The 57671-nt window shown below is 34.8% G+C and carries 51 protein-coding genes (1 of these 51 running past the window's edge); 37 read left to right on the top strand and 14 right to left on the bottom strand.

The window, feature by feature from the left end; all coding sequences use genetic code 11:
• The 13 genes from Q1V95_RS07020 to Q1V95_RS06960 form a co-directional block, all read left to right on the top strand.
• Positions 1-1329, top strand: the 3' portion of a protein-coding gene (locus Q1V95_RS07020) for an endonuclease (RefSeq protein WP_300672114.1). The gene continues 504 nt to the left of window position 1, outside the view; the window shows 1329 of its 1833 coding nt (coding positions 505-1833); the start codon falls outside the window, past its left edge; the stop codon is at positions 1327-1329.
• 137 nt (positions 1330-1466) lie between these two features.
• Complete coding sequence (locus Q1V95_RS07015) at positions 1467-2072, top strand: SatD family protein (protein ID WP_300672112.1); 606 nt, start codon at positions 1467-1469, stop codon at positions 2070-2072.
• Positions 2069-2770 carry a DUF3307 domain-containing protein gene (locus Q1V95_RS07010; RefSeq protein ID WP_300672110.1) on the top strand — a complete coding sequence of 234 codons (702 nt, stop codon included), beginning with the start codon at positions 2069-2071 and terminating at the stop codon, positions 2768-2770. The genes Q1V95_RS07015 and Q1V95_RS07010 overlap by 4 nt, the downstream gene beginning before the upstream one ends.
• Positions 2771-2831: 61 nt before the next feature.
• Positions 2832-3551, top strand: coding sequence for a phosphoribosylaminoimidazolesuccinocarboxamide synthase (purC, locus tag Q1V95_RS07005; protein ID WP_300672108.1), 720 nt, complete (start codon positions 2832-2834; stop codon positions 3549-3551).
• A 139-nt stretch (positions 3552-3690) separates the two neighbouring features.
• Positions 3691-5079: an amidophosphoribosyltransferase gene (purF, locus tag Q1V95_RS07000; protein WP_300672124.1), complete on the top strand. Its 1389-nt coding sequence runs from the start codon at positions 3691-3693 to the stop codon at positions 5077-5079.
• 168 nt (positions 5080-5247) lie between these two features.
• Positions 5248-5790: a hypothetical protein gene (locus tag Q1V95_RS06995; RefSeq protein ID WP_300672106.1), complete on the top strand. Its 543-nt coding sequence runs from the start codon at positions 5248-5250 to the stop codon at positions 5788-5790.
• A 30-nt stretch (positions 5791-5820) separates the two neighbouring features.
• Positions 5821-6693: a hypothetical protein gene (locus Q1V95_RS06990; RefSeq protein WP_300672105.1), complete on the top strand. Its 873-nt coding sequence runs from the start codon at positions 5821-5823 to the stop codon at positions 6691-6693.
• 25 nt (positions 6694-6718) lie between these two features.
• A complete protein-coding gene (locus Q1V95_RS06985) occupies positions 6719-7375 on the top strand; it encodes a hypothetical protein (RefSeq protein WP_300672104.1) in 657 nt (218 codons plus the stop codon).
• 12 nt (positions 7376-7387) lie between these two features.
• Positions 7388-8074, top strand: coding sequence for a hypothetical protein (locus Q1V95_RS06980; RefSeq protein ID WP_300672102.1), 687 nt, complete (start codon positions 7388-7390; stop codon positions 8072-8074).
• A gap of 14 nt (positions 8075-8088) precedes the next feature.
• On the top strand, positions 8089-8907 hold the full coding sequence (locus Q1V95_RS06975) for a hypothetical protein (protein WP_300672101.1): 819 nt from the start codon (positions 8089-8091) through the stop codon (positions 8905-8907).
• 12 nt (positions 8908-8919) lie between these two features.
• Positions 8920-9426, top strand: coding sequence for a hypothetical protein (locus Q1V95_RS06970; protein WP_300672099.1), 507 nt, complete (start codon positions 8920-8922; stop codon positions 9424-9426).
• A gap of 52 nt (positions 9427-9478) precedes the next feature.
• Positions 9479-10036: a hypothetical protein gene (locus Q1V95_RS06965; RefSeq protein WP_300672097.1), complete on the top strand. Its 558-nt coding sequence runs from the start codon at positions 9479-9481 to the stop codon at positions 10034-10036.
• Between the two features lie 60 nt (positions 10037-10096).
• Positions 10097-10759 carry a copper homeostasis protein CutC gene (locus Q1V95_RS06960; RefSeq protein WP_300672095.1) on the top strand — a complete coding sequence of 221 codons (663 nt, stop codon included), beginning with the start codon at positions 10097-10099 and terminating at the stop codon, positions 10757-10759.
• A 204-nt stretch (positions 10760-10963) separates the two neighbouring features.
• Here the strand turns inward: Q1V95_RS06960 and Q1V95_RS06955 are convergent, their stop codons facing one another.
• The gene (locus tag Q1V95_RS06955) at positions 10964-11329 is read right to left on the bottom strand and encodes a DUF3592 domain-containing protein (protein WP_300672093.1); all 366 of its coding nucleotides are present in this window, start codon (positions 11327-11329) and stop codon (positions 10964-10966) included.
• A gap of 12 nt (positions 11330-11341) precedes the next feature.
• Positions 11342-11824: a hypothetical protein gene (locus tag Q1V95_RS06950; RefSeq protein WP_300672091.1), complete on the bottom strand. Its 483-nt coding sequence runs from the start codon at positions 11822-11824 to the stop codon at positions 11342-11344.
• A 201-nt stretch (positions 11825-12025) separates the two neighbouring features.
• Between Q1V95_RS06950 and Q1V95_RS06945 the strand changes: the two genes are divergently transcribed.
• The 5 genes from Q1V95_RS06945 to Q1V95_RS06925 all read left to right on the top strand — a co-directional run bounded on the left by Q1V95_RS06945 (position 12026) and on the right by Q1V95_RS06925 (position 22189).
• Entirely contained in the window at positions 12026-14524 is a 2499-nt protein-coding gene (locus Q1V95_RS06945) for a glycoside hydrolase family 2 protein (protein ID WP_300672089.1), read from the top strand.
• A 452-nt stretch (positions 14525-14976) separates the two neighbouring features.
• The gene (locus tag Q1V95_RS06940; RefSeq protein ID WP_300672088.1) at positions 14977-15885 is read left to right on the top strand and encodes an AEC family transporter; all 909 of its coding nucleotides are present in this window, start codon (positions 14977-14979) and stop codon (positions 15883-15885) included.
• Positions 15886-16160: 275 nt separating this feature from the next.
• On the top strand, positions 16161-18608 hold the full coding sequence (gene priA, locus Q1V95_RS06935) for a primosomal protein N' (RefSeq protein ID WP_300672086.1): 2448 nt from the start codon (positions 16161-16163) through the stop codon (positions 18606-18608).
• Positions 18609-18760: 152 nt separating this feature from the next.
• Positions 18761-20212 (top strand): D-alanyl-D-alanine carboxypeptidase/D-alanyl-D-alanine-endopeptidase, encoded by a 1452-nt coding sequence (gene dacB / locus Q1V95_RS06930; protein ID WP_300672084.1) that lies wholly within the window; start codon positions 18761-18763, stop codon positions 20210-20212.
• A gap of 51 nt (positions 20213-20263) precedes the next feature.
• Complete coding sequence (locus Q1V95_RS06925; RefSeq protein ID WP_300672082.1) at positions 20264-22189, top strand: M1 family aminopeptidase; 1926 nt, start codon at positions 20264-20266, stop codon at positions 22187-22189.
• A gap of 57 nt (positions 22190-22246) precedes the next feature.
• On the opposite strand, the gene Q1V95_RS06920 is transcribed toward Q1V95_RS06925, so the two are convergent.
• A complete protein-coding gene (locus Q1V95_RS06920; RefSeq protein ID WP_300672080.1) occupies positions 22247-25921 on the bottom strand; it encodes a metallophosphoesterase in 3675 nt (1224 codons plus the stop codon).
• Positions 25922-25946: 25 nt separating this feature from the next.
• On the opposite strand from Q1V95_RS06920, the gene Q1V95_RS06915 reads away from it, so the two are divergent.
• Positions 25947-27149: a Pycsar system effector family protein gene (locus Q1V95_RS06915; RefSeq protein ID WP_300672078.1), complete on the top strand. Its 1203-nt coding sequence runs from the start codon at positions 25947-25949 to the stop codon at positions 27147-27149.
• Positions 27150-27221: 72 nt separating this feature from the next.
• Here the strand turns inward: Q1V95_RS06915 and Q1V95_RS06910 are convergent, their stop codons facing one another.
• Both Q1V95_RS06910 and Q1V95_RS06905 read right to left on the bottom strand, forming a co-directional pair.
• Positions 27222-29555, bottom strand: coding sequence for a GAF domain-containing protein (locus tag Q1V95_RS06910; protein ID WP_300672076.1), 2334 nt, complete (start codon positions 29553-29555; stop codon positions 27222-27224).
• A 95-nt stretch (positions 29556-29650) separates the two neighbouring features.
• A complete protein-coding gene (locus tag Q1V95_RS06905; protein WP_300672075.1) occupies positions 29651-30367 on the bottom strand; it encodes a hypothetical protein in 717 nt (238 codons plus the stop codon).
• Between the two features lie 197 nt (positions 30368-30564).
• Here Q1V95_RS06905 and rlmN point away from each other — a divergent pair, with 197 nt between their 5' ends.
• From rlmN to Q1V95_RS06885, 4 genes are all read left to right on the top strand, one after another.
• Positions 30565-31599, top strand: a complete 1035-nt coding sequence (gene rlmN, locus Q1V95_RS06900) for a 23S rRNA (adenine(2503)-C(2))-methyltransferase RlmN (RefSeq protein ID WP_300672122.1) — start codon at positions 30565-30567, stop codon at positions 31597-31599.
• Between the two features lie 22 nt (positions 31600-31621).
• A complete protein-coding gene (locus Q1V95_RS06895) occupies positions 31622-32578 on the top strand; it encodes a sterol desaturase family protein (RefSeq protein ID WP_300672120.1) in 957 nt (318 codons plus the stop codon).
• 198 nt (positions 32579-32776) lie between these two features.
• Complete coding sequence (locus tag Q1V95_RS06890; protein WP_300672073.1) at positions 32777-33652, top strand: hypothetical protein; 876 nt, start codon at positions 32777-32779, stop codon at positions 33650-33652.
• A 60-nt stretch (positions 33653-33712) separates the two neighbouring features.
• On the top strand, positions 33713-34690 hold the full coding sequence (locus Q1V95_RS06885; RefSeq protein WP_300672071.1) for a polyprenyl synthetase family protein: 978 nt from the start codon (positions 33713-33715) through the stop codon (positions 34688-34690).
• A 9-nt stretch (positions 34691-34699) separates the two neighbouring features.
• Here the strand turns inward: Q1V95_RS06885 and Q1V95_RS06880 are convergent, their stop codons facing one another.
• Positions 34700-35395 carry a hypothetical protein gene (locus Q1V95_RS06880; RefSeq protein ID WP_300672069.1) on the bottom strand — a complete coding sequence of 232 codons (696 nt, stop codon included), beginning with the start codon at positions 35393-35395 and terminating at the stop codon, positions 34700-34702.
• Between the two features lie 341 nt (positions 35396-35736).
• Between Q1V95_RS06880 and Q1V95_RS06875 the strand changes: the two genes are divergently transcribed.
• Entirely contained in the window at positions 35737-37017 is a 1281-nt protein-coding gene (locus tag Q1V95_RS06875) for a replication-associated recombination protein A (protein WP_300672067.1), read from the top strand.
• Positions 37018-37144: 127 nt separating this feature from the next.
• Here Q1V95_RS06875 and Q1V95_RS06870 read toward each other — a convergent pair whose 3' ends face one another.
• The 3 genes from Q1V95_RS06870 to pheA are packed head-to-tail and all read right to left on the bottom strand — an operon-like array spanning position 37145 to position 40705.
• Positions 37145-39403, bottom strand: coding sequence for a DUF2339 domain-containing protein (locus tag Q1V95_RS06870; protein ID WP_300672065.1), 2259 nt, complete (start codon positions 39401-39403; stop codon positions 37145-37147).
• Positions 39404-39447: 44 nt separating this feature from the next.
• The gene (locus Q1V95_RS06865; RefSeq protein ID WP_300672063.1) at positions 39448-39888 is read right to left on the bottom strand and encodes a hypothetical protein; all 441 of its coding nucleotides are present in this window, start codon (positions 39886-39888) and stop codon (positions 39448-39450) included.
• Entirely contained in the window at positions 39854-40705 is an 852-nt protein-coding gene (gene pheA / locus Q1V95_RS06860; protein ID WP_300672061.1) for a prephenate dehydratase, read from the bottom strand. Before pheA ends, Q1V95_RS06865 begins: the two co-directional genes overlap by 35 nt.
• Positions 40706-41062: 357 nt before the next feature.
• On the opposite strand from pheA, the gene Q1V95_RS06855 reads away from it, so the two are divergent.
• Positions 41063-41698: a hypothetical protein gene (locus Q1V95_RS06855; RefSeq protein WP_300672060.1), complete on the top strand. Its 636-nt coding sequence runs from the start codon at positions 41063-41065 to the stop codon at positions 41696-41698.
• Positions 41668-42816: a hypothetical protein gene (locus Q1V95_RS06850; protein WP_300672058.1), complete on the top strand. Its 1149-nt coding sequence runs from the start codon at positions 41668-41670 to the stop codon at positions 42814-42816. Before Q1V95_RS06855 ends, Q1V95_RS06850 begins: the two co-directional genes overlap by 31 nt.
• A gap of 142 nt (positions 42817-42958) precedes the next feature.
• Here Q1V95_RS06850 and Q1V95_RS06845 read toward each other — a convergent pair whose 3' ends face one another.
• A complete protein-coding gene (locus Q1V95_RS06845; protein WP_300672056.1) occupies positions 42959-43612 on the bottom strand; it encodes a response regulator transcription factor in 654 nt (217 codons plus the stop codon).
• A 136-nt stretch (positions 43613-43748) separates the two neighbouring features.
• Positions 43749-44156, bottom strand: a complete 408-nt coding sequence (locus tag Q1V95_RS06840; protein ID WP_300672054.1) for a thioesterase family protein — start codon at positions 44154-44156, stop codon at positions 43749-43751.
• 136 nt (positions 44157-44292) lie between these two features.
• Between Q1V95_RS06840 and dnaA the strand changes: the two genes are divergently transcribed.
• From dnaA to Q1V95_RS06805, 7 genes are all read left to right on the top strand, one after another.
• The gene (gene dnaA / locus Q1V95_RS06835) at positions 44293-45744 is read left to right on the top strand and encodes a chromosomal replication initiator protein DnaA (protein ID WP_300672052.1); all 1452 of its coding nucleotides are present in this window, start codon (positions 44293-44295) and stop codon (positions 45742-45744) included.
• Positions 45745-45815: 71 nt separating this feature from the next.
• Positions 45816-46274, top strand: a complete 459-nt coding sequence (locus Q1V95_RS06830) for a low molecular weight protein-tyrosine-phosphatase (RefSeq protein ID WP_300672050.1) — start codon at positions 45816-45818, stop codon at positions 46272-46274.
• An 8-nt stretch (positions 46275-46282) separates the two neighbouring features.
• Positions 46283-46981 carry an SAM-dependent methyltransferase gene (locus tag Q1V95_RS06825; protein WP_300672045.1) on the top strand — a complete coding sequence of 233 codons (699 nt, stop codon included), beginning with the start codon at positions 46283-46285 and terminating at the stop codon, positions 46979-46981.
• Positions 46982-47002: 21 nt separating this feature from the next.
• Positions 47003-48070, top strand: coding sequence for an AI-2E family transporter (locus Q1V95_RS06820; RefSeq protein WP_300672043.1), 1068 nt, complete (start codon positions 47003-47005; stop codon positions 48068-48070).
• Positions 48071-48191: 121 nt separating this feature from the next.
• The gene (locus Q1V95_RS06815) at positions 48192-48569 is read left to right on the top strand and encodes a hypothetical protein (protein WP_300672041.1); all 378 of its coding nucleotides are present in this window, start codon (positions 48192-48194) and stop codon (positions 48567-48569) included.
• Between the two features lie 164 nt (positions 48570-48733).
• Entirely contained in the window at positions 48734-49927 is a 1194-nt protein-coding gene (gene kbl, locus Q1V95_RS06810; RefSeq protein ID WP_300672038.1) for a glycine C-acetyltransferase, read from the top strand.
• Between the two features lie 103 nt (positions 49928-50030).
• The gene (locus Q1V95_RS06805; protein WP_300672036.1) at positions 50031-50207 is read left to right on the top strand and encodes a phosphatidate cytidylyltransferase; all 177 of its coding nucleotides are present in this window, start codon (positions 50031-50033) and stop codon (positions 50205-50207) included.
• Positions 50208-50258: 51 nt separating this feature from the next.
• On the opposite strand, the gene Q1V95_RS06800 is transcribed toward Q1V95_RS06805, so the two are convergent.
• Together Q1V95_RS06800 and Q1V95_RS06795 are read right to left on the bottom strand one after the other, a co-directional pair.
• Positions 50259-50750 carry a DinB family protein gene (locus Q1V95_RS06800; protein ID WP_300672034.1) on the bottom strand — a complete coding sequence of 164 codons (492 nt, stop codon included), beginning with the start codon at positions 50748-50750 and terminating at the stop codon, positions 50259-50261.
• A gap of 16 nt (positions 50751-50766) precedes the next feature.
• Positions 50767-51060, bottom strand: a complete 294-nt coding sequence (locus Q1V95_RS06795) for a rhodanese-like domain-containing protein (RefSeq protein WP_300672032.1) — start codon at positions 51058-51060, stop codon at positions 50767-50769.
• 130 nt (positions 51061-51190) lie between these two features.
• Between Q1V95_RS06795 and queG the strand changes: the two genes are divergently transcribed.
• The 4 genes from queG (at position 51191) to alaS (ending at position 56553) form a co-directional block, all read left to right on the top strand.
• The gene (gene queG, locus Q1V95_RS06790) at positions 51191-52117 is read left to right on the top strand and encodes a tRNA epoxyqueuosine(34) reductase QueG (RefSeq protein WP_300672030.1); all 927 of its coding nucleotides are present in this window, start codon (positions 51191-51193) and stop codon (positions 52115-52117) included.
• A 203-nt stretch (positions 52118-52320) separates the two neighbouring features.
• Positions 52321-52998, top strand: a complete 678-nt coding sequence (locus Q1V95_RS06785) for a TIGR02117 family protein (protein WP_300672028.1) — start codon at positions 52321-52323, stop codon at positions 52996-52998.
• Between the two features lie 76 nt (positions 52999-53074).
• A complete protein-coding gene (locus Q1V95_RS06780) occupies positions 53075-53650 on the top strand; it encodes a murein L,D-transpeptidase catalytic domain-containing protein (RefSeq protein ID WP_300672026.1) in 576 nt (191 codons plus the stop codon).
• A 299-nt stretch (positions 53651-53949) separates the two neighbouring features.
• The gene (alaS, locus tag Q1V95_RS06775) at positions 53950-56553 is read left to right on the top strand and encodes an alanine--tRNA ligase (protein WP_300672024.1); all 2604 of its coding nucleotides are present in this window, start codon (positions 53950-53952) and stop codon (positions 56551-56553) included.
• Positions 56554-56892: 339 nt separating this feature from the next.
• Here alaS and Q1V95_RS06770 read toward each other — a convergent pair.
• Positions 56893-57671, bottom strand: a 779-nt coding sequence (locus tag Q1V95_RS06770; protein WP_300672022.1) for a hypothetical protein, incomplete at its 5' end; no start/stop codon positions are given.

The following is a 57671-nucleotide window of genomic DNA, read 5'->3' as shown; positions in this document are numbered from 1 at the left end:
AACGCAACTTATACAGGTCGAGTTTATGAACCAATTAACGAATTTAAAGGTGATATAGCTAGGTCTTTGCTTTATTTTGCTGTTCGTTATGAAGGTAAGCTGGGTAGTTTTAATTTTGATACAAATGCAGATCCTACAAAAGATCAAAACCCTTTGAATGGCAGCGAGGAGCAAGCTTTTGAAAAATGGTACATCCAGATGTTGATTAATTGGCATAATCTAGATCCTGTTTCGCAAAAAGAAATTGATCGTAACAATTACGTTTATCAAATTCAGAAAAATAGAAATCCTTTTATCGATCACCCAGAATGGGTTAATTCAATTTGGAATCAAACTGTTGCGACAACTGCACCACAAGTGGTTTCGGATTTAGCATCGACCAAAACTTCTGCCTATTTTGCTAGTTTGCAGTGGACGCCAAGTCAGGATCCAACGGTTATCGGTTACGAAATTTACCAAGACGGAACTTTAATTGGGAAAACTTCTTCTAATAAATATGTTGCCGATCGTTTAACACCGTTAACGACTTATAACTTCAGCGTTATTGCATATAATAATGCTTATTTGAAGAGTCCACAAAGTAATATGCTGTCAACAACGACTTTGGAAAATGATGCCTATGCGAGCGATTTGATGATTGATAAATATATCGAAGGAACGTCTAATAATCGTGCTTTAGAGATTAAAAACCTTACTGGACACGATATCGATCTCAAAAATTATCGTTTATCTGCACAGTATAAAAGTGGCGCAAACTACTATTTTGAAAAACCCTTAGAACTAGAAGGAATTCTGCCACATGGTCAAAGTTTTGTGGCGATTAATCCTAATGCAACTTTGTCGTGTTATCCAACGGAAGATGCAAGATTCCAATCGGCGTCACCAGCTTTGACATTCTCAGGTTACAATTATGTAGAGCTTAACTATAAAAATTTTCCTGTTGATGCGATTGGTAATAAAGGAATGGATAATGGGAATACGGATAAATCTTTGTACCGTTTGGCAAGTGTCAAAAATCCGACCAAAACTTATGATGTCACAGAATGGCAATCTTATCCAAAAGATTATTGTCAAAATTTGGGATCTTTGGCATCGCAAGACGTGAGTTTATTGGCAAATACAAGCATCTATCCAAATCCAGTTTCAGATATTTTGAATGTTAAATCAGATCAAATTATTGCTAATTTCCAGATTCTAGATTCTATGGGAAGATTGGTGAAATCAGGAACTTTAAATGCTAAAAATGCTTCATTAAATGTTGCTAATCTAGCTGCTGGTGTGTATTTCTTAAAATTGGATGACAAAGTTCAGCAGTTTATCAAAAGATAAGCTATTTCGCTGATAATTATTTAATATAAGCTTTTTTGCTAATATTTATTGATTATTATGTTTTTCGCTAATATTTTAATTTATATGCTTTTTGTATTATATTTTAAAATATTAGCGATTTTTATTATATTTGCATTATGAAAGCGGTTATCACAGGCGATATAATTGACTCTCAAAAATTCGGGGCAGAAGTTTGGTATAAAGCTTTGCAAGAGATTTTTGAAGGAAAAACTTCGCAAGAATGGGAAAACTACCGCGGCGATGAGTTTCAGTATCTTATTCCAAATGCTGAAGATGCTTTTCTAGAGTTTTTAAAAATAAAAGCAGGCATCAAAAAAATCCAAGATTTAGACGTTCGTATTTCGATAGGTTTGGGTGACCAAAACTTTGTTGCTGATAAAGTCTCGCAAAGTAATGGTAGCGCTTTTGTCAATTCTGGACGTAATCTCGAACGTATAAAAGCCGAAAAAATAAATCTTCATATCGCTTCCGAAAAGCCAGAATTGGATGCAGAGCTTAACCTTATTTTTAAATGGGTGAGCCTAACTGTAGATAGTTGGAGTGTGATGTCGGCAGAAATCGTTGATTTGTTTTTAAATAAAAAAGACATCAACCAAGATGAAGCTGCGAAGCAGCTTAACTTGACACAATCCTCAATTAGCCAACGTCTCAAACGTGCTAACTACGACCTTTTGATGGAAACCGAAGCTTATTATCGACAACTAATCTCTCAGCAAAAATGATTTTTTTACCACTCATATTGGCTCATTTACTCGGAGATTTCGTCTTCCAGCCAAATGCGTGGGTTAAGGATAAAGAGCAAAAAAAACTAGCAAGTCCATATTTGTACATTCATGTGTTGCTACACACAATTTTAAGTTTCGTATTTCTTTGGAACCTCAATTATTGGTGGATTGCACTGGTTGTTGGCGTGACACATTTTGTGATTGATGCAGCAAAACTTCAGTTTCAAAAACCTAAAAATAAACGATTATGGTTTTTCATCGATCAATTTTTGCACATCGCTGTAATTATTGCTTTGAGTTTAATCGTTCAAAAAAATATAGATTGGAATATTATCTTTAATCAAACCAATCTCAAACTATTTACAGCAGCCATTTTCCTAACAACACCTTGTTCCATTATCATCAAATTATTGATAAGTTTTTGGACGCCCAATCCACAAGACAAAGATTCGGTGCAGACAGATTCTTTAGCCAATGCAGGCAAGTATATCGGGATTTTGGAACGATTGATGGTTTTCGTTTTTATTGTTGTCAACCATTGGGAGGGTGTCGGATTTATGATTGCAGCGAAGTCTGTTTTTAGGTTCAGCGATTTGGCGCAAGCTAAACAACGAAAACTGACAGAATATGTATTAATAGGGACTTTATTAAGTTTTGGAATCGCAATTCTAACGGGGATTTTGGTTCAGATTTAAACCAATTATTTCCGTAAATTTGTATTGAAATAAATTAAAAGTAAAAAAGTAAAAAGAATAAATGGAAAAGAAAGAAATGCTTTATGAAGGTAAAGCAAAACAAGTTTTCGCAACAGACAAAGCGGATGAGGTTGTTGTAAGATACAAAGATGATGCAACAGCTTTCAATGCTCAAAAGCGTGGATCTTTCGCTAGAAAAGGCGAATTAAACAATGCTATTTCGACTTTAATTTTCGAATATTTAGCAAAGAATGGCATTCCGACACACTTTATTGCGAAGCTTGGTGATATCGAGCAATTGGTGAAGAAAGTAGACATTATTCCGTTGGAAATGGTGGTGCGTAACTATGTTGCGGGCAGTATGGCGCAACGTCTTGGAGTTGAAGAAGGTCTAAAATCGCCAGTAACTATTTTTGATCTTTGCTACAAAAAAGACGAGTTGGGAGATCCTCTTATCAACGATCATCACGCTGTGTTTCTAGGCGCTGCATCTTATGATGAACTGAAAGAAATGTATGCTTTAACAGACAAAATCAACCAATTGTTAATTGCGTTGTTTGATAAAATGAACATTATCCTTGTTGATTTTAAAATCGAATTAGGAAAAACTTCTGACGGAAAAATCGTTTTGGCAGACGAAATTTCGCCAGATACTTGCCGACTTTGGGATAAAGATACAATGAAGAAGTTAGACAAAGACCGTTTCAGAAGGGATCTTGGTGAGGTTACAGAAGCTTACGAAGAGATCTACGACAGATTACAAAAAGCAGTTAATTCATAAATTCTTTAGAAATCAAAAAATGGATTTAGAATTTCAAAACTTCAGTTCGTTACCAAAATATGCGTTTCAGAATCGCTATAACGAATTCGAAGAATTAAAAAACCAAGAACCTGAAGCTGGTGCTTATCCTTTTGATAAAATGGAAGAGGAGTGTGGTATTTTTGGTTTGGTTTCTGACGAAAATATGGATACGTTTTCGTTATCACAATTTGGACTTTTTGCATTGCAACATCGTGGACAAGAGGCTTGCGGAATTACCGTAGGCAACGATGGAAAAATGTATTCTATAAAAGATGAAGGTTTGGTTTTGGATGTTTTTAAAACCATCGAAAATCCTCAAACTTTCATGGGGAATTGTGTTATTGGTCACACGCGTTATACAACAGCTGGCGACAAAAAGAAATACAATTACCAACCTTTTTTTGCAAAGAATGAATATGATCAAATTATCCTATCCATTGCGCACAACGGAAATCTAACCAACGCCAAACAACTTAAAAAAGAGTTGGAAGAAGAAGGTGTTGTTTTTCGTGCGACTTCGGATTCGGAGGTTATTTTAAGATTAATTCAGAAAAACCTAGATCTTGGACTTCGTGGCGCGATTAAAGCAACGATGGAAAAGATTGAAGGTGCTTATTCTGTGGTTGGTGTCACTCGAAATAAATTCTTCGCGTTCCGTGATTTTAATGGTATTCGACCTTTGGTTTTAGGAGCAATCGACGAAAAGACTTTTGTTGTGGCTTCAGAATCTTGTGCTTTGGATGGTGTTGGTGCGCAATATGTGCGTGACATTCGTCCAGGCGAGATTGTCTATACCAGCGATAACGAAGAAGGACTTCAGTCTTATTTGGTTAAGGAAGACTGCACTAACAGAATTTGCTCTTTCGAGTACATCTATTTTGCACGTCCTGATTCAATGTTGGAAGGCATCAATGTGCACGAAGTTCGTGAGAAATCGGGTATGAAAATTTGGGAACAAGCACCTGTTGAAGCAGATGTTGTAATTGGCGTTCCAGATTCTGGTGTTCCAGCAGCGATTGGTTTTGCAAAAGCGTCGGGAATTCCGTTCCGTCCTGTGTTGATCAAGAATCGTTACATTGGAAGGTCTTTTATTATTCCATCACAAGAGATGCGCGAGCATTATGTGAATCTTAAGCTCAACCCGATTGTTTCGGAGATTAAAGATAAACGTGTGGTCATCATCGATGACTCGATTGTTAGAGGGACGACGTCAAAACGTTTGGTTAAAATTCTTAAAAAAGCAGGTGTTAAGGAAATTCACTTTAGAAGTGTTTCGCCACCGATTATTGCGCCATGTTTCTTGGGAATCGATACGCCAACAAAAGATGATTTGATCTCTGCAAATATGACTAAAGAAGAATTGAGAGAATATCTAGATGTTGATAGTTTGGAGTTTCTTTCGGTAGCTAATTTGCAAGAGATTCTAGGTTCGAAAGATCATTGCTTCGGTTGTTTTACAGAAAAATATCCTGTTGAAAAACCTGTAGAAGACGATTTGTTTAAATAGTACAATCTATATTTTAAATAGTATTAAATGCCTTTGAAGTTATTCTGAGGCATTTTTGTGTTTTGTGGGCAAATATTCACCATTCGACAAGTCAAACCAACCATTCGACAATTGCCACCGAAACTTAATGACAAATCTTCTGACATTTATCCTACTAAAACAAACATTATGAAAACGCAGATTAAACTTTTTATGTTGTCGCTCGGGATTTTATCATTCAGCTTTGTCAGTGGACAAAAAGCTGGTGTTAAGAAGGTAAAAGATCTTCCGAAAACGTCAAGTATTAAAGCTAATACTAATCTTTTACCAATGCAGATTATTGGTTCTTGGGAAATAGCAAGTGTTGATGGTCATATTTATGTAAAACCTGAGAAAAGCAATATGGAAATCGAAGCGCCACTTAGCTTTTGGATTGGGAAAATGTTTAAGTTTCAAAACAATGGAAAAGTAGATGTTGTTAATGGCATTTCTGTGATGATTAGTAGTGATTATACGATTGTTGACAACGGAAAAGCTTTCAGTATTCCGAAATACAGTGGTCAATTTTCGATGCCATTTTCGGTAACAAACGCAGGACAAAATTTGACAATGACGCAAAGCCCAGAATCCTTCTATGCAATTCTAGCTTCACAAACCAAAATACCTTTAGACAAAGTGAAAAGCATCTATCGAGTGCCGAGTGATATTGTCTTTCATTTAGTTAAAAAATAAAATTATTTATAATCTTAAAACACAATTATTATGAAAACTTTACTCCCAAAATTATGTTTTTTAATAGGACTAAGTCTTTTAATATTTTCTTGTAAATCTGGTGATGATCGACTACCAGAAGACGCAACAAATGGCAAATATCGTATGATCTCTGAGTCAAGTTATGGTAAAACAAATAAGTTCGAATATGATAACAAAGGTCGATTAGTCAAGTTTGGAAAAAGAGAATTCCAATATGATGCATCCGATAGGCTTGTAAAAATTATAATTGACTCTAATACAGATTTGAATATAGATAACAACCCCGATGGGTCATTCTACAAATTTACACAAATGGAAAACGCTAAAGTTACATCAGAAATATCACTTAATTCTTACATGAAGAACGGGCAACTAATAATACAAGGTTTGAAATTTATCACGTACGTGAATAATGCAATTGATAAAGAGTATGAGATTACAAATACTTATGATAATGCAGGACATCTAGTACAAAGCTTTTCTAACAATAAAAAAGATAACATAATTTCCCGCTCAGAATATACTTATGATACTGATAACAATTGTAATATGGCTACAAATTATAGCAAAAAAGGTCAAGACCCTGAGAAAATGACGGATAAGAGTGAATATACATTTAATAAAAGTAAAAACTACTTAAGTTACTATCCTGATAGAACAATAATAGTACTGATGAATATGGTTGGACTACCTAACCTAATTTACAACGTCAACGATATTACATCTGTAAAAGAAACTTATTATAAAGATGATGGAAGTGTTGATAAGGAAAATACTCATAACTATGATTTAGAATATAACGCGGCAGGATATCTTGTAAGAACTGCAACAACAGGAAGTGGAAATAACTCACCAACGTTTTATGAATACGAAAAATATTAAACACAAATAATCAAAAACATATATCATGAAAAAATCACATTTTATCCTCGCAATATTGCTTGTAGGAATAAACCAAAGCTTTTTTGCACAAGAAAAAAGTACATCTCGACAAATAGAGAATGTAAAAAAGATAGAGGTAAAACCAATTATTCCTGGACAGATCAATAAGATCAGAAAAAAACTAAGTGTCAAATTGGTAAAGGTTTGGCACAAGACCAATTCGTCTTCCAAAGTTAGCCTTAAGCTTTACGAAGCTATTGCTGTGATGCTGGGTAACGACCAATTGATATATCCTTTCTACAGTTCTACTTGGAGTTACGCAGAGTTTTGCCCAACTTTTAATTTTGGCTATCAACTTGCGCCACAAGCCGCGGAGAAAAATTGTTCTGCCGACAATCTTCCGCCTTTGGAAGTTACTAGTTCTGTGAATATTGCTAATCTTGGTATGTCTGTTCCTCTTTTGTTAACGGAAATAGATGATAATACCGACATTATTTTTGCAACTTCTAGCGCCAAAGTTACTATTGCGGATGGACGTTCTTTTACGTTGGATCAGCAGCCTGCGGACGGCTATCATATCAAATCGCTTATTAATAAAGGAAAAGTATTGCATTATCGATACTTGAGTTTTAACAAAGGCGAGGAGCAAATCATGTTGCAATACGAACTTGAATTAAAATAAAAAATTGTTGAAATGTTATATTTTAAAACAATTACGTTACTTTTTGCACTTTTCTCATGTTTTGTTTTTGGACAAAAAAAGGAAACTATTCCAAAATGCTTTCAAGAGATTATGGATACAGATCCAACTGCAAAAGCATTGTACAGAGTTGATGTTGAGGGCGAGAGGCTTTTTATGCTGGAACACAAACAAAAAATTGCAACACCAGATCGATCATCTCAAGCTTACAAAGACATAAACTGCGAAACCAAGGCACGACTTAGTTACGGTTATGGCGGATTAATGAAAGGTTCAAAGAAAGGAGTTGTAACCGATACTTTGTGGATTCGAGATTTTAATTTGTTATCAGATAGAGATTTTTATCAAGTTATTGATGCGCCCAAAAAGATTAATCCCCTTGGTCTTTCAAAACAGAATATTGTTAAAGTTTCTTCTAAAAATGGGTTGCAAAAATACAATAAGAAAGGCGATTTACTTCAAACTTTTAAAATATCAGCTCTTGATCGGTACACTGTTGACTTGAATTCAAACAAAATTTTAAAGCAACAAATTCTAAATGCTCATTTTTTAAAAATAGACAATTCTTATTGGTTTTTTGTAGATAATAATTTAGGCTATGCAAAACTGATCAAAACTGATAAGAATGCTAAAACTTTATCAAATGTCATCTATGATTTAAAATTTCAAAACTCTAATTAATAAAAATAATTACCATGAAAACAAAAACACAATTATTCGTCATTATGGCTTCACTTCTAGGAATTGGAAGTTTTAAAAGTCAAAAAATTATTGTAGGAAGTCATGTAAAATCGAATTTGGAAACCAAGAAAAAAATTAATATCGACATTTCTCATCTTAATCCTTCAATAGTTCTACTTAAAGTTGCGAAAAAAGATATCCAAGCAAGCAATTTTAATTACCGAGCATATTATCCAGAATCAACTGCAACAGATGCGCGCAAAGGTATCGTCATTCTTGGTGTTGGTGATGGTGGAAATGTTAATGATGGGTTGTTAAATGATCAATGCGATGCTATCGCTAGAATGGGATTTGTTGCCATAGTAACGACTTATGAAAAAGGAAGTTCTTACGCTGACGGCAATATAAAATTCAAACAAAACATTGAGGAGATTATTAGTAAAGAAGCTTCTCTCTACGGCATTCCAAGGTCTAAAGTTGTTGTAGGTGGCGTTTCTAAAGGTGGTAACCTTAGTCTTGGCATCAGTCTTCCTGGACAGATGGGCAACGGCGGACAACCGATTGAGGGCATCAAAGGACTAATTATTGAGTGTGGCGGAGGCGATCAATGGAAAGGTAGCGCGCTAAAGCTGCCTGTGTTGTACATGGCAAATGCGACTGACGGGGCGACAGGCGGTAATGGAACAGATTTCAGATCTGGGATCGAATCCAATACAAATGCTGATGTTAAAGCTAAAAGTAAATTCCTAATTGCGCCTGGAGAAGGACATTGTACCAATTCTGCGGACTATAAAAATTTTATCATCAATAATATTAATTCTTTTTTTAATTAAAAACATAATATCATGAAAAACAATTATTTAAAACTTATTTTTATTTCGATTTTATGTCTTAGCATTGCCGTTCTCTATGGTTGCGGAGACAAAAATAATGACGATTTACCACCAACTTTGACTCGAGAAAGTTTTCGTGGCAAATGGGTTGTTGACAATGTGGATGGCAAACTTTATATGACGGTTCCTGGAACGCCCGAGACTGAAGTGCCTTTAAATAGTTTTTGGAAAGGAAAGGTATTCTATTTCACGAAAGACAACCGATTGTATTTGTATGATGGTGACATAGAATTGAATGACATGGGCGAATACAATGTTAAAGATAACAAACTGACTGTAACTTGGTATCCAGGCGTGATGACTGTTGAATTATCAAACGATGGTAAAAATTTAAAATTGACCAATCTTAAAAATGACTTTTATCAAATGTTGGTTTTTTACACGGGCAAACCGCTCGATGAAATCAAAAAAATGTACCGCGTAGAGACTGATGTTACTTTTTACACGCACAAAAATTAGATTTTTGTATCTTTCAAGTTAAGTTTTAAATCAAATATTAAATACACTAACGATGAAATATTTACTTCCAATTATTGCAGTTTTCTGTGTGGCTTGTCAAAATAAAAAAGACATGATTGTTACAGAACCAATTGTTAAAAAAGATTCGATAAAAGCTGAAACTTTGGATCCTCCAAAAATAAATGAAACTTTAGCGAAAGATTGGCTTAAAAGCAACATCGAAGCTTACTTCAAAACCGAAAACGATTATGACAAGGCAACGCAAGCAATGCAAGCGATGACTACTAAAGACTATTACGAGTACAAAACGGATGCGACCAATGTTGATATGGATATCGATGGTACACTAACTAAAGCCGAATTTGAAAAAAAATGGAAATCAAAATTCGATACCAAAAAAGCTGGTATTGAATCTGGTTTCTTAATTTCTGGACAGGATTGGAAAGAAATAAAAGTTACAAAATGGGATATTATCGGACAGAAAAATGATACGTTAATTTTTGATGTTAATATTCGCGATGTTGGATTTAACGAGAATTATCCGCGTGTTATCAAAGTCAAAGCGGACGATGGAAAGTTTCTCATTGCTGATGTTTTAGAAGATGAATAAACCAAGAAAGCTTTCAAATTTTGAGAGCTTTTTCTTTTTATATTTGTGAAAAATCAAATTATGTCAAAAATAGAAATCGCTTGTTTTAACAAAGCTTCAGCACTTTTAGCCATTCAAGAAAATGTCGATAGAATTGAGCTTTGCGAAGATTATTCTTTAGGAGGAATTACGCCAAGTGTCGAGACTTTATTGACCTTAAAACAAAAATCTAATATTCCGATTTACGCTATGATTCGTCCTCGTGGTGGCGATTTTCTTTACAATGCAAAAGAGTTGGAACAAATGAAATCCGACCTTATGATGTTAAAAGAAGTTGGCGCTGATGGTTTCGTTTTCGGAATTTTGGATGAAAATAATCGTTTTGATTTTGACAAAAATTTGGAGTTGATGAATCATGCAGCTGGTATTCCGTGTACATTTCATCGCGCTTTCGACCGAATTGAAAATCAGGAAGAAGCTTTGGAAGAAATCATTAAATGTGGTTTTAAAACAATTTTGACTTCTGGTGGCGCAAGTTCGGCGATGCAAGGCTTGGACAAATTAAAGGAACTAAAAAACTTGGCTGGCGATCGCATTACAATTTTAGTTGGTGGCGGTGTTAGGTCAACCAATGTCGCTGAGTTAAAGCACGATTTTGATTATCTGCATTCTGCTTGTATTTCGGCAGATTCAGAAAATATTGATGTTGAAGAATTAAGAAAATTACTACAACAGCTTAGATAGTTGGTTGTGAAGTTTTTTTCGCTTCTCCTCTCTTAATTCGAACTTTGCGCAAGCATTTTGTTTTTAGTATAAGTGCGAGGCTTGTGCTTGCAGTGGAGCTATATTTTACAAAATAGTCTACTAAAACAAAACCCAACATTTGACGATATCGAATCACTTTGTTAGGTTTTACTAATACAATTTTGGACGAGATGCTTTTTTTAATTACTTCATTGTTTCGTCGTAAGAGTCCTCACTTGTTACTGAGTTTGGATTTTCTGGATTGTAATAAATATTAATCTTAGTTCCGTTTTCTTTTCCAAAGAACGAGTCTTGTCGCATGGTTGCTGTATGCAATGTCCCTTCACTATCTTTGAATTGCACTGTCCATATTTGAGCAGCTCCTTTTCCGATACGTCCATTACTTTCTTGACTTACAATGGTAGCTTCCGTCTTTACATAATTTTGATAGGCCTTTCTTGCTTCATTCTTCATTTCTGCAAAAGGACCATAGTTGTAAAGCCAATAGGCACCAATTGCAAAAAAAATAACTAAAACAACAAAAACTATTTTTGCGCCTTTACTTTGCATAATTATCTATTTTTATTTGTGAATTGTTACATTTTCTAAATAATAATTGTCACCATTGTACACCAATTTTCCACTGAATTTAAGTCTTCCGTTGGCTACTTCCTGATAATCATCCGTCGTAAAAGTGAGTGCTTCATTAGAAAGATTTTTGTCATCTGCAAAACTACCAAAGTTGCGTGGTTCGTCTCCAGTAATTGCTATATCTCCTCTGCTAATATTCACTTGCATGTCCATCAACTTTTCGCCTTTACAAAAACCATCTGTGTAAACTATCATTTCGTTTTTCTTTCCCTTTGTTACAAACATTGAATTACAAATTCCTGCATAACCCTCTACTTCAACCAACTTTCCGTTCATAGATTGGTCTTTTGACAATGCTTTAATTTGTTCTGTTGTTAGTAATTGTCCTTGTGGATTTGGTTCGCCTTTGCTAGTACAATTTGATAAGGTACCAATGAAAGCAGCTGCTAAAATTAACGTGTTGATTTTTTTCATTTTGTTCCTATTAAAATTTATTGTTGCGCTTATTGTTAGTGTCAAATAATTTGTTTGGCATTTCCTACGACTATCAAATATACAAATAAGTCTTAGTTTTTCTTAAACAGATTAATAGTTTTAACTTTAAACATAATTCTTTAACTATTCAATCATAAACAGTGAATTTTTAGCCTCATTTTCTTTCGTATCTTTAACCACATGAAGCAAGTCTACGCCATATTTTTCTTTGTCTGTGTTTTACAGATTTCCTTTGCACAAACTTCTGTTCGCAAGCTTAGTAACGAACATTGGCAATTCAAAAACGTAAAAGATAATAGCTGGCTGACCGCCACGGTCCCAGGGACAGTTCATACCGATTTGATGGCGAACAAAATTATTCCGGACCCTTTTTTGGACGAGAACGAAAAAAAAGTACAATGGATAGAAAGCGAAGATTGGGAATACCGCTGTCAATTCAATGTTTCGGAAAAAGAGTTTAAAAGTCAAAATCAAAATCTTGTTTTTGAAGGTTTGGACACTTTCGCGGAGGTTTTCTTGAATGGGAAGTCTATTTTGGTAGCTGACAATATGTTTAGGACTTGGGAGGTTTCGCCAAAGAATAATTTAAAAATTGGTGAAAATACTTTGCTCATCAAATTCAAATCCAGTGTTAATGAAGGCAAAGAATTAGCAAAGAAAATTCCGTTTCAGTTGCCCGAAAGTCCGAGAAGTTTGGTCAGAAAAGTTCAATATCAGTTTGGTTGGGATTGGGGGCCTCGTTTGGTAACTACTGGAATTTGGAAAGACGTGAAACTCGTTACTTGGGACGAAGCCAAAATCGAAAATATAAGAGTTGAACAAAAATTAATTAATACTAAAAAAGCGGATTTGGTTTTTAATACCGAAATTAATGTAGGCCAAGTAGGAGAGAATGATTTATATAAACTTCAAGTTTCGATTAATGGAAAAATTTATAAAAATTTAAAACTAAAAAGAGAACTTAACAAAGTTTCGTTTCCTTTTGAAATTAAAAATCCAAAATTGTGGCAACCCAATGGTGTGGGAAAACAAGAAATGTATGATTTTAAAATTTCGGTTATTAACAAAGGAAAAATCATAGATTCCAAAACCGAAAGAATTGGACTTCGCACAATCGAATTGGTTCAAGAAAAAGACGATAAAGGAAAATCTTTTTATTTCAAAGTCAACGGAAAGCCTTTGTACATCAAAGGAAGCAACTGGATTCCTGCCGACAGTTTTTTGCCAAGAATCACTAAAGAAAAATACCATCAATTAATTGCAGATGCCAAAGAAGCTAATATGAATATGATTCGCGTTTGGGGTGGCGGAATTTACGAAGATGACGAATTCTACAAGGCTTGCGACGAAAATGGAATTCTCGTTTGGCAAGATTTTGCATTTGCGGGAAGTTTTTATCCAAGCGATGAATCTTTTCAAGAAAATGTAAAAAATGAAGTTAAGAGCCAAGTAAAACGTTTGCAAAATCATCCGTCGTTGGCGTTGTGGTGCGGAAATAATGAGGTAAACGAAGCAATTGTCAATTGGGGTTATCAAAAGCAATTTAACTATTCAAAAGCCGATTCTTTGCAAGTTTGGAAAGATTACAAAACGATTTTTCACGACGTGATTCCTAAAACTTTGCAGGAAGTTTCGCCGAACGCGATTTATTGGCCAAGTTCGCCGTCGATTGGTTGGGGACACAAAGAAAGTTTAACCGAAGGCGACTCGCATTATTGGGGCGTTTGGTGGGGCGAACAGCCATTTGAAATTTACAATGAAAAAGTCCCTCGTTTCGCTTCTGAATACGGTTTTCAAGGAATGCCAAGTTTGGAAGCAACCAAAGCAATGTTTTCGGAAAAGCCAGATTTAAGTTTAAAAAATCCTGTTATTCAAGCGCACGAAAAGCATTCTCGAGGTTGGGAAATGATCGATAAATACATGGAAAGAGATTATAAAGTCCCGACCGATTTTGTACAGTACAATTACGTTTCGCAGTTGTTACAAGCGCGCGGAATGCAAATCGCCATCGAAGCACACCGCCGAAACAAGACTTACAATATGGGAACTTTAATTTGGCAACTCAACGATTGTTGGCCAGTGGTTTCGTGGTCAGCGATTGATTATTTGGGCAATTGGAAAGCTTTGCATTATCAAACAAAACGGAGTTTTGAGAATATTGCAGTTTTCGCTTTTGAAAAAGATAATATTTTGAATTTTTATGCTGTAAATGACGGATTAGAAACTTACAAAGATGTCCGTATAGAAATTAATGTTGTCAGCTTTGATGGTAAATTAATTAATGAAATTTCAAGTGCTCCAAACGGAAAAATTTTAAAAGAAGAATTACAGTTTGATCCAATAGAAGTGGAAAATTTATTTGATGAAGCTGAGAGAAAACACAATTTATTAGTTGTAAAACTTTTGGATGTAAATGATAAATTGTTAGCTCAAAATCATATGTTTCTGGCAAAACCAAAAGATTTAGAACTTCCAAAACCCAACATCAAAATCAAGAAAATTTCTCCAACCGAAATTGAAGTTTCCACCGATGTTTTAGCAAAAGATGTTTACTTAATCGGTGACACACATTTCTCTGATAATTTCTTTGATTTACTTCCCAACGAAAAAAGAAAAATCAAGCTTTCAAAAGCTTTGGACAAAATCGAAGTGATGAGTTTGTGGGATACGATGCAATAGGGGAGTTGCGGGTTTCGAGATACGAGGTACGAGATGTGGGATTTGAGATTTGAGATTCGTAATATTGGTTTTGGGTTTTAAGTATGATGTAATTGGGATGTAATTTCGTTTACAAAACTTACATTTTTTTTTAGTATTAAATTGCTTTTCGTTATTGATAACTTTATAAGTTAAAATATTAACTTTACTTTCGAAAATCAACGATTTTCTTGCGACTTAAATCAGCGATTTTTTTTTAAAAAAAACTTTTGCACCATTGCGTTCAAAAACCTCAACCCTCGCAACACCCAACATCCAGCCTCGAACCTCGAATCCCGAATCCCGAATCCCGAGCCCCGCACCTCAAAAATCTGACTTTCGACACATTTTTTCAATTTTTTGCAAAGACTTTTCTATAGTTTTTTTTGGCATTGTAACTTTGCAACTTCAAATCTTAAATCTCAGTTCAGAAAATGGTAAATTTTGTTTTGATTGCGGTATGCATTATTGCGGGAATGCTTTTCAAAGCAACAAAATCCATACATCCCGATGCTCATAAAGGTATCAATACGTGGATATTGTATTTGGCATTGCCAGCAGTTTCGTTTAAATATTTGCCGAAAGTTCAGTGGTCAACGGAAATGCTTTTTCCGATTTTTTCTACTTTGCTAATCGCGGTTGGTAGCGGTATTTTTATGAAATTTTACTGCAAATACAAAGGTTATTCTCGACGTTCGCAGAGCACTTTGGATTTAGCAAGCGGTTATAGTAATACATCTTTCATTGGTTTTCCGCTGATTGCAGCTTTTTATGGTGAAGGTTTGCTAAGTATTGCCATTATTTGCGACCAAACGATGTTTTTGGCATTATCGACTTTAGGAATTATTTCCGCTTTAAAAGGTGGAAGTAAATCTGGAAATATCAGCGCAAAATTTATCCTGAAAAGATTATTTACATTTCCGCCATTCCTCGGTTGCATTGGTGCTTTGGTGATTTCTCAATTTGTAGATTTAAGCTTTGCAGAACCATTTTTCGATAAATTGGCGGCAACGGTTGGACCTTTAGCCTTATTTTCTGTAGGACTTCAATTGAAATTTAATGGTTGGAAAAAATTGATGCCTCAGATTTCCACTTCGATGTTGTACAAACTTATTTTGGCACCAGCAATCGTTTTTGGATTGGCTTTAATTTTCGGAATAAAAGGCGATGTTGCCAAAATCAGTATTTTCGAAGCTGCAATGCCGACTTTAGTGACTTCCAGTATTATTGCAGAACAATTCCGACTCAACACAAAACTCACCAATTTAATCATCGGAATCAGCATTATTGTTGGCTTTTTTACCTCGGCGATGTGGTATGAGTTGATTGGTTTATTTTTCTAAAGCTAAGCCATTTTTTTTACCGCAAAAGCTTAGTGAAATGTAAAGTTAAACAAAGCAAGTTTAAATAGCTTTTTAAATTTTTGTCATGCTATAGGCTTAACTTTTATAAAATCCTTTGTGTTCTTTTGTCTTGATAAAAAAAATGTTTCATTTGTTGTGAAAATAAATACGATAGCCATATCTATTAATTAAAAACCTTTTCGACATTAGGTTTAAAAAATTCTTTTGTTTCTTTTGCGGTAAAAAATCTCTATTTTTACGCTTTAATTCTGATTTTGCATTACGCCCAAGTTATTTTACCGCTCAATCTTGCAGGTTCTTTTACATATAAAGTGCCCGATGAATTGTTGGACGAAATTCAGCTCGGAATGCGGGTTTTGGTGCAGTTTGGTGGTAAGAAAATTTATACGGGAATCGTTTGGGATTTGCATCAAAATGAACCCGAAACTTTTGTCCCAAAAGACATTATTAATATTCTCGACCAAAAGCCGATTCTTCCTTTTCAGCAAATTGAGTTCTGGAACTGGCTTTCCGAGTATTATCTCTGCAATTTGGGCGAAATTTACCGTTTTGCCTTTCCATCTTCTTTAAAATTGGAGAGCGAAACTTATCTTAAATTAAAACCTAATGCCGTTGTCGATTTTCAGAATTTGGATGTCAACGAAATGTATTTAATTCAAGCTTTGGAAGTTCGACAATTGATAAATTTGACGGACATCGAGGCTTTTATTCCGAAAAAGGACATTATTAAAACCATCAATTCGCTTATCGATTTGCAATATATTGAGATTGATGAGCAAGTTGCGGAAAAATACCGAGCTAAGGAAGTGGCTTATGTGAGGATAAAAGATGAGGTTTTAAAGAATTTTGAACTCACCGAAATCCTTTCACAACTGAAAAGAGCGCCAAAACAAAAGGACTTGTTTTTGGCGATTTTGGATAAACAAACCGAAAATCCAGATTCTCCGGTAAAAAAATCGGAATTGTTTGATGATGGATTTTTTGCCCATTCACACATCAAATCTTTAATTGATAAAAATTGGGTTGAAGAATACTTTCTTCAAAAAGATAGAATCGATTACTACGACGGCGATACCGAAGAATTAGAGGAGTTGACCTCTGCCCAAAAACAAGCTTTGGTTTTGGTGGATGAAGCTTTTTCTGAAAATAAAAATGTGCTCTTGCATGGCGTGACATCTTCTGGAAAAACGCATATTTATTTAGAGAAAATCGAGGAATGCATCAACGAAGGTAGAAATGTTTTGTTTTTGCTTCCCGAGATTGCTTTGACCAAGCAAATTACGCAACGTTTAGAGAAAAAATATGGCAGCGCGCTTGGCTTTTATCATCAAAAATTGACGGATTTCGAAAGGGTAGAAGTGTGGCGAAAAATAAAGAACGACGAACTTAAAATCCTGATCGGAACGCGAAATGCATTGTTTTTACCATATCAAAATTTAGGTTTAATTATTGTTGATGAAGAACACGATTCGGCTTATCGTCCACGAGAAGTTTCGCCGTTTTTTAATGCCAAAGATGCTGCACAGATTTTAGGTCAAAAATATAAAGCGAATGTTATTTTGGGTTCTGCGACGCCGTCTGTTGAAAGTTATTTTGCTGCTCGAAAAGATAAGTTAAAATACATTTTTTTAGGCGAAAGATTCGGAAAAGTAGATTTGCCGAAGTTTGAACTTATTAATTTTAAAGAAGCCCAAGATTCCAAGAATGTTTCGGGAGATTTTTCGTTTCATTTGTTGGAAAATATCAGACAGAATTTAGAACATAAAAATCAAACCATTGTTCTACACAACCGCCGTGGTTATGCGAATGTTGTGGAATGTGAGTCTTGCGGTTATGTTAATTATTGTTCGAATTGCGATGTGGTGATGACCTATCATAAATATTCGAACGAGATGAAATGCCATTATTGTGGTCAACGTGCTTCGAAACCAAAAATTTGTCCAAAATGCCATTCCGAAAATCTGAATGAAAGAGGTGTCGGCGTAGAGCAAATTCATGAGGAATTGCAAAAACTTTTCCCAGAAGCAGAGGTTGATAGAATGGATGTGGATTCGATGCGTAAGAAGTTTGCCTACGAAAAATTATACGAGAAAATTGAAGACCGCGAAACCGACATCATCGTGGGAACGCAAATGATTTCTAAAGGTTTGGATTTTGACCACATCGAGTTGGTAGCTATTCCGAGGGCGGATTCTTTGATGTATGTACAAGATTTTCGGGCGGAAGAAAGAGCTTATCAGCTGATGACGCAGGTTTCTGGACGTGCTGGTCGGGTTTCTGGACAAGGAAAAGTTTTAATTCAAACTTATAATCCGCAAAATCCTGTTTTTGAACTGATTCAACGAAATGATATTCAAGGGATTTACGAATATTTTCTGACCGAACGCAAAAAATTCCATTATCCGCCATTTACGAAATTGATAATGATAGAACTAAAACACCGCCGAGAAGACAAAGTGAATCGCGCGTCTCAGTTTTTAGGTTCCATCCTTAGAAAATACTTGCCCGAAGATTGTATTTTGGGTCCCGAACCTGCTTCCATAGCACGTTTGAACAATATGTATCAATTTCAAATTTTACTAAAACTTCCGCGCGGCAAAAACTATTTAGTATTTAAAGACTACATCCGCCAAAGCTTTGAGGAATTCGAAGAAATAACGGCTTACAAAAGTATTAAGAAACTTGTTTATGTTGATTTTTAACAAAGTTTAACAAAGTTTATAGGCTTTTATAATGCTTCACTAGACTGAAGGGCGCAATATTGTCTAACTTTACTTCGTTTTGAGAAAGGTTGATTCTGTCTATGTCAATGTGGATTGTGAAATTTTCAACCTTTTTATCTAAATGTTTGAAAATGAATAAATTTAAAAAATATATTAGTGTACTTGGTTTAGGTATTTCCATTAGCATTTTTGCACAGACCTCTGCAGTATCTTCAATTCCTCAATTTTACGAGCAACCTGGACTTTTGGCGAAGGAGTTATCTCCAGAAAAATCTTTGTTGAGTCCAAAGGAAAATATTGAAGTTAACATCAACAGAATGTTTTCGGACCCTGTTCTAAGAACTGCCAATTGGGGATTTGTGGTATATGATCCTAAAACCAACAAGATTATTACTTCATACAATGAAGCAACACCTTTAATTCCTGCATCGACTACCAAGTTGTTAACAACAGAAACGGCTTATTCGTTTTTCGGTGGTGATTTCAAATGGAATACACAGCTTGATTATTCTGGAACAATTGATGAAAATGGTGTTCTGGAAGGAAATCTTTATGTCATCGGAAGTGGCGATCCATCTTTCGGAGCGGTTCGTGTTGGCGCATTATCGACAGGAAATTTGGTTTCTCAATTTTTAAATGCCGTTCGTGATAAAGGTATTAAAAGAGTTAATGGTGAAATCATTGTAGAGACAGGCGTTTTTAAAGATGCTAAAAAAGATTTACCCGCAAATATTGTTTGGTTAGATCACAGTAATTATTATTTGCCAGTGGGTTCTACAAAGGATGTTGATCCGCGCAATGAAAAATTGGTTGTTAAGCAAAGCAATCCTTTTAACAATGAAAAACGTTATTTCTATATGTCGCCATACACTAACAAAATGGTGTATGCTGACAAGTTTGAAGGTTCAGGATTGTCTACAAAATTAGCAGAGCCACCAATGGGATTGGCAAATTCTTTAAAGGCAACTATGTTAAAATCGGGGATCCCAGTTACAGGAAAAGTGACAGCTAGATTTGCTGATAAAGAGCCTGAGACGCGCGAAACACTTAGCAATTACAAGTCTCCAACATTATCCGAAATTGTCCATTATACAAACCAGCATAGTGATAATGCCTTTGCCGAGGCTTTGTTGAAATGTTTAGGTTTTTATATTTCGGGTGACCAAATGCCAGATAGTGGAAGACTTGCGGTGCGATCGCATCTAGAAGGAAAAGCTTTTGATACCAATGGTCTTAATTATGTTGATGGAAGTGGCTATTCTCGAAGTAATTTGGTAACGCCAATTGCGCAAGTTAAATTTTTAACTGGATTGATGAAGGAGCCTTATTATAAAGATTATTTTGAGTCTTTACCAATTGCAGGACAGTCTGGGACATTAAAAAGAATGTTCCTAAACACGTCTAATGGACAGATTTTTGCGAAGACAGGAACTTTGAGTCGTGTTAAAACATTAGCAGGTTACATAAAAACTAGAAGTGGAAAAACATTGGTTTTCTCTTTATTAATCAATAATTACAATGGTACAGTAGCACAAGTCAAAGATAGAATGGAGCAACTTTTGGATCCAACTTTAGATTTGTAATACAATATTTTTTAATTTTAATACTCGCAACATTGCGAGTATTTTTTTTATATGAAAACAAAATTTACAACTTTCGTTTTATCTGCGATTTCGGTTTTGGGATTGGCACAATCCAGAGCTCAGCATGATAAATTAATTGACAACGAACGTAAAAGAGCTGCTAAATCTATACTCTTTAACGAAAACGAAAATCCAAATACCATTAATTATGATCTTCGTTACATCCGAATGGAATTGGATCTTGACCCATCGCAACAGTTTGTAAAAGGAATTGTGACACCGCATTTTAAGATGTTAAGTCCGTCTTCGACCATTTACTTTGATTTGTCAAACAATCTTACTGTTAGCGAGGTTAAATATCATGGTCAGAATTTGACGTTTCAGCAATTTGCAACCAAAGAATTGAAAATTAATTTTCCGGCGAGTATTCCTGCTGCAACATTAGATTCGTTGTCGATTTCTTATAGTGGCGTTCCAGATTCTTCGCAAGATGCTTTTACCACACAAAAGCAAAGTGGTGTACCAATATTAGCAACATTGTCAGAGCCTTTCGGTGCTAAAGAGTGGTGGCCAACAAAGCAAAGTCTTAATGATAAAATTGAGAAACTCGATATTAAAATTACAACACCATCTCAATATAATGTCGCTGCCAACGGACTGTTGCAGTCCGAAATTTCATTGAGTGGTGGCAAGAAACTGACTTATTGGAAAACAAATATTCCGACGCCAGCCTATTTGGTAGCTTTAGGAATTACCAATTATGTCAAACTAAACGACACTTTCGGAACTGGTGCTAACGCTTTTCCTTTTGTTAATTATATTTATCCTTCTACTGCGAATGATTCTGGACAAATGAATGCCATCAATTGGACTAAGACTTGTATGGCAAAGTTTGAAGAATATTTTGGACCTTATCCTTTCCGAAGTGAGAAATATGGGCACATGCAATTCAATGCTGGAGGTGGTATGGAGCATACGACGATGAGTAGTATGGGCTATTTCACGTGGGGATTAATTGCACATGAATTAGCACATCAATGGTTTGGCGATAAAGTGACTTGTGGCAGTTGGAATGACATTTGGCTTAATGAGGGTTTTGCGACGTTTGGAGAGCATTTGATTTACGAGAAGCTAACAATGGATCAACAAGGTTTTAGAAATTATTTACAAAGTGAAACCGATTTCATTACTGGCGTGCCAGATGGTAGTGTCTATATTCCTGATCCAGAACCAACTTACAACAGAATTTTTAATGGTAGAACAACCTATGGTAAAGGTGCTTATGTGCTTCGTATGTTAAAGTGGGAAATGGGAGATGATGCTTTTTATGCGATGTTAAAGGCTTACAATAGTGCACCACAATTTGCAAATGGCTATGCTAAAACAGCTGAGTTTATCAATTTTGTAAATACATTTTCGGGGAAGAATTTTAATGAATTTTTTAATGATTGGGTATATGGACAAGGTTATCCAACCTATACAGTACGCTGGAAGCCAGGAGCAACAAATGTCACTTTTAAGATTTCGCAAACACAAAGTCATAATTCTGTAAGTTTCTACGAAATGCCGTTGCCTATTAAAGTTACTGGTGCTAATGGACAATCTGCAGATTTGGTTTTGGATCACACTTCCAATAATCAATACTTTACAAAAGAAGTGGGATTTCCTGTGACTGCCGTTTATTTTAATCAAGATTTACAAATTTTAACAAAGAATTCGACGGTTGTTAGAGATAATTCTTTGGCAGTTGATGATATTAAAACTACAAAAATCCAAGTGTATCCAAACCCAGCAAGCACAGAGATTTTTGTTTCGAATCTTAAAAAAGATAGCAATTACCAAATCTTTAGTTTGGATGGCCGTCTTATAAAAACTGGGACTTCGGAATCTAATAAAGCAATTAATATTTCGAATCTAGCAAAAGGCGAATATATTCTTAAAACAGAGCAAGAGCAACTTAAGTTTATTAAAAATTAATTTTAAATTTTATACAAACAAAAAGGAGAAGCTTATAAACTTCTCCTTTTTTTATGTTTAAAAATCGACACCAAATCCGAATGTCAATCTTCCACCATCACTAGATCGGAAGTAACTTGTTGTAACACCAACTTTGTCTAAAGCATTTATCCAAAGTCCAAGTCCGTAAGAGTTGTGCCATTTGTCAGTAATCTCATTTGGAATCCAAACACGACCGTAGTCGAAACCAGCGAAAATCCCCACATTAATTGGTAGATAAGCGTTTCTGATTGTTCCCAAATCTAATCTTAGATCCGAGGTTTGATAGAAGCTAGATTTTCCATAAAAACGGTCATATCTAAAACCTCGCAAATTATGATTTCCGCCCAACGTTGCCATTTGGAAAAATTGATAATCATTGGAAAGTAACCATTTTGCATTGGCAAAAGTACTAAGAACAAGCTTTTCGTTGTTAGTGATGTAATGGATAAAACCAAGTCCAGTCTCAAAGCTCGGGACTCTATTTTCTTTATATTCAAGGTTTTGACGATAACTAAATGCCGCTTTAAACTTCATTCCCAAACTCGGGTTTACATTTTTGTTTAAGTTTTCAAAATCAAATTTTAAATCGAGACCACCAAAATGTTGTGTTTTGAAAACATTAGGATCAACAACATTTGGAAGACTAATATTACGTCCCGAAGTATTTTCGATTTTTAAAGCTTCGTAAACCAAATCTGCAGTGAATAAACTCGCGTTTTTTCGCCAGTTAATCGATGGTTTAACATAGAAATCTTTAGCACGAACACGATAGAAATCTTCACCAAATGCATCTTCATTATTAACAGTTAGGTTACCCATTCCGTAATAATTTCGGATAAAGTGAGATGCTGTAAAACCTGCATCAACAGCATAAAACCAGTTGCCAACCAAACGTGGGAAAATACCTTGGTACGCAATTTCGTAGCCGTTAGATCCTGTGAAATAATTGGTTTTTAAAGTATGTTTCGCAGCAAAAGGATTTTTCTTGAATCCATTTTTAACAAAGGAAGTATTCATCCCAACTATAACAACATCATCTGGATTGTAACCAATTGTTGGACTTGCAGTCCAGAAGCTGTATTTCAAGCGTTTGTAGTCGTATTCGTTTAGGTCATAATCGTCCGTTAAAGTTGCCGTATCATTTGCCGGAATTGTATTCTTTTTAGATTTATAATCGTAAATACTAATACGATTATCTTTTTCGATATCGTAGGTATCGTGGTTGAGACCACCAAGAAGTCGCAGTTTAATCGGATTATTTTGTTTGCCTTTTACAATAAGATCATCGTCGTCACCAAGCGCATAAATCCAAATTTCGGATGTTTCTTTTTTATTATAAGTTTTTTGGAATGTTAATTCTTCGCCAGATTTTTTATTTCTAAAAATTTTAACTTCCGTTTCTTGATTTGGAAGTCTTGTAATTTCGAATTTATCTTTTTTGTTAGTGCCGACCAATACAACGTTTTTCCTTAAAACTTTATAATAATCCTTTGCATAAGTGACGAGGTCTTTTTTACGCGTTTCAAGATTTTGTTTTATTTTATCAATTTCAGAATTCTGAACTTCTTTTGGTAAATTTTTGAAAGCTTCATCAATAACATCTGTCGTTATGTGCGCTTGGATATATTCGGCTTCTCTTTTCCAATCCTCTTCGCTTGCATTGTTGGTAAACGCAAGATCTAGTGGGAACGGCTCCATATTGAACCATTTGATATTTTTAATTTTTGACTCAAAACTTTGCATGTGTCGAAGTCCTGGAAAGTCCAAAATCATTCTTGTCAAAAAACCATCATATTTTACAAAAGCTTGGTCTCTATCTTTCGGTATTGGAGAGATGAAAACATTGTCGCCAACATTTTTTTGTTCCCACTTCCATTGATCGTAATGTCTGTCCCAATCGCCAATTAGCATATCGAACAATCTTGCACGGATATAGGCAGACTCGTCCATTTTGTATTTTTCATCTTTAGCTAAAAGTTTGAGAACATCATCAGTACTTAGGACTTTATTTGGATTTTCTTCAGTCTCTGTTGGTCGAACTTCGAGGAAATATAATTCATCGCCGAATTTTTGATTGTAGTCGCCCAAAGCTTTTTGTTTCGGAACATAAACCAAACTAGGATCAGTATGCTTAACGCCAATAGATTCAGCCAAAGGACCAACTGCCAAAGGTGTGTAAGGATTGGAAGACGTATAAAAGTCCAATAAAAACTTATCAGCAAAACCACCATCAAAATCATCGACAACATAGCGGTCTTTAAAAGCCACCGATTGTAAAAATCGAACACCGCTTTTGTGTAAAGCGCGAATCACATATTCGCCTTTGGGCGTGTTAAGGCGCAAAGAATTGGTTTGATGTCCGCCACCAGCTCTTGTCGGTTTGGCACCTCCAAATAATGTATCCAAAACGAGATTAGGCGCAACGATTTTTGTACCGTATAAGTCACGGTAATTTTTGCCCCAAAGCCATTCGTAAAATTTAGACTTCTTGGTATCTTTAGGATTATAAATACTTGTGGTAGTCGTAGCTGGAAAACTATTCGGTGTTTCAATAGGCGTTGGAGTTTTAGCTTTTAAAACCGAATGTCTGAAAAGTAATTTTTCCTTATCATTTTCTCTTCCAAAATAAGAAACTTCCGCATCGCCATCTTTCGAAATGTTAAGAACAGCATAACCATTTTGTCCATAAGAAAAATCGTTTGGGTTAATGGCAGCAGCAGCTTCCGACTTGGATCCTGCGCCACTAATAATTTGTCTAATGTTGCCTTTTTCGATGTACTGCAGGTTATGATCGTGACCAGCAACAAGGATTACATTTTCTTTATCCGCAATTAAAGTCTGAATTCTATTTGAAAATTTACGATAGTTAGGATTTGATAAATCTTGGTGCGTTATTCCGCCCGTTGCCCGCATCAGGTTAATTCCCGTCGCGAGGATTGGTAGAGGGATTTTGTTTTCTAAAGGAAACAATTGCTTCTCCATCGAGTAATAACCGCCGTGCGATCCGTGGTCGAGTATCGGATGATGAAGTGCTACAACGATTGTTTTATTTTGATTTTTAGAAAGTTGATCTTCAAATTCTGTGAAGAAATCCTCTCTCGTTTTGATGTCGCACTTTTCGTTAATGCCTGGGTTTTTGTCCCAATCTGCCAAAAACCATTCGGAATCGATAAAGATTAAAGCAATGTCTTTTCCAATTTTTCGAGTTTCGATGGCACAAGAATTTTTCGGAGCAAAAGCTTTTTTATCGTTCATTTTTTCGATGACGTAATCTTGCTCGGCTTTTAGACCAATTATTCCTTTGCTGTACCAATCGTGGTTACCTGGCACAAAAACACTTTGACCTTTGAAGTTGTTAGCCAAAGCAATTTGGTTGTCCAATTTTTCTTCTGCCAGTTTTCGGTCTTTAGAATCTTTTGGAGGAAGACCTCGCGGATAGATGTTGTCACCCAAAAATAGCAAAGTACTGTTTTCGTTGGCAGAGTCGAGTTTGGATTTTAACTGTCCCAGAATTTTTTTAGCATGGTCTTGGTCGGCGTTTCCAGCATCACCAGCAAGGTAGAATGTATGCGCAATATTGTCCGCACTCATCTTTTCTGGAGGTGCAGCATTTTTAAGATTTTTCCCAAATTGCGCCTTTTCTGTGGCACAAGAAATGCTTATAATTGCCAATGCAGAAAGCATCGTATATTTTGCAGGAAATATTTTCATAAATTTGAATCAAACATTTATTAGAATGAACATCGTCAATAAAGCCGAACAATATGTTATTCAACTTTTCAAAGATAAGCTTTCTCCAGTTTATTCTTTTCATAATCTTGAACATACCAAACGTGTTGTTGCTGCAGCAAATTTATTAGCTAATGAGGAGAACATCAATGAAAAGGATAAAGAAATATTGACGTTGGCAGCTTGGTTCCACGACGTTGGTTATTGCCAAACTTGTTCTGTGCACGAAAATGTGGGCATGCAAGAAGCGGAAAATTTTTTGAAACAAGAGCAAGTTTCTGATGAAGAAATTGAAGCTGTTAAGCAATTAATCCACGCAACTTCGGTGACTTATCAACCTCAAAATTTATTAGAAAAAATTATAAAAGATGCCGATAGCTCGCATATTGGGTCTGATGATTTTTTTAAAATTACCGAAAAATTGCGTCAAGAATGCAAAGGTGTTTATCAAAAGAAAATCAGCAAACTCGATTGGGCAAATACCAATTTGCTGTTCTTGACTAAGCAACATCAGTTTTATACCGATTATGCAAAAAATAATTGGGAGGAACAAAAAACGAAGAATATCGAAAAAACGCGTGACAAAATCGCAGAACTTATAAAGGAGAAAGATAATTCCAAAAAAACGGAAGACGAAAAAGCTTTGTTAAACAAGAAAAAATTAGAAAAGCTCGATTCCCCAGAACGTGGCATCGAAACGATGTTTCGTGTGACGATGAACAACCATACCAAACTTAGCCAAATTGCAGATACCAAAGCCAACATTTTGTTATCGGTTAATGCGATTATTATTTCGGTGGCGTTGTCGACGATTATTCCGAAGTTAGATTCCCCGAAAAATGCGCATTTGGTAATACCAACTTTTATAATGGTGGCGTTTAGTGTGGCAAGTATTATTATGGCGATTATGTCGACACGTCCAAAAGTATCAGGCGGAACCTTTACGAGAAAGGAAATTGAAGACCAAAAAGTTAATCTTTTGTTTTTCGGGAACTTTCATAAAATGCCAATTGACGAATATATTTGGGCAATGAAAGAAATGATGAAAGACAAAACTTATCTGTATGACAGTATGGTTCGTGATTTATATTATCTGGGCGTTGTCCTCAACCGAAAGTACAAATTATTAAGAACAACTTACACGATTTTCACGATTGGGATTTTGGTCTCGGTGATTGCCTTTTATTTGGCATTTCGTGATGTGATTTAAAACAAAAAAGGCTTTTCAAATTTTCTTGAAAAGCCTTTTTTTATAAAGTCGTTTTATTGCATATACTTAATTTTAAATTTCAGGGTAGAACTCATATTTCATTGGCGTATTTGCGTAGTTAACGCCAACGCGGATGGCTTGTAACCCAGCAATACCCTGCAAATCTTCAATCTGTAAAAGTTCGACATCATCTTTTAGATGACCTTCGTTTTGCAAGATTTTAATAAATTCTAGATATTCTATTTTTTCAATTTCTTGAGAAAAGACGATGCTTATTTTTCCAGTTTTTACAAGGCGTTCGTTGCTGTCTTTGATGTGCGATTTGTCGATGCGTTTTTTTATCATTTCGTATCGTGCATTGTAACTACCATCAACATCAAAGCGTTTTTCATCCATTCGGAAACGAATGCTAATCGGCGTGCTATATACCAAAATTAAGGAAGTAATATCTAGTTTTGTTGCGAGCGTCTCACGAAGTTTTCTGAAAGTTATTTCGCTTTCTGTGATAACGCGAAGTTGCCAAATTCTAAGATTTTTTAGGTAAACTTCATCAAAACTCAACCAAGGCGCAATGCTCGCTCCCATATAGAAATTATGTTCGACACCATCTGTTTTGAAACGTTCATAATAAAAAGGAAAACGCTTCTGCTGCTCGTCTTGACGTTTGTCAATTAGGTTGCTAAGCTCTTTATTAATTCTGGAAATACTGTCGTCAAACTGCTTTCTGTAATGATAAGCAATCGGCGAATCTTTTTCCAAATGTTTGTAATAAGCTGTGATTTCTTCATTGTTTTGAAGACTATCAAATTTTAATAAGTTAAGACTTGGATAGATTTCGTCTTGTAGAAAATTTTGAATTTCGCTTTCTGTATTGGCTTTTAGGCCATGCTGCAACTCATTTTGTTTGTCGGTTATTTTTTCAATGAGCGGTGTTAGACTTTTTTCGCTAGAGATTTTCATCAATAAAGAAATCAACAAATCCAGATTAATCTGAATGTCTTTTAAAATCGCTTTGTTACGCTCGTTGCTCGAACTTTTAACATCCGACTGACCATAAAAAGGAATTAACTTTTCAAAAGTAATGCTTTTGTAAGGCAATTTGTCAGGATGCTCATAACCGATATTAATATGCTTCATCGCTTCATCGTGGAACTTCCAATAGACACTTGGATGGATGCTCGTATATTCTTGCTGGATAAGCGCTACGACATGGTTTTCGAGATATTCGTAAAGTTGATTAATCGTATCTTCTAGATAGATAATAACACCATTCATTTTGTTGGCGTTAATGCTATTAAGCGATTTGCTAGCGGAGGTTAGCTCGATAATACCAAGTAATTTTTGGTTTTTATAAAGTGGTGCAAAAATCGCACTTTTAATACCTAATTTTTTAAAATTAGAAATAATAAAACCTTCCGATTTGTCCTGTCCAACTTTATCAATGTCCGAAATGGCGAAGTATTTTCTATTGTCTTTTGCATTTTGAAGCAAAGCCTCGTGTACTTTGTCATTGAAAAACTGCTTCGGAATGGTCGATAAAATTTTACTTTCGATAACCGTATTAATCGGTGTAATTTCGAACTTATTTTCTTTGTAGTTAATCGCTGTGTAACCAAGATCCAAATCGGCAATTCTAAAAATAGATCTAAAAATAGATGTGATATTTTCTTTGATATTACTATAATCGTCTTTGGCTTGTATCAATTGGCTTTTAAGATTTGAAACTGCAATTTCCGAAGTCGCATCATACATATTGATAATTCCGAAACCTTTTATTTTCCATGATTTTGGAGGAAATTTTTCTTTCCAAAGTTCAATATTGTCGTAATTGTCCACCAATTCTTCGATTTCTTCAGCGCTTAAGATTTTCGAATTTTCCAAAGGAATAATTTCAAGAAAATCGGCGTTGGTCAAAATTCGATAATGGTTAAGATAACCTTCCTTGCTAGGAATATCGTAGATAAAAGGAAAATCGATTTTGAAAGGTGCTTTAAAATAAGAGTCCAAAATCACACAGCAACTTAATACGTAAAATTGTTCTGGCGTGAAACCGCTAATTTGCAAGTAAAAATCTTCGCCAGCATTTTCAATGATTTTTTGAAAACGTTTGGTTGGATTATAAATGAAATTAGCAAACGGAATTCCCACAGCTTTAATTTCGTTTTCGGTCAACAAAGGTGGGAAAAGGTCTTTGAGAAGCTGCTTGTAAAAAAAATCATGCTCACTTAACGACCTATCTGTAATTGGGTCAGCAAGGCGAGGATTTTTTTTCAGTTCATTTAATACATAGGCATGTTGTTCTGCGTAAAGTGCATCTTCATTAGCCAGATTTTGCATTTCTTGTATCAAAGTTTCAAAGGTGAAACTTACAACAAATGGCGTATCAAAAGGTTGATTTATTGTCATATCAAATTATGCATTTTGCCATTATCAAATTTTTAGTTTTTGATAAATTGCATTTTTTATTATTAAATTAATGTTTAGCAAAGTTTCGGTGGTTATTAGTTTTTCCATTCTTCGAGCTTTCCATTTTTCATTTCATATAAAACTTCAGCGGGAAGCTGTATGTAAAGATTGGTGAGTTCTTTGTAACGAAAAGTTGCACTTTGAAAGTCAAAATTTTTGTCCCCTTTTTTAACTTCATATACCATTTTTACAATCGAATAAGACTTGCCTTTGATTTTTTTTGTTTCTAAGGGAAGCCACTCGATATAGTAATTTTCCGAGACCGCTTTTTTAATATTTTCGTTTTTAGAATTTGCTAAATACTTGCTTACAATTTTATCAATCCAAGAATCTTGGAATTGGGTATTCGTAAATTCGATTGTATTATCTGTATAATTGTATCTATATATTTGCGTATAATCCCGATCGTAAGTAAGCGAACATTTTTCTTTTGGATTGGCACAAACAATATTTTCGATGTTAAGTTTTAAATAATTATTTGCAAAAAGATGGTATTTACCTTTTATCTGTTTGATGTTATTTTCTGGCTCTCTAATGTTGGTCGTTGAAAAGTTTTCGATGTCAAAACTTATGTCATAGTAAAAATCCTTGTAAGGATCTGGTGTTTTATCCGTGTATAATTCAGAACCAATTCCGTGACCAGAACTCCAGAAAGATTTAGATTTCCATTTTGTATTTTTTAAATTCAATTCTTGTGCATTCATAAAGAATGATGTCAAAAATAATGCAATGAATAGTATTAAATTTTTCAATGTTAATCTCGTTTTTTACACTTTTTAAACTAAAAAATATTTGTTTTAAAAATGAAATCTATACAAATATACGCAATCTAGTTGGCTCCTTATTTTTGAATTAAAACCAAATCTGTTCCAATTTTCGAAATCAATTTGAGAAGTAGATACGCTCTATATGAAAAGCCTTATCTTTGCAGCGCAAAAATAGTTTTGATTTGAAAGATATCCGCACATTGACGCTTGACCAATTAAAAGATTACTTCGAAAGTATCGGCGAAAAGCCTTTTCGTGCGAAGCAAGTCTACGATTGGCTTTGGAGCAAAAATCAACATTCGTTTGAAGATATGACCAATCTCTCAAAAAATTTGAGAGAAAGCTTAATGCGTGATTTTTTTATCAATCCTATTGCTGTTGACCTTTTGCAAAAATCGAAAGACGGAACCATCAAAAATGGTGTTAAACTTCATGATGGTTTGTTGGTAGAATCTGTATTGATACCAACCGAAACACGTACTACAGCTTGTGTTTCTTCACAAGTTGGATGTTCGCTTAACTGCGAGTTTTGTGCTACGGCAAAGTTGAAAAGAATGCGTAATCTAGAGGTTGCAGAGATTGTTGACCAAGTTGCTCTAATTGACAGCCAGAGCAAAATGTATTTTGATAGACCGCTTTCTAACATCGTATTTATGGGAATGGGCGAGCCAATGATGAACTATAAAAACGTTGTCGAAGCCATTCGAAAAATTACGGAACCAGAAGGATTGGGAATGTCAGCAAGACGAATAACGGTTTCAACTTCTGGGATACCAAAGATGATAAAAATGTTGGCGGACGAAGGTCTTCGTGTTAAGTTGGCATTGTCACTGCATTCGGCGGTTGAGAAAACCAGAAACGAAATAATGCCGTTTTCGGATAAATTTCCTTTAACGGATATTATGGACGCCATGCAGTATTGGTATCAGAAAACGGGTTCGGTTATAACATTCGAATATTGCGTTTGGAAAGATATTAACGATAAAGACGAAGATATTAAAGCATTGATAAAATATGCGAGACAAGTACCATCCAAAGTTAATTTGATACAATATAATCCGATTGGCGAAGGCAAGTTTGATCATCGTAGTATTGAGGCAGAAGAACGTTATGTTCGCGAGCTGGAGAAGGCTGGTGTGACAGTAATGGTAAGAAAAAGTCGTGGTGGCGACATCGATGCTGCCTGTGGACAATTAGCAAATAAAACAGCAGAATAATTTTATAAATATTTTACTTTAAATCATGGATTTTGTATTTGGGGAAAACGCTTTAGAAAGTGTGTATTTGTGGTCAGTTCCACTGCACGTGACGGTTATCTTGGCGGAAATGATATACAGCAGCGTGGCACAAGCCAAGTTATATAGCAAAAAAGATTTGTTCACGAACATCTATCTCGCCTTGATGAATTTCAGTCTTGACTTGATCATGAAGGCATTTGCGATGGGCGTAATGTTTTTCTTCTATAGTTACCGAATTTTCAATTTCGATTTGGGAACTTGGTATTATTGGCTACTTTGCTTTATGGCAACGGATTTGGCTTACTTTTTCCATCATTTGGTTGATCACAAATCTAGAGCTTTTTGGGCAGTACATATTACGCACCACAACTCCGAATATTTCAATTTGACAACAGGATTTAGAAGTCCAGTTTTCCAACCATTATACCGTTATTTATTCTTTTCTCCTTTGGCATTTTTAGGATTTAATCCTTGGTCAATTATGGTGTGTTATGCTGTTGGACAAGTCTATGGAACTTGGGTGCATACACAAACGGTTAAGAAAATGGGATTCTTAGAATATATTTTGGTAACGCCGTCGCATCACCGTGTTCATCATGGTTGTAACATCAAGTATTTGGACAAAAATATGGGAATGGTGTTTATTTTTTGGGATAAAATTTTTGGAACATTCGAGCCTGAGGATCCAAAAGTTCCAGTAAAGTTTGGTATCTATCCAAAAATGCCTGACGATGGACCATTAACTACTTTGTTGTACGAATGGAGAAAGATTGGTAAAGATCTACGTCAACCTAATTTGACGCTTAAAGACCGCTTTAATTATATATTTAATTCTCCAGGCTGGCGTCATGATGGAACAGGGAAAACGGTTAGCGATTATCAACGCGAATATTGGGCTAAAAAAAATGCGCAAGCAAAAGCTAAAGAATCGCCAAAAGAAGATTCAAAAATCGCCTAAGAGTCTGTTTAGATTTTATTGCTAAAAATTTTCATAGATTATTTGAGATGGATTTTTTGCTTCATGTTTGAAGATTTATCGCGATAAATCAAAAATATGAAGTGGAAAATGGGCTCAAAGAGGCACGAAAATTTAGCAAAGAAGGAGTGAATACTTTTAAAAAAAATCGGTAAAATTTTTAATAGACTCTAGACTTTTATGAAAATAAAAATTTTATTAATCTTTGTTTTTTGTGTGAATCTCGGATTTGCCCAACAATCAGAGATTTTTAAAATTAAAAACTACAAAGTCGCTGATCTTTCGGACTCATTAAGAGAGAGTTCTGGTTTAGATTTTATTGGTGATCAGCTTATCAGTTTTAATGATAGTGGCAATGCTGGCGATTTATTTTTATTGAATCCAAAAGATGGCAAAATTTCTAAAGTCATCAAAACGCAATTACACAATCGCGATTGGGAAGCAGTTGCCAAAGATTCTACCAATTTCTATGTTGGTGATTTTGGAAATAATGATGGAACGAGAAAGGATTTAAAAATGTATAAAATTCCTTTTTCTGGAGAGCAATTCCAAGTTGATTCCACAAAAGTTATTAGCTTTTTTTATCCTGAACAAAAAGATTTCACTTCCAAAAATCTAAATACCGATTTCGATGGTGAGGCAATGATTTTTTATAAGGATAAACTTCAGGTTTTTACAAAAGAATGGGTGAGTAAAGCGGTTACACGCTATGAAGTTGATCCCAATGTTTTTGAGCAGCAACCCGCAAAAAAGATAGAATCTTACGAGACAGGATTTGCTGTGACAGATGCAGCTTATTTTGATAAAAAGCTTTATTTGGTTGGCTATACGAAGATGACGCAAGTCTATCTAATGGTTTTCGAAGAAACGGAAGATGGCTTTTTCTTTTCTAAAAAAGGAAAAAAGTACCATCTTGGAAGTGCATTGTCGGTTGGCCAGATAGAAGGGATTGCTGTTAATAGCGAAGGAATCTATCTCTCGAGCGAGCTTTTCCGTACACCATTAGGAACTGTGAAGCCGCGATTGTATTTTATTCCAATTGAAAAATTAAAATAACGAAATTTCGTTTCTCGCAAAGAAAAAATTATCTTTGCGTATTACATAATAATTCTTGCTTTGGCTAATATTGTAGAAGAAATCAAACGTCCGATAAGTAACGAGATGAAACTTTTTGAAACAAAGTTTTATGAATCGATGAAGAGTAACGTGTCTTTGTTGGATAAAGTGACTCGTTTTATCGTGACAACGAAGGGGAAACAGATGCGTCCGATGTTTGTTTTTCTTTGTGCAAAATTAGTTGGTGACGTTAATGAGAAAACCTATCGTGGAGCATCGATGATTGAGTTGATTCACACGGCGACTTTGGTACACGATGATGTTGTGGATGAGAGTTTTAAAAGAAGGAATTTCTTCTCAATTAATGCGCTTTGGAAGAATAAAATCGCTGTTCTTGTAGGCGATTATTTGTTGTCAAAATCGGTTTTGCTTTCTACAGATAATAAAGATTTTGACTTGCTTTCGGTTATTTCTCGTACAATTCGTGAGATGGCAGAAGGAGAGTTGTTGCAATTAGAAAAAGCAAGAAAACTCGATATTACCGAAGATGTCTATTATGAGATTATCCGTCAAAAAACGGCTACTTTAATTGCTGCTTGTTGCGAAGTTGGTGTTTTATCCAATGATGCCGACGAAGTTCTTGCAAAGAAAATGAAAGACTTCGGAACTTATACTGGGATGGCGTTTCAGATTAAAGATGATTTGTTCGATTATACCAGCAGTAACATTATTGGAAAGCCTGTAGGCATCGATATTAAAGAGCAAAAGATGACTTTGCCTTTAATTCATGCGCTTAAAACTTCGACGCCTGAGAATTACAAAAAGTATTTTAACACGATAAAGCGTTACAACAACGATCCTAAAAAGGTTAGAGAGTTGGTGGAATATGTTAAAACTTCTGGCGGAATGGATTACGCTATCAAAGTCATGAAAGATTATCAGCAAAAAGCTTTGGACATTCTTTCGGAGTTTCCTGATTCTGAAGCCAAAAAATCTTTGCAGTTAATGCTGGATTATGTGATTAGCAGAAAGCTTTAAAACTTCTTTTTAATCAGAGATTTTATAGATTAATATTTCTGATGTATAGTTGCTTAATAAATTTATCGAAATCCCACCTTTGTTATATTCGAAAGATAGGACATCGTCTTTGGCTAATCTTTGCACGGTATTAATTTCGGTATCACTTATCAAAATGCTGAGTACCAAAGGTAATGTAGCACCACTGAATTCCTTTTTAGCAATTTCTGTATAGCCGCCTGATGTTTTATGTTTTAGAATTCCAATTCTTGGTGTTCCACCGAAATTAAGTGTTGACAATTGGATGCCTGTGCCATATCGGTATTTGAAACTAATTTCATAAACACCCGAAGCAGGAACTTTAAAGGTCGAAGTTGTTTCGTCAAAATTATTTTCAAAATTGGCATCTTTAGTAAAGCTAAGACGATCCCAACCTGTAAACAGATTTCCGCTAAGTATGGTTCCGCCAGAGGATACGACTTTCGTAATATTAGAAGCAGTGTTTCCAGATAGAAGTAGGGAAGCGTTGCATTTGCTAAATTCGGAGGTTGTTTCGTTAATAGTTAGAATTTTAAAATTTGTCAAATTATTGGTTTCGGGAATCGAGTTTACTTTTAAATTTCCATTGACATGCAGCGTTGCTTGCGGTGTGGGTGTATTAATACCAACTTGTGCGTTCAAGCTAAGACTAAATAATACTCCTAAAAAATAAAGTTTTGTTTTCATAGGTTTTAGTTTTAAAATGGCTTGTAAATTCGGTTACATACTTAATATAAAAGTAATAATTATTTTATCGTATTTTTATTTTTAGTATTAAATATTTGATGATAGTGTTTTTGTATGGAATTATTTTTAAATTATATCAAAACTGTTTCATGTTTTTTTGCGAATACTTTTTTTAGTTTTTTTAAGCAATGTTTCGATTATATTCTTTGCATAGTATTTTGATTAAAATTTTTTGTTCTTTAGAATTTGTCTAAATTTTAGTTGAGAGTGTTTTGAAGTAAGATTAGAAAAGTTTCATCAAAATTTTTAGACAAGATATTAGTATTTCGTAATTTTGAAATATGAATAACAATTCGCCTTTAGCAGAGATTTTACGTCCTAAAACTTTGGATGAAGTAGTTGGTCAAGAACATTTGACGGGAGCGCAAGGTCCTATTCGTCGTATGTTGCAGAATGACACAATTAATTCTCTTATTTTTTGGGGACCTCCGGGAACGGGAAAAACGACTTTGGCTGAAATTATTTCGGAACAGTCAAAACGAAAATTCTACAAGCTAAGTGCGGTTACTTCTGGTGTTAAAGATGTACGCGATGTTATTGAAGATGCAAAAAAGCAAAATTTGTTTTCGGGAAAGTCGCCGATATTGTTCATTGATGAGATTCACCGATTTAATAAATCTCAACAAGACTCCTTGTTACATGCTGTCGAAAAAGGTTGGATTGTCTTGATTGGTGCCACAACAGAGAATCCTAGTTTTGAGGTTGTCTCTGCACTTTTATCACGAAGCCAAGTTTATGTTCTTAAAGCTTTGACTTTTGAAAAGTTAGAAGAGTTGGCAGACACAAGTCTTCAGAAATATAATGAACTCAATAAAACCGAATTTGTCCTCGATGATAAAGCAGCTTTTATCCAATATTCTGGTGGTGATGCACGCAAATTGATTAACTCGATTGAGTTGGTGCTTAATCAGTTTAAAAACTCAAAAATTACACATATCACCAATGATGAGGTTTTGTCTGTTTTACAAGAAAACATGGCGCTTTATGACAAAAATGGTGAACAACATTACGACATTATTTCGGCTTTCATAAAGTCCATCCGTGGAAGCGATCCAAATGCTGCTGTTTATTGGCTTGCAAGGATGTTGGTTGGCGGTGAAGATATCAAATTTATAGCACGTCGATTGGTGATTTTGGCATCAGAAGATATTGGTCTTGCGAATCCTAATGCCTTGGTGGTGGCGAATAATTGTTTCCAAGCGATTAACGTGATTGGAAATCCTGAGGCGCGAATTATCCTCAGCGAAACAGCGATTTATCTGGCGGTTTCTCCCAAAAGTAATTCGGCTTATATGGCGATTAACGAAGCGATGGCTTTGGTTAAGCAGACTGGGAATTTGCCAGTTCCTTTACATCTCAGAAATGCTCCAACCAAGCTGATGAAAGATATGAATTACGGCAAAGATTATCAATATGCGCATTCGCACAAAGGTAATTTTGTGGATCAAGAGTTTTTACCAGAAGATATTTCGGGATTGCAATTCTACCAGCCTGGGCAAAATTCTACTGAACAAAAAATTAAAGACCAACTCAATAAAAAGTGGGGAAGTCGTTATGAATAGTTTTTTTTGAAAACTCCGTAGGAGCGACCAGTTAATTTTCTTAAACATAGTTAAACGCTTCATTTATAGTAGTATTAAAGTTTTACTTATAAATGAAGCGTTTTTTGTTTTTAAACTAAATCATATGTTATTCTTGAATTTGGTTTGTTTTATCATTCTCAGTTTTAGTCTCAACCATTTTTGAAATGATTTTTTTAAGCCTTTGAAACAAGAAAGAACTTAACAATAATAAAACGCCAAGCAAGATAAATGCGATAATTCTTGATACATTATCCAGTTGCCAAACATCGTACAAATATAGTTTCGCAATTGTAATTCCTATTAAAACAAAGCCAACTTTATTGATTTCTGGTTTTGATTTTTGTAAGCCATAATAAATAAAGCTCGCTGCAATTATTGTCCAAATAATTGGTAGATACAGGATCACGAAATGATTTTGCAGGTGATCATAATCTCGATAATGATGTAGTTTTAACATCAAATACAAATTATAGATTTCGAAACTTAACAAATAAAAAAGGACAAAACCAATGCCCCAATAAGCAAGTTTTTCTTTCAAGAAATTACTGCGCGGAACAATCTTGAAAAGACAAACTAAAACAGGAATTAAATACAGTAAATAAACAAAGTAAAAACTTTTGCTAACCTCTTTTGAAAAAATACTATAGCTAATATCAGCCGCCGTTACATGTATAATGGATAATACAAAAACCAAAATTACCAATGCGTTGATAAATGCGTTTTGAAGATTTAGTTTTTGTCTCAATAATAATATTCCCAAGACGTAGAACATGCTAAATAATAAAAGAATACTGATGACAAAAACATTGGATTGATGCTGAATATGATAGCCAATTTCAAAACAAATAGATAGATAAATTACCAAATAGCTTAGCGCTGCAAAGAATTTGACATACTCGAAGCTGCTGTTTTCTTTTTCGTTATCGTGAAGATTTTTAATATAGAAAAGATTAAACAACAAAGAAGCAATAACAACCAAACTTGTTATAAAGATTGGATTAAAAACAACGGCTAGATGTTGATTTCCAAAATAATTGGTCCAGGTGTACATTTGCGCAATAATCAAAAACGGAAACAAAATATTAAAACATTGTTTGAAAATTTTATAGCTTGTTCTTTTCCAAATAAATAAAAACAAACTTGCTTCTACAGCCCAAATTATTGTGATAAAATAAGTTTCTAACTCCAAAGCAATCGCGATTGTTGTCAAGCTAATGGCTATCGCTGTAAATACTGAAAAGTTTAAATCATTATTTTGAATTTTTTTATCTCTAAATAAAAGTAATGCATTAATAATCGCAAAACCTATTGGTAGCAAACTATAACCAGAATACTGAAGCGACCAAAGAATATAGATGCCAGCACTCACTGCAAAAATATTGATCAGAACCAACATTAGGATGTCGGGCATGCTAATTTTTTTGGTTTTGAAATAGGATTCTAAAGCAAATGCATAGAAAATAATGTAAGATAAAATGATGAAATATAAAGCATTTATCGAGTTTTCCTCAATCAACCAACTTGCAAAATAGATAGAGGTAAACGCAAAAGCGAGCCAACCGATACTTTTCCAGTTTTTTAGGAATGATATTACCAGCATTCCGATATTTAAAATACTTAAATAAGTAAATAAGAAAACAAAATTACTTTCGCCAGTGCTAACCATTAAGGGTGATAAGAAACCGCCAATTAACGCAACGATATTAAGAACTTCGCTTTTGTAAAACAGCGCAAGTATGACCGATGTTAATGTTATACTAGCTAAAATTGCAAAGGCGACATTTTGTGAAAACAAAGCATATTCTTGGAAAGCAATGGTAATAGTCAAATAGAAAACGCTAACACCACCGCCCGTAATAATTGACCCGAAAATTGAATAATTTTTTCTAAGCCAATGCCCCATACCAAGGAGGATTCCACCTGTAACGAGCCCGATGGCAACACGACCAGTTTCGCCAATCCAATTTCGGTCGATGGCATATTTAACAAAATAACCAATACCAAGAACCAAAGTAAAAATCCCAATAACACTCAACGCATTTTGCTTCAAGAACGCCGTTAGCTGTCCTATTTTTTCTTCTATAGGATTTGGTTCTCTTGGTGGCGTGATTATAGGAATACTAGGTTTTGGGACTTCTGGTCTTATAACAACTTCAGGTTCTTGTGGTTTTTGCGGAATTTTTGGTTCTTCCGTTATTGGCGCATTATTGATTGGTGTTGATACTGCTCGTGGTGCTGGTTCAACGTCCTTTTTTTGACCTTTTAAAATAGAAATTTCGTCTTCCAAAGATTTTATCCTAGCATTGAAATGATAGTAAATCCAAATTAAAATGATGATGAAAAATAATATAAGTGGAAAATCCATATTTAGAAATATTAACCAAATATATCATTTTAGAATTTATAAAATCAATTTTGAGTTTCTTGCTTCTCTATTTTGAAAATCCAAATCATAGCAATCAAGGAAATACAAAAGCAAAAAAATAAAAACGACATATTCGAACTCGAAAAATATAAGGAATCTTGGGCAATCAGAAAGAAGTTTAGTGACACAGTGATTGCTAATCCAATGCTAAATATGGTTTTTAGGTTTGCTTCAGATGTTTTTTTGTGCAAAAAATAATACGTGATAGTTGCTAAAATAATTGGAAGTAAAGAAAATAGAACTTCCAAAAACATCGTAATGAATATAGTTTTAATAATATCTTCAACATCTGGAGATTTTGGATTTTCAAATTGATTTAGACTAAAGATGAAGAACGTAATTGCGCCTAGTAACAAAGAAGAAAACCATATTTTGAGAATATACGCCATATCAACTTTCCAAAAGATATTCGTTATAATTTCCAAGGAAATCAACTTTTGTACCTAAGGCTGTTAGTTCTTCCAACGCATTTTCGTGCAGAACTGGATGCCATTCGCCAACAACATTTAAAAAGAAAAAATAATTACCAAGACCAGTTTTTAAAGTTCGAGATTCTATTTTGCTAAGGTTCATATTGCGCCAAGCAAAAACTGAAAGAACTTGGTGGAGGCCTCCTGCATGATCTTCGGGTAAGCTGACGATGAGTCCAGATTTACGTCCGATATTTTCTAAACTCGAGTTGTTGTAAGAATTTTTGGATTTTGAAATAATGATAAAACGCGTGTGGTTTTGTTCAAAATCATGAATGTTGCGTTGGATGATTTCTAAATTATAGAGCTTCGCAGCAAACTGGTTGGCAACAGCAGCTAGTTTTCTTTCTGGATTTTCGGAAACATATTTTGCAGCTGCAGCGGTTGATGAAAAATCTTGTTTTGGTACATCCTTGTAATGTTTATCAAGGAAATGAAAGCTTTGGGCTAGTGCTTGTGGATGAGAATATATTTTTTCGAAATCAGAATTGTTTTGATGTAATTTGTGAACCATCAAATGATGTGCAATTGGCATAACCGCCTCTGCTTCAATTTTTATATCCTCCGTTTTATAAAGATAATCCAAAGTCATCGATACTGTTCCCTCAATCGAATTTTCTAATGGTACAACAGCTTTGTCGACTTCGTTATTCTCAACCGCTTTAAAGCAGTCCAAGATACTAGCTTGCGGAATTTTGGTTTCTGTTGGGAAAAGTTGAGTTGTTGCGAGTTGTGTAAAAGAGGCTTCGGGACCCAAGAATGCTATTTTCATTTTATGATATTATTCCAGAATACATAATTAAGCTTTTTAGAAAAATTTTGAATCTTTTTTTGCTAAAAATTACTAGAAAAGACAATTTGATGAAAAATTTTATCTGGATTTCTTGCTTAGGTTGGCTTAAAATTTAGAATTTGTAACAAAATATAAATAGGCTTCAGTAAAGATTGTAAATTTTTGAAGTGTCGAAACCTATATATAATCAATTATTTGGAGTTTTCCATACTCGGAAAAGGGTATATGTTGGGGTAACGGAAAACGATTATTAAATAAAATCATATAATTAAGCGATTTCGAGCATAAGACTATGGGTATATCTTTGGACTGTTAAACAATTAAAAACAATTTATCATGAAAAAGTTAATCTTAACTGCATGTGCAGTTTTCGCAACAAGTTTTGCGTTCGCTCAATCAAACAATGATGTTACTACACAATTAGGTAACGGTAACTATGCAAAAGTAGATCAAGTTGGCGCAGTCAATGACAACTCTATTATGCAAGAAGGAAATCTTAACATTGCAACAACTAAACAAACAGGAATTGCTAACACTAACGAGTCCGAAAGTTATGGAAACTCTAACACTATTGATGTTGTACAAGTAGGTCTTGCTAATGATAGTTATTCAGGACAATTAGGTAATTCTAACTTAGCAATTGTGAGACAAACAGGGCTAGCTAATGAAAGTTCACAAATTCAGATTGGAAATGCTAATGGTGCTGGTGTACAACAAGTGGGTCTTGGAAACCAGAATGTTCAGTGGCAATATGGTAACTCTAACATTGCTGTTGCTGTACAAACTGGTATTGCTAACTCTTCGGACCAATGGCAATTAGGAAATGGAAACATGGCTCTTGTAAATCAAACAGGAATGCTTAATGAAGCTATCCAAACTCAAATTGGTAATGCTAACTTCGCAACTATCGAGCAAGATGGTTTCGGTAACACGGCAGATCAGTGGCAACACCGTCAGTTCCTGAGCTTCTGACACCAGCTGATAACGCAGAGAATCAAGCTTTGCAATTGAAGTTAAGTTGGAATTGTACCGATCCTGACAATGACCCTATTACTTATAAGTTAATTGTTAAAAATAACAAAGATAATGCTGTAAGAACTTATAAGAATCTTACCGAAAAGTCTTTTACATTAGATAGTCTGTCTTTTGGGACAAGTTACTTTTGGCAAGTAGTTGCTTCTGATGGTATTAATCCGGAGGTATTTAGCAAAACTTTTAAGTTTAGCACATCCATGACACCAGAAAATAGATACCACTATGTCCGAAAATTTGGAAACAATTTAGGAATTATTTCAAGTGACGAAACAGGGAAGAACTTCCAATTGACACTGGATAACACGAACTCTTTTAGACCAAGAAAAAATAATGCTGCTGGTGTTATTGCCTTTATCAAAGTAGTTGATGGTAATCCTCATATATATACAACGAAACCTGATGGTTCTAATTTGTTTAAGGTAACTTCGATTCCAATACAAGGATTTAATCTTAGTGAATTAGATTTTGCATGGAGTTCGAATGGTAGAGAAATTCTCTATCCTAGTTTTGATAAACTTTACCGAATTAACAAAGATGGAAGCGGAACGCAAATGGTCTATCAAACGCCTGATGGAAGCTTTATCTCAGAATGTGCTTGGTCTTCTGATGGATCAAAAATTGCGATTAAAACGAATAATATCAATGGTTATAATGTGAAAATATATGTCATTGATATGTTAGGAAATACATTAAATACAATTTTGTCAAATGTATCTGGCGCTGCGGGAGGTTTACAATTTTCTGTAGATTCTAAGAAGTTACTTTATTCTTATGATATTTCGGGTTACGAAAATGCTGACTATAGACAATTAAAAACACATATCTTCTTGTATGACTTCGCTTCAGGTACTGCTTTAGATGTATCTGAAAAAACTAAAATCCCAGCCGGCTATATAGATGTTGATCCGAGATTCTCACCAAATGAGGCGCAGGTAATTTTTACCCAAACTTCTAATGATGGTATTTCGCGAAAAGATGTTTATATTCTTTCTATTGCCGATGAAGACTCTAGAAAGTTGCTATTCCAAAATGCTTGGATGCCCGACTGGGAATAGGTTACATTTTTTCAGTTTGAACCTCTTCGATAAGAAGAGGTTCTTTTTTTATTCTTGTAGCCTTTTTAGTTTAAATTTAAAAACTTAACAAAGTTTGCATTGAAGTAGGATAATAAAAATTATCAGAATAATAAATAGGCTTTTACTGTTCAATAAGATTGTGTTGCAAAGCAAAACGTACCAATCCTGTTGAGTTTCGGATATTTAATTTTTGGAAAATATGTCTGCGATGTGTTTCGACAGTATTAAAGCTAATGAATAACCGATCCGATATTTCCTTGCTGTTGCAACCATCACAGATAAGTTGGATAACTTCCAGCTCTCGATTCGTAATGCTTTCCAAAAGTTCATTCAGGGGAAGTCCGTTATTTTCTGGTTTAGAATTAAGAAAAGATTGCAGAACTTTCTCACGCAACTCTTCACCAACATATTCTTTTCCGTTTCTTATGCAGGTAATTGCATCAATGACAGTTCTGCTATCATTATGTTTCTCCACAAATCCGTGGATTCCCATTTTGAATAAATCAGCAATCCTTTTGATTTTATTTTCTCCAGTAAGGATAAGGACTTTAGCGTTTTTTTGATTTTTTTTGATAGATCTCGATAGCTCCGCAAAGTTTTCGTTGCTAAAGATTATCTCTGTAATGATGAGGTCGACTTCATTGTTTTCGAGCCAGTCAATAGCTTCCGAAATGGAGTTGGTGTACCCAACAACCTCGTAGCCTTTTCGTCTAGCCAACAAAGAAATCAAGCCGTCGATAACGATTTGATGTTGATCAATAATGTAAATTTTCATGGTTTTTTGGTTTTTAGTTTTATAGAAAGTTTATGATGTCATATTTATATGTGTAAGGTATTAAGTTAATATTATTGATAAATTTGGTTGTGCTAAGTTAATGAAAATTCAATAACGAAACTAATATTAGAAGTTTTTAATTCCACTGTTTTTCAATTAGTTCCATTAGAAAATCTGGGCATTTAATAACTTTATTATCTTCAGCTCTCAAGAAGAAAAGTGTGGTCGTTGCTTCTGATACTTTTTCGTCTTGTTCATTATAGATTTCGTAGTCAAAAACAATTCTTACACCAGGTTTATTTTTTATGATAGTTTTTATTGTCAAAACTTGGTCATAAAGTGCAGGTTTTATATATTTGATTTGATATTCGGAAACAGGAAGAAGAATACCTCTTTTTTCAATCTCATCGTAAGATATTCCAAGCGAACGAAATAGCTCAACTCGGGCAACTTCGAAGTAGGTTGCATAGTTACCATAGTAGACATATTTCATAGCATCGGTTTCAGCGTAACGCACTCTTACTGAGGTGTTTGTGTGTATCATTTTAAGCGTTTATTAAGACATACAAATATATTTCTTAATAAGCAATAGAGCAAAAATTTTTTTTAAAGAATTTAAATTAGATATTTGTCTCCCCTATAAAAAATAGTACCTAACCTGGTAAATAGCAGCTGAAAAAATGGATGAAAATTTAGTTTTGATATGGGAAAAATGCCTTCAGTTTATGAGAGATAATCTCAATGCTGCTGAAGACCATTCGGACCTTAAAAAATTAGAAAACTCTTTTGATTTATTATTTGATAAAGTTAAACCTTTGTCTCTAGTTAATCACAATTTGACTTTATTAGTTCCTAGTGACTTTTATAAAGAATATATCGAAGACAATTATTTGTCTTTGCTATCTGCTGCGCTTAAAAAATACATTGGTAAAGGTGTGAAACTTTGGTATTCTGTAATGGAAAACAAACCAATGGGGAAGGAGGCGCCTATTACAGTTAATGTAAAAGGTAACAGTACACAAACTCCTAAAATTCAAGAGGCTTTGCCTGTACAAAAGGAAACAAATATCAATCCTTTTGTTGTTCCTGGAATAAAGAAAATTAACATCGAATCTAACCTAAAAGCAGATTTATCTTTTGATAATTTTGTGGAAGGCGAAAGTAATAAGTTGGCAGCTACGGTTGGTAAAACTATTGCAAAACGTCCTGGTGCAACGGCTTTTAACCCATTGTTTGTACACGGAGGTTATGGTGTTGGAAAAACGCATTTGGCACAAGCGATTGGTCTAGAAGTTAAAAACTCTTGTCCAGATAAAGTGGTTTTGTACCAATCTTCGGAAAAATTTATCCAAGATTTCATTAAAGCTGCAAAATCTCAGAATAAAACAGATTTCCAAAATTATTATCAATTGGTTGATGTTTTAATTATTGATGATATTCAGTTCTTGTCAGGAAAAGCGGCAACACAAGATAGTTTCTTCCATGTTTTTGATTATCTACACCAAAACGGAAAGCAGATTATTTTAACTTCTGATAAAGCGCCAGCGGATATTATGGATATCCAAGAGCGTATTGTATCTCGTTTCAAATGGGGATTGACTGCCGAAATTAAGTCACCAAACTTTGAAACGCGTCGTCAAATTATTGTTGACAAATTAAGTCGCGATGGTATTGTTTTGACAGATGATATGTTGGATTTCTTAGCAACAGAAGTTAAAACCAACGTTCGTGAATTAATGGGTGTTATCAATTCGGTGATTGCTTATTCAACAGTTTATAAATCGGATTTAAGTTTAGAATTGCTTAAAGAAACGATTAATAAAATTGCAACAACGCAGAAGAAAACCATCAATATTCCGTATATCCAAGAAGTTGTTTGCGAGTATTTTGGCATTAATAGAGAATTGCTATTGTCAAAGTCAAGAAAAAGAGAAATCGCTTTACCAAGACAGCTAGCAATGTATTTTGCAAAAGAATATACTAACTCTACGTTTACTAAAATTGGTGAAGAGATGGGAGGTAAAGACCATTCGACTGTGATGTATGCTTGCGACACCATTCGTGACGTTTCCAAAATCGATAAAGAGATTAAGAAGTATATCAAAGATCTTAAAGAACGCATCAATCATTAATTGATGATAAATAATATAGAAAAGGCTTTAATTTATTTTAAAGCCTTTCCTTTTTTTAATAAATTCACAACATGAAAATTTTAATGCTTTGTTTAGGTAATATTTGCCGAAGTCCTTTGGCTGAAGGTATATTAAGAAGTAAACTTTCTAAGGATCACGAAGTCGATAGTGCAGGAACCATTTCGATGCACGAAGGTCAAAAAGCTGATAAACGCTCGATAAAAGTAGCTGAAAATCATAATATTGATATTAACGAACACCGCTCTCGACCAATTACAATTGAAGATTTCAATTATTTCGACAAAATATATTGTATGGATCTCAATAATCTTGAAGATGCTTTGTCAATGGCGAAAACAGAAGAACAGCGCGCAAAGTTGGGCTTGATTCTTGATGTTCTCGATTCTGGAAGGAGTAATGAAGTTCCGGATCCTTATTGGGGCGATATTTTGGATTTCGAAAAAGTGTATCAAATGCTCGATAAAGCTTGTGATGTTATCGCAGACGGGATTAGTTTTAATGTTAAATAACTTATAGAATGCTATATTTACTGCCAGCATATTTGTCAGAAAATTCACCTTTAGATTATTTTGCTCCAAGTATTCGCGAGATTATCATGAATGTTGATCATTTTTTTGTGGAGAACGAAAAAACAGCAAGAAGGGTTATAAAGTTTTTCGCACCCGAAAAGAAACAATCAGAATTAAAATTATATTTGTTAGATAAATATTCGGAAGCGTCGGATCTCAAAGAAGCACAAGATTTAATGAAATCGGATGTTGATTTTGGATTGTTGTCAGAAGCTGGTTTGCCTTGTATTGGAGATCCAGGGAATATTATGGTAAAATGGTCGCACCAAAATAACATCAAGGTAATCCCTGTTAATGGTCCTAGCTCTTTTGTTTTGGCTTTGGTTGCGAGTGGGTTTAACGGACAACAATTTAGTTTTAGTGGTTACTTAGCAATCGATAAACAAGAAAAGAAAAAGCAAATTCAGCAATTAGAAAGTTTGATGCAGAAGACTGGTTTTACTCAAATTTTTATGGAGACGCCATACCGTAACAATCAGATGTTAGAAGATTTGACTAAATTTTTATCACCAAATACGCAGCTTTGTGTTGCAGCAAATATTAATGATCCAGAACACGAATTTATAAAAACAAAAGCTATTAAAGATTGGGCTAAGCAAAAACCGGATTTGCACAAAATTCCAGCTGTATTTTTAATAGGTAAATAAAGAATAAATAACACCAATCAGATGAAAACCACATATCCATTTTACCTAAAACTTTCGAGTGTCCTTATCAGTATTGTGATTTTGGGCTATATTGCCAAACTTGGAGAACGCATTATTGTGCCAATGATTTTAGGATTGCTTTTTTCAATTCTATTAACACCGGCGAGCCGTTTTTTAGAAAAGAAACTTCGCTTTTCTAGAAGCCTATCTTCTATTTTTGTGAGTGTTTTTGCAATGCTTGCTCTCGCAGGAGTCGTTTACCTTATGGCGGTTCAGATTGGTAAATTGTCTCAAGATTGGCCAGCTTTTCAAAAGCAGATTACGGACTTGTTCGACCGTTTGCAAAGTTGGATTTATGAAACTTTTGGTGTCAAGCGTAGTGAGCAATTGACCTATATTAATGATACTGCCAAAAAAAGCATCAGCACAGGAACAGCGATTATCGAAAAGACCGTGAGTTCTGTTTCTTATGTTTTGATGATTTCGGCCTTTACATTTTTATTTACTTTGTTTTTCTTGCTTTACCGTACAAGGCTTGTCAACTTTTTGGTGATGAGTTTTAGCAAGGACGACCATAAAAATGTTGTTTATGAAGTTGTCGAAAACATTCAATTCATGGTGAAAAAATATCTGGTTGGTTTGTTTTTACAAATGATTATTGTGATGGTGTTGTCATTTATCGCATACACGATTATCGGTATCAAGTACAATATTATGCTAGCCGTGCTAACTGGTGTCCTTAATATATTACCATATATCGGGATTTTCACCGCATTGTTAATTGGTGTTCTTATCACTTTTGCGACAGCAAGTTTGTCAAGTGTATTGTTCTTGGTGATTTCAATAGTTGTTATCCACGCTATTGATGGTAATATTATTATGCCGAAAGTTGTTGGGTCTAAAGTTAAAATCAATTCTTTAGTCGTTATTATTGGTTTGGTAGTTGGCGAAATGCTTTGGGGGATTTCGGGAATGTTATTAACGATTCCTGTTTTGGCAATTATTAAAATTGTTTTTGATAGGATCGATAGTACCAAAGCTTGGGGCTATTTAATAGGTGAAGGTGACGACGACGAAATTGTAAAATAATATATTAAATCTCAGATTTTTCTGAGATTTTTTATTTATGATTTCATTCGAGAATATTTAACATTTGTTAACGTCGGTCTTGCATCAACTTTGCAAATATGATAGTATAAAACGCAAGCACATGTTAAACAAAAAAGTAGCTGGTCTTTGGATCGATGGAAGAAAAGCAATTGTTGTTAGCAATCACGATGCAGAAACTATTTCGGATTTTGAATTAAAAGGAAATCTAAAAATGGAAGTGCAAGGAGGCAATTCTAACGAACATACAGCCAATAATATAGAAAAGACCAATCGTGTAAAATTCTATAAGGAAATAGAAAAAGAAATTACAAACAGTACCGAACTTTATATAACAGGTCCAGGAATTGCACAAGAAGAATTGAGAAACTATCTTTTGGATACGCCTCAATACAAAAATCTAAAAATTACTTTAGGTACAGACTCGCAGCTTAGCGATGCAGAAGTTCTAAATGAAGTGAAGAGCCATTACAAGGCCTAAAATATTATTAAATTAAATTTTTCAATACCGAACCACTCGCAAGAGTGGTTTTTTATTTTTTATGGAGGTGAAATTTTAAATGAAATTAACATTTTCTGGAGGCTTTTCAATCGTTGTATTGATGGCTTTTTTCGTATTTTTGTTAAAACTGAAAAGTAAATATTATGATTTCTAAAAAGTATCTTGAACATCTACAAACTGAATTGCAAAACATCGATAACGATGGACTTTATAAAAGAGAGCGTATCATTACGTCTCCTCAATCGGCAGAAATTGAAGCCAATGGAAAAAAGCTTCTTAACTTTTGCGCCAACAATTATTTAGGACTTTCTAACAATCCTGAGGTGATGAAGGCTTCACAAGACACTATTGCTTCGCATGGTTATGGTATGTCTTCTGTTAGATTTATTTGTGGTACACAAGATATTCATAAAGACCTCGAAGCAAAAATTTCTAAATTTTTAGGCCTTGAAGATACCATTCTTTATGCTGCTTGTTTTGATGCAAATGGTGGTGTTTTCGAACCTTTGTTTACTGAGGCAGATGCAATTATTTCGGATGAGCTTAACCACGCTTCCATTATTGATGGTGTAAGATTGTGTAAAGCTGCAAGATACCGTTATAAGAATAACAATATGGAAGATTTGGAAGCGCAATTAATAGAAGCTTCTAAACAAAACCATAGATTCAAAATTATTGTTACTGATGGGGTTTTCTCGATGGATGGTATTGTTGCTGACCTTAAAGGGGTTTGTGATTTAGCTGATAAATATGATGCTTTGGTGATGGTTGACGATTCTCATGCGACCGGTTTTATTGGTAAAACAGGACGTGGAACGCACGAAGCAAATGATGTGATGGGTAGAGTAGACATTATTACTTCAACTTTAGGAAAGGCTTTAGGTGGTGCTTTGGGAGGATTTACTTCTGCAAAGAAAGAGATTATCGACATGTTGCGTCAACGTTCGAGACCATATTTATTTTCTAACTCTTTAGCGCCAGGTATCGTTGGGGCAGCTTCTAAAGTTTTGGATATGATTTCGGATGACACGAGCCTTAGAGATAAGGTAATGGAGAATGCAGAATATTTCCGTACTGAGATGAAAGCGAAAGGTTTTGATATTCCAGATGGTGATGCTGCAATTGTTCCAGTAATGTTGTATGATGCACCGCTTTCTCAAAAAATGGCGGAAAAACTTATGGATGAAGGAATCTATGTTATTGGGTTCTTCTATCCAGTTGTACCAAAGGGTAAAGCAAGAATTAGAGTTCAGCTTTCTGCGGCACATACTAGAGAGCATCTTGATAAAGCAATTGCCGCTTTTGAAAAAGTTGGTAAAGAATTAGGCGTTATCTAATACGAAAAACTTAAAATAGTCTTAAAATCCTGCATTCTTAGCAGGATTTTTTTGTTATGGCAATATTATTGTTATTATTTTTTAACACTAAATTTCTCACATCATGAAAAAGTTACCCTTAGGATTAATGGCTATTTTCGCCATTTCTATGTTAACAAGTTGCGAAGCCATTAATACTGTTTTCAAAGCGGGAATGTGGTGGGCATTTATATTAATGTTCGGCGGCATTGCCTTAGTTATTTGGATTATTGCCAAAATAATGGGTGGTGGCAAAAAATAAAAAAGTGGGAAATTTTCCCACTTTTTAGTTTATTATATTTAGATACTTCAACTATTTTTCGTCAGCAGAAGGTCCATAGATTCCAGGTAAAGGAAGGTCTAACATTCTCATGTAGACCGTCAATTGTCCTCTGTGGTGGATAAGGTGATTGGTAATAATATAACGAATAGCGCCCAATCTTGGCAACTGAGAGATTACATGATCACCAGCCTTTAATGTCCAATCTTGTAACCAAAAATCTTCGTCTTTAGAGTTTACAAAATCAACATTCTTTTGGTAGTTTTCATCAAGTTTATTTTTTAACTCCTCCAAAGTATATTTTCCCATTGGTTTGTAATCCGTATGGAAATCGAAAACATCTTTATCTGCTGCACCTGCAACCCAAGAATGTAACTCTACAATGTGACCAGCAAGATCACCAACAGACATTGATTTTTCGTGAGGTTTCCATCCCCAATTTTCTTCATTTAGGTTATTAAGGACACGTCTCGTATTATTGGTTTCGTGTTTTAACTCTGCTAAAATTCCGTCTTTTATGCTCATCGATTTATCAATAAAATTATTTCTTCAAATTTTCTAAAACTACACTTAGGTCGTTGTAGCCACCGCCATTGTACACATCTGTCAAACCTTCAGATTTAAAATAATCAACAGCTTTTCCAGAGCGATTACCACTTCTGCAAAAGAAAATTTTGGTTCCGCTTAGGTTTAAGATTTCTTGTTTGCGATCTTCAAGTTCGCCAAGTGGAATATTTTGAGCTTCTTCAATATGTCCATCCATTTCTAATTCCATTGGTTCGCGAACATCGATAAGATGATAGTTACCAGCTAATAATACGTCTTCAATAGCCATTTTTATTTATTTTTTTGATTCTTAACAAAACTACAACTTAATTTTTGGATTCATCTTTTCATAAATTATAAATTTTATTTAAAATTTCTAGACTTTTCAATAATGCTTTAGAAAACTTAACTTTGCAATCGTGACTTCAAAAGAAAATTTGACAAGATTAATTAAAGATAAAGCCAAGAAATTTGGCTTTCAGTCTTGTGGTATTTCAAAGTCAGAATTTTTGGAAGAGGAAGCACCAAGATTAGAAGCTTGGCTAAAAAATAATTTCCATGGCGAAATGAAATACATGGAGAATTATTTTGACAAACGTCTCGATCCACGTTTGTTGGTAGAAGGTTCTCGATCCGTTATTTCGCTTAGTTACAATTATTTTCCAAAAGAAGATTTGTTCAAAGACAAGCTTGTGAAGATTTCCAAATACGCTTATGGTGAAGATTATCATGAGGTTATTAAGGAAATTCTTCGCGAAATGATTGTAGAGCTTCAAGATGAAATTGGTGAATTTGGTTTTCGAATTTTTGTAGATTCCGCGCCAGTTCTCGAACGTGCGTGGGCGAAAAAATCTGGCATTGGCTGGGTTGGTAAAAATGCAAATCTAATTACCAAACAAAGTGGTTCTTTCTTTTTTCTAGCGGAGATTATTTGCGATTTGGATTTGGATTATGATCATGCAACAACCGATCATTGCGGTACTTGTAGAAAATGTATCGACGCTTGTCCAACGGATGCTATTATTAACGAAAAGATTATTGATGGCTCTAGATGTATCTCTTATGCAACCATAGAATTGCGGGAAGAAATCCCTGATGCTTTCAAATCCAAAATGGAAAATTGGATGTTTGGTTGCGATATTTGTCAAGATGTTTGTCCTTGGAATCGCTTTTCTGCGCCGACATTAGAAGAGAAATTCCACCCTAATGAAGCTTTGCAAAACTTCACCAAAAAGGAGTGGAAAGAAATAACCCAAGAGATTTTTTCTTCGGTTTTCAGAAAGTCACCGGTTAAAAGAACCAAATTTGCGGGTCTTAAGCGCAATTTGGATTTCCTGTCAGATTAATATTTTTTCTGGAATCTTTTAGGCGCTACTTTTACTCGGAATTTGAATCGACGGTTGTTTTTCTGATTTTTTTGCATAAAAATGTGTGTTTTGGTTTCTTAAATATAATAAAATGCATTTAATAATATTTAATTTTTGATGTTAATTTTTTGTTGCTGAGATCTTAATTTTTATCCTATATTTAATTTTTAAAATTAATTTTGATGAAGAAAATACTTTTTAGTATTCTAAAGATAATCGGTGGCATTATCGGAATTGTAATTTTGTACGTAATTTTCGCGCTATTGTTGCCGATGATTCCTGTGAAAGCGGAAGAAACCACAGATCCCAAAGTTGTCGAGGCTTACATTCTTACCAATGGCGTGCATACCGATATTGTGGTGCCTACCAAAACAGCTCAAATGGATTGGAGCACCAAAATTCTTTATTCTAATACCAAAGGCAAACAAACGGATTTCAAATACACGTCGTTTGGTTGGGGTGACAAAGGCTTTTATCTGGATACGCCGACTTGGGCAGATCTCAAATTTTCGACAGCTTTCAAAGCTGCATTTTGGTTGAGCGATTCGGCGATGCACGTGACTTTTTACAACCAAATGAAAGAAGGTGACGATTGCAAAAAAATTATGTTGACTGAAAAGCAATATCAGAATCTTGTTAATTATATCGACGCTCGATTTGATAAAGATGCAAATGGAAACTATGAGTTAATTCCGACTGATGCAGTTTACGGAAACAATGATGCTTTCTACGATGCACAAGGCAGCTACAGCTTTTTGTACACTTGTAATACTTGGGCGAACAACGCTCTAAAAGCTGCTGGACAAAAAGCCGCACTTTGGACACCAAGCGATTTCGGAATTTTCAGACATTATAAATAGCATGAGGACGCTTTGCTTCGTCTTTTTATTGGTATCATTTTACAGCTGTTCAAAAGAAATTTTGGAACAGAAAAAAATGATTACAACAACCAAGGCGTTTGTTAAGCAAGAAAAACCCGAACTCAATTTAGAAAAGACAAAACTAAAAGCCGAAGAAGCTTTTGCTTTCTGTAAAGAAAAAAACTTTAACACCGATTTTTGTATTCTTATTGACATGAGTTTGCATTTGGGTGTTAAAAGATTTCTCGTTTATGATTTCAAAAAACAAGAAATAATCAACAAATACCTTGTTGGTCATGGTTGCGGTGATGCATCGTGGGGCGAGGATGAAACCAAAGATAATCCAACATTTAGCAATGTCGAGGACAGTCATCGCTCGTCTTTGGGAAAGTACAAGTTGGGTGCTCGTGGCTATAGCAATTGGGGTGTTAATACCAAGTATTTGATGCACGGTTTGGAAGATTCCAACAGCAATGCAGTCAAGCGAATTATTGTTTTTCATTCGTGGGAGAAGATGAGCGACGAAGATATTTTTCCGAATGGTTCACCCGAAGGTTGGGGCTGTCCAACAGTTTCCAATAACGCTTTTCGTGAGATTGCCCCACAATTAAAAGCTTCCAAAAAGCCTGTTTTGATGTGGATTTACAATTAGTTTAATTTTTATTTTGGCGGACAATTCGGGCTATTCAGGGGTTTCGTCTTCAGAAAGCCTAAGCTTGTCCTAGGCTTTTTCTTAAGACCGCTCGCTTCGCTCGCGCCCTTACTATCCCGGCCGCGATTTCGGACTTGTTGAGGATATGTTTTCTTTAGGTGATTTCGGTAGTAAATATTTAGAACTTTTTTAAATTTTAATACCGAAATTTTTCTATCCAAAAAGATGATAAAATTCACTAAATTTGCAACTTGTTAAAAGGCTATCAGCAATATGCTAAAAGCCAAAAGCCAAAATATATGACTTCACAAGAAATACGCCAGCAATTTTTAGACTTTTTCAAAAGCAAAGAGCACCTTATTGTGCCTTCTGCGCCAATTGTTTTGAAAGATGATCCTACTTTGATGTTCTCCAATTCGGGAATGACACAATTCAAGGATTATTTTTTAGGTTACAAAGAGCCAAAATCTCCAAGAATTGCCGACACGCAAAAATGTTTAAGAGTTTCTGGAAAGCACAACGATTTGGACGATGTTGGTCGTGATACCTATCACCACACGATGTTCGAAATGTTGGGCAACTGGTCTTTTGGCGATTATTTCAAGAAAGAAGCCATCGATTGGGCTTGGGAATTATTGACTGAAGTTTACGGAATTCCAAAGGAAAATCTTTACGTAACCATTTTTGAAGGCGACGCTTCCGAAAATTTGGACAGAGATACCGAAGCTTATGATATTTGGAAATCTCATATTGACGAAAGTCGTATTATCAACGGAAACAAGAAAGACAATTTCTGGGAAATGGGTGCAAGTGGACCTTGTGGACCATGTTCGGAAATTCATGTGGATTTGAGAAGTGCTGAGGAAAAAGCAAAAATTTCTGGTCTTGAATTGGTGAACAACGACCATCCGCAAGTTGTGGAAATCTGGAACCTTGTTTTCATGCAATACAACCGTAAAGCGGACGGAAGTTTAGAAAATCTTCCCGCAAAACACATCGATACCGGAATGGGCTTCGAGCGTCTTTGTATGGCTTTACAACACAAAGAATCAAATTATGACACTGATGTTTTCACACCTTTAATTGCTAAGGTTGAAGAACTTTCAGGGAAAAAATATACCGGAATTTTAACAGACGAAAAAGACATTGCAATTCGTGTTGTGGTGGATCATATTCGTGCGGTTTCGTTTGCTATTGCAGATGGACAGTTGCCTTCTAACAATGGAGCAGGTTATGTTATCCGTAGAATTTTGAGAAGAGGAATTTCTTATGCATATCGTTTTTTAGGCATGAAAGAAGCTTTCCTTTATCAGTTGGTTGACGTTCTTAAAAACCAAATGGGCGCTACTTTCCCAGAAATCGTGAAGCAAGAAACTTTGGTTACAGAAGTTATTAAAGAAGAAGAAATTTCTTTCTTAAGAACGATTGAGAACGGTTTGGTAAGAGTTCAGAAATTAATTGAACAAACGACTGCCAAAGGCGAAAAGGTTCTTCCAAGCGAAGAAGTTTTCGAATTGTATGATACGTACGGTTTCCCAGATGATTTAACGAGAATTATTGCGGAAGAAAAAGGTTTAACCATTGATGAAGCAGGTTTCGAAGCTGAATTACAAAAACAAAAGCAACGTTCTAAAAAAGATTCGGCAGCGAAAGTTTATGATTGGGTTGTTTTAGAAGAAAAACCAGAAACTTTTGTTGGTTACGACAAAACAGAAAACGAAGTTGTCGTTACGCGTTACAGAAAAATTGAAAATAAAGACGGTGAGTTTTATCAAATCGTTTTAGATAATACGCCTTTCTATCCAGAAGGAGGTGGACAAGTTGGTGATAAAGGAAGTTTGGAAAATGCAGTTGAAAACATCGAAGTTTTAGAAACAAAAAAAGAAAATAATTTAATTATTTCTTTGATTAAAGAACTTCCGAAAGATATTTCTGCGGTTTTCTATGCTAAAGTAAATTCGTCTGACAGAAGAAATTCTCAAGGAAATCACTCGGGAACACACTTGTTGCACGAAGCTTTGAGAGACGTTTTAGGAACGCATGTTGAGCAAAAAGGTTCATATGTTGGTCCAGATTATTTGCGTTTCGACTTCTCGCATTTCAGTAAAATGAATGAAGAAGAATTGGCTTTGGTTGAGGAAAAAGTAAATGCTAAAATCAAAGAAAATATTGTACTTCAAGAGTTCAGAAATATTCCTATTCAGGAAGCTTTAGACAAAGGTGCAATGGCTTTATTTGGTGAAAAATATGGCGATAATGTTAGAATGATTCAGTTTGGAAGTTCAAAAGAACTTTGTGGTGGAACGCACGTGAAATCGACGGGCGAAATCGGACATTTCAAATTGGTTTCTGAAGCTTCCGCAGCAGCTGGAATTAGAAGAATTGAAGCTATATCTGGTGATAAAGCGCAAGAATATTATCAATCTTTAGAAAATCAAATTTCTGAGCTTTCTCAATTATTGAAGTCAAAAGATGTTTTGAAATCTGTTGAGAAATTAATGGAGGAAAATCACCTTTTAAAAGTTGAATTAGATGCTTTCAAAAAAGAAAAAGCAAAAGGCGAAATCTCTGATTGGAAAAACGCTTATGAGCAAAAAGGCGACAAGCAATTGTTGGTGAAAAAAACCTCTTTGGATGCTGCTTCCGTAAAAGACATCGTTTTCGAATTGAAGCGTGAAATTCCAAATTCTGTAACAATTATCCTTTCTGACGCTGATGGAAAACCAATGATTACCGTTGGTGTTTCAGCAGATTTGGAAGCAACATATCAAGCAGGTGCAGTCGTAAAAGATTTAGCAAAAGAAATCCAAGGCGGCGGTGGTGGAAATCCAGGTTTTGCAACTGCTGGTGGAAAGAATTTGGATGGATTGGAAAATGCTTATCAGAAGGCTTTAGGATTGTAAGATTGTCTAAAAGCTTATTAAATAATAAAGAATCGGGAGCAACAAAGTTGCTCCCGATTTGATTTTTCAGCGAACTGAAAAAAGGTAAAATATAATGATGGTTTTTAGCGTTTTTTAATCTTAAGAAAAGAAAAAGTAACAGATCATTCGACTTCCAAAAGAAAACGATAAAGCAAGTAGAAGTTTTCCAGTGAATTTGATTTTAAAAGCCATTCGTAAGTTAGATTGAAATACTGAAATCTATGTTAAAGTTGCGTGTTCAAAGGCAGACATAGAGATTTTACAAATGAAAATTATTGTCGAATGATTGTTACAATTTCCTTTTTCAAACAATACAAATCATCTACTTGCTTTTTTGTTATCTGTGCTAATTCGGTACGGGAAATAGTTAACCACTTTATCCATAAGATTATTCATTAGTTTGTCAGTTTCATCGATTAGAGAATATTTGGAACCAGCATTCTCATCCAATTTCCAAACCCAATCGCCAGAAGCACCGTCGAATAAGGTGATTTTAATGATACCTGATTTACTTTCTTTGTTGTTCATTTTTTGCACATAATCGCCAGCAATAACAGCGTCAACACCTAATGCTTTCGCAATTTCTTCTTTGCTCGTTGTATAAAGAGTCGACATAATGCCGCTATTTTTTAGTTTAAGATTAGTTGTGCTAATATCTTGAAATTCAATCGAATAGTTGTTTTGGTTTCTTAACAAGAATTTATAAAGACTTTCTTGTACTTTTTCTTCGATTTCTTTTTCGTTGCGCACACGTTCTTTCTTACTGGTAATTTGTTTTTTGTTTTCACCTTCGATGTCAACAGAAAAAGGAATAATTGCTACTGTCTTATGTGTTGTAATATAATCGTCATAACGCTTTGAAAGGAAAATGTTTTTGTTTTTCGATTTATCCAAACTCGTTTGTAGATCAGTACTTTTTTGGAATAATTTTCCTGAAGTAAAAGGATCTGTACCAGTAATTCCATTAGTTGCAGCGCCCAAAATCATACTTCCAAGACCAGGTTTTTTCTTTTCTTCAGTTGCTTTTGTCGTAACTGTACCAGTTGACTCAACCATCATATTACCTAGATTAGTTGTAGAACCTACGATTTGGCTGA

It is taken from the genome of Soonwooa sp. (assembly GCF_030151385.1).
In the GTDB taxonomy this organism is placed as follows: domain Bacteria; phylum Bacteroidota; class Bacteroidia; order Flavobacteriales; family Weeksellaceae; genus Soonwooa.
The sequence above is the reverse complement of the archived record's forward strand: the minus strand, read 5'-3'. Positions and strand labels throughout refer to the sequence as shown.

Bases quoted from the DNA above. Each gene is read 5' to 3' on its own strand.
- Q1V95_RS07015 (WP_300672112.1), top strand. From the start codon at position 1,467: ATGAAAGCGGTTATCACAGGCGATATAATTGACTCTCAAAAATTCGGG.
- Q1V95_RS07010 (WP_300672110.1), top strand. From the start codon at position 2,069: ATGATTTTTTTACCACTCATATTGGCTCATTTACTCGGAGATTTCGTC.
- purC (WP_300672108.1), top strand. From the start codon at position 2,832: ATGGAAAAGAAAGAAATGCTTTATGAAGGTAAAGCAAAACAAGTTTTC.
- purF (WP_300672124.1), top strand. From the start codon at position 3,691: ATGGAAGAGGAGTGTGGTATTTTTGGTTTGGTTTCTGACGAAAATATG.
- Q1V95_RS06995 (WP_300672106.1), top strand. From the start codon at position 5,248: ATGAAAACGCAGATTAAACTTTTTATGTTGTCGCTCGGGATTTTATCA.
- Q1V95_RS06990 (WP_300672105.1), top strand. From the start codon at position 5,821: ATGAAAACTTTACTCCCAAAATTATGTTTTTTAATAGGACTAAGTCTT.
- Q1V95_RS06985 (WP_300672104.1), top strand. From the start codon at position 6,719: ATGAAAAAATCACATTTTATCCTCGCAATATTGCTTGTAGGAATAAAC.
- Q1V95_RS06980 (WP_300672102.1), top strand. From the start codon at position 7,388: ATGTTATATTTTAAAACAATTACGTTACTTTTTGCACTTTTCTCATGT.
- Q1V95_RS06975 (WP_300672101.1), top strand. From the start codon at position 8,089: ATGAAAACAAAAACACAATTATTCGTCATTATGGCTTCACTTCTAGGA.
- Q1V95_RS06970 (WP_300672099.1), top strand. From the start codon at position 8,920: ATGAAAAACAATTATTTAAAACTTATTTTTATTTCGATTTTATGTCTT.
- Q1V95_RS06965 (WP_300672097.1), top strand. From the start codon at position 9,479: ATGAAATATTTACTTCCAATTATTGCAGTTTTCTGTGTGGCTTGTCAA.
- Q1V95_RS06960 (WP_300672095.1), top strand. From the start codon at position 10,097: ATGTCAAAAATAGAAATCGCTTGTTTTAACAAAGCTTCAGCACTTTTA.
- Q1V95_RS06955 (WP_300672093.1), bottom strand. From the start codon at position 11,329: ATGCAAAGTAAAGGCGCAAAAATAGTTTTTGTTGTTTTAGTTATTTTT.
- Q1V95_RS06950 (WP_300672091.1), bottom strand. From the start codon at position 11,824: ATGAAAAAAATCAACACGTTAATTTTAGCAGCTGCTTTCATTGGTACC.
- Q1V95_RS06945 (WP_300672089.1), top strand. From the start codon at position 12,026: ATGAAGCAAGTCTACGCCATATTTTTCTTTGTCTGTGTTTTACAGATT.
- Q1V95_RS06940 (WP_300672088.1), top strand. From the start codon at position 14,977: ATGGTAAATTTTGTTTTGATTGCGGTATGCATTATTGCGGGAATGCTT.
- dacB (WP_300672084.1), top strand. From the start codon at position 18,761: ATGAATAAATTTAAAAAATATATTAGTGTACTTGGTTTAGGTATTTCC.
- Q1V95_RS06925 (WP_300672082.1), top strand. From the start codon at position 20,264: ATGAAAACAAAATTTACAACTTTCGTTTTATCTGCGATTTCGGTTTTG.
- Q1V95_RS06920 (WP_300672080.1), bottom strand. From the start codon at position 25,921: ATGAAAATATTTCCTGCAAAATATACGATGCTTTCTGCATTGGCAATT.
- Q1V95_RS06915 (WP_300672078.1), top strand. From the start codon at position 25,947: ATGAACATCGTCAATAAAGCCGAACAATATGTTATTCAACTTTTCAAA.
- Q1V95_RS06910 (WP_300672076.1), bottom strand. From the start codon at position 29,555: ATGACAATAAATCAACCTTTTGATACGCCATTTGTTGTAAGTTTCACC.
- Q1V95_RS06890 (WP_300672073.1), top strand. From the start codon at position 32,777: ATGAAAATAAAAATTTTATTAATCTTTGTTTTTTGTGTGAATCTCGGA.
- Q1V95_RS06880 (WP_300672069.1), bottom strand. From the start codon at position 35,395: ATGAAAACAAAACTTTATTTTTTAGGAGTATTATTTAGTCTTAGCTTG.
- Q1V95_RS06875 (WP_300672067.1), top strand. From the start codon at position 35,737: ATGAATAACAATTCGCCTTTAGCAGAGATTTTACGTCCTAAAACTTTG.
- Q1V95_RS06870 (WP_300672065.1), bottom strand. From the start codon at position 39,403: ATGGATTTTCCACTTATATTATTTTTCATCATCATTTTAATTTGGATT.
- pheA (WP_300672061.1), bottom strand. From the start codon at position 40,705: ATGAAAATAGCATTCTTGGGTCCCGAAGCCTCTTTTACACAACTCGCA.
- Q1V95_RS06855 (WP_300672060.1), top strand. From the start codon at position 41,063: ATGAAAAAGTTAATCTTAACTGCATGTGCAGTTTTCGCAACAAGTTTT.
- Q1V95_RS06845 (WP_300672056.1), bottom strand. From the start codon at position 43,612: ATGAAAATTTACATTATTGATCAACATCAAATCGTTATCGACGGCTTG.
- Q1V95_RS06840 (WP_300672054.1), bottom strand. From the start codon at position 44,156: ATGATACACACAAACACCTCAGTAAGAGTGCGTTACGCTGAAACCGAT.
- dnaA (WP_300672052.1), top strand. From the start codon at position 44,293: ATGGATGAAAATTTAGTTTTGATATGGGAAAAATGCCTTCAGTTTATG.
- Q1V95_RS06830 (WP_300672050.1), top strand. From the start codon at position 45,816: ATGAAAATTTTAATGCTTTGTTTAGGTAATATTTGCCGAAGTCCTTTG.
- Q1V95_RS06825 (WP_300672045.1), top strand. From the start codon at position 46,283: ATGCTATATTTACTGCCAGCATATTTGTCAGAAAATTCACCTTTAGAT.
- Q1V95_RS06820 (WP_300672043.1), top strand. From the start codon at position 47,003: ATGAAAACCACATATCCATTTTACCTAAAACTTTCGAGTGTCCTTATC.
- Q1V95_RS06815 (WP_300672041.1), top strand. From the start codon at position 48,192: ATGTTAAACAAAAAAGTAGCTGGTCTTTGGATCGATGGAAGAAAAGCA.
- kbl (WP_300672038.1), top strand. From the start codon at position 48,734: ATGATTTCTAAAAAGTATCTTGAACATCTACAAACTGAATTGCAAAAC.
- Q1V95_RS06805 (WP_300672036.1), top strand. From the start codon at position 50,031: ATGAAAAAGTTACCCTTAGGATTAATGGCTATTTTCGCCATTTCTATG.
- Q1V95_RS06800 (WP_300672034.1), bottom strand. From the start codon at position 50,750: ATGAGCATAAAAGACGGAATTTTAGCAGAGTTAAAACACGAAACCAAT.
- Q1V95_RS06795 (WP_300672032.1), bottom strand. From the start codon at position 51,060: ATGGCTATTGAAGACGTATTATTAGCTGGTAACTATCATCTTATCGAT.
- Q1V95_RS06785 (WP_300672028.1), top strand. From the start codon at position 52,321: ATGAAGAAAATACTTTTTAGTATTCTAAAGATAATCGGTGGCATTATC.
- Q1V95_RS06780 (WP_300672026.1), top strand. From the start codon at position 53,075: ATGATTACAACAACCAAGGCGTTTGTTAAGCAAGAAAAACCCGAACTC.
- alaS (WP_300672024.1), top strand. From the start codon at position 53,950: ATGACTTCACAAGAAATACGCCAGCAATTTTTAGACTTTTTCAAAAGC.